At 48.8% G+C, this 45,064-nt stretch carries 36 protein-coding genes and 2 pseudogenes (1 of these 38 cut by a window edge); 21 read left to right on the forward strand and 17 right to left on the reverse strand.

Annotated elements, in window-relative coordinates; translation table 11 throughout:
- Positions 1-2,040 carry the 5' portion of a CHASE domain-containing protein gene (locus tag V5T57_RS08800; RefSeq protein ID WP_332890827.1) on the reverse strand. Its footprint begins 1,173 nt before the window's first position, so the window shows 2,040 of its 3,213 coding nt (coding positions 1-2,040); its start codon is at positions 2,038-2,040; the stop codon falls past the left edge of the window.
- Between the two features lie 631 nt (positions 2,041-2,671).
- Positions 2,672-4,873, reverse strand: coding sequence for a bacteriohemerythrin (locus tag V5T57_RS08805; RefSeq protein ID WP_332890828.1), 2,202 nt, complete (start codon positions 4,871-4,873; stop codon positions 2,672-2,674).
- Positions 4,874-5,089: 216 nt separating this feature from the next.
- On the opposite strand from V5T57_RS08805, the gene V5T57_RS08810 reads away from it, so the two are divergent.
- The 5 genes from V5T57_RS08810 to V5T57_RS08830 all read left to right on the forward strand — a co-directional run bounded on the left by V5T57_RS08810 (position 5,090) and on the right by V5T57_RS08830 (position 15,485).
- Positions 5,090-5,713: a response regulator gene (locus V5T57_RS08810; RefSeq protein WP_332890829.1), complete on the forward strand. Its 624-nt coding sequence runs from the start codon at positions 5,090-5,092 to the stop codon at positions 5,711-5,713.
- On the forward strand, positions 5,710-8,097 hold the full coding sequence (locus V5T57_RS08815) for a hybrid sensor histidine kinase/response regulator (protein WP_332890830.1): 2,388 nt from the start codon (positions 5,710-5,712) through the stop codon (positions 8,095-8,097). Before V5T57_RS08810 ends, V5T57_RS08815 begins: the two co-directional genes overlap by 4 nt.
- 70 nt (positions 8,098-8,167) lie before the next feature.
- Positions 8,168-9,448, forward strand: coding sequence for an ABC transporter substrate-binding protein (locus V5T57_RS08820; protein WP_332890831.1), 1,281 nt, complete (start codon positions 8,168-8,170; stop codon positions 9,446-9,448).
- Positions 9,449-9,485: 37 nt separating this feature from the next.
- A complete protein-coding gene (locus V5T57_RS08825) occupies positions 9,486-12,329 on the forward strand; it encodes a response regulator (RefSeq protein ID WP_332890832.1) in 2,844 nt (947 codons plus the stop codon).
- Between the two features lie 708 nt (positions 12,330-13,037).
- Positions 13,038-15,485: a glycoside hydrolase family 3 N-terminal domain-containing protein gene (locus V5T57_RS08830; RefSeq protein WP_332890833.1), complete on the forward strand. Its 2,448-nt coding sequence runs from the start codon at positions 13,038-13,040 to the stop codon at positions 15,483-15,485.
- Between the two features lie 77 nt (positions 15,486-15,562).
- On the opposite strand, the gene V5T57_RS08835 is transcribed toward V5T57_RS08830, so the two are convergent.
- The 5 genes from V5T57_RS08835 to V5T57_RS08855 all read right to left on the reverse strand — a co-directional run bounded on the left by V5T57_RS08835 (position 15,563) and on the right by V5T57_RS08855 (position 18,427).
- Entirely contained in the window at positions 15,563-15,934 is a 372-nt protein-coding gene (locus V5T57_RS08835) for a hypothetical protein (protein ID WP_332890834.1), read from the reverse strand.
- Positions 15,924-16,781, reverse strand: coding sequence for an LbtU family siderophore porin (locus V5T57_RS08840; RefSeq protein WP_332890835.1), 858 nt, complete (start codon positions 16,779-16,781; stop codon positions 15,924-15,926). The genes V5T57_RS08835 and V5T57_RS08840 overlap by 11 nt, the downstream gene beginning before the upstream one ends.
- Before the next feature lie 298 nt (positions 16,782-17,079).
- Positions 17,080-17,202, reverse strand: coding sequence for a hypothetical protein (locus tag V5T57_RS08845; RefSeq protein WP_332890836.1), 123 nt, complete (start codon positions 17,200-17,202; stop codon positions 17,080-17,082).
- A gap of 22 nt (positions 17,203-17,224) precedes the next feature.
- Entirely contained in the window at positions 17,225-17,515 is a 291-nt protein-coding gene (locus V5T57_RS08850) for a DUF2325 domain-containing protein (RefSeq protein WP_332890837.1), read from the reverse strand.
- A 75-nt stretch (positions 17,516-17,590) separates the two neighbouring features.
- Positions 17,591-18,427, reverse strand: a complete 837-nt coding sequence (locus tag V5T57_RS08855; RefSeq protein WP_332890838.1) for a hypothetical protein — start codon at positions 18,425-18,427, stop codon at positions 17,591-17,593.
- 584 nt (positions 18,428-19,011) lie between these two features.
- Between V5T57_RS08855 and V5T57_RS08860 the strand changes: the two genes are divergently transcribed.
- From V5T57_RS08860 to V5T57_RS08890, 7 genes and pseudogenes are all read left to right on the forward strand, one after another.
- Positions 19,012-19,176: a (2Fe-2S)-binding protein gene (locus V5T57_RS08860; RefSeq protein ID WP_332890839.1), complete on the forward strand. Its 165-nt coding sequence runs from the start codon at positions 19,012-19,014 to the stop codon at positions 19,174-19,176.
- Between the two features lie 74 nt (positions 19,177-19,250).
- A pseudogene (gene bfr / locus V5T57_RS20920) lies at positions 19,251-19,727 on the forward strand (bacterioferritin).
- A gap of 1 nt (position 19,728) precedes the next feature.
- Positions 19,729-20,196, forward strand: a pseudogene (gene bfr / locus V5T57_RS08870) (bacterioferritin).
- Between the two features lie 827 nt (positions 20,197-21,023).
- Entirely contained in the window at positions 21,024-21,770 is a 747-nt protein-coding gene (gene modA, locus V5T57_RS08875; RefSeq protein ID WP_332890840.1) for a molybdate ABC transporter substrate-binding protein, read from the forward strand.
- Positions 21,771-21,984: 214 nt separating this feature from the next.
- The gene (gene modB / locus V5T57_RS08880) at positions 21,985-22,650 is read left to right on the forward strand and encodes a molybdate ABC transporter permease subunit (protein ID WP_332890841.1); all 666 of its coding nucleotides are present in this window, start codon (positions 21,985-21,987) and stop codon (positions 22,648-22,650) included.
- Positions 22,647-23,732, forward strand: a complete 1,086-nt coding sequence (gene modC / locus V5T57_RS08885; protein WP_332890842.1) for a molybdenum ABC transporter ATP-binding protein — start codon at positions 22,647-22,649, stop codon at positions 23,730-23,732. Before modB ends, modC begins: the two co-directional genes overlap by 4 nt.
- Before the next feature lie 150 nt (positions 23,733-23,882).
- A complete protein-coding gene (locus V5T57_RS08890) occupies positions 23,883-25,070 on the forward strand; it encodes a GGDEF domain-containing protein (protein ID WP_332890843.1) in 1,188 nt (395 codons plus the stop codon).
- 11 nt (positions 25,071-25,081) lie between these two features.
- On the opposite strand, the gene V5T57_RS08895 is transcribed toward V5T57_RS08890, so the two are convergent.
- Positions 25,082-26,059, reverse strand: a complete 978-nt coding sequence (locus V5T57_RS08895) for a Rossmann-like domain-containing protein (protein ID WP_332890844.1) — start codon at positions 26,057-26,059, stop codon at positions 25,082-25,084.
- Positions 26,060-26,244: 185 nt separating this feature from the next.
- Between V5T57_RS08895 and ybiA the strand changes: the two genes are divergently transcribed.
- The 5 genes from ybiA to V5T57_RS08920 all read left to right on the forward strand — a co-directional run bounded on the left by ybiA (position 26,245) and on the right by V5T57_RS08920 (position 29,972).
- Entirely contained in the window at positions 26,245-26,670 is a 426-nt protein-coding gene (gene ybiA / locus V5T57_RS08900; protein WP_332890845.1) for a riboflavin biosynthesis intermediates N-glycosidase, read from the forward strand.
- Positions 26,667-27,500, forward strand: a complete 834-nt coding sequence (locus V5T57_RS08905) for an HpcH/HpaI aldolase/citrate lyase family protein (RefSeq protein WP_332890846.1) — start codon at positions 26,667-26,669, stop codon at positions 27,498-27,500. The genes ybiA and V5T57_RS08905 overlap by 4 nt, the downstream gene beginning before the upstream one ends.
- 9 nt (positions 27,501-27,509) lie before the next feature.
- The gene (locus V5T57_RS08910) at positions 27,510-27,884 is read left to right on the forward strand and encodes a bacteriohemerythrin (RefSeq protein ID WP_332890847.1); all 375 of its coding nucleotides are present in this window, start codon (positions 27,510-27,512) and stop codon (positions 27,882-27,884) included.
- 11 nt (positions 27,885-27,895) lie between these two features.
- Positions 27,896-28,240, forward strand: a complete 345-nt coding sequence (locus V5T57_RS08915) for a hypothetical protein (protein ID WP_332890848.1) — start codon at positions 27,896-27,898, stop codon at positions 28,238-28,240.
- A gap of 319 nt (positions 28,241-28,559) precedes the next feature.
- Positions 28,560-29,972, forward strand: coding sequence for a pyridoxal phosphate-dependent decarboxylase family protein (locus V5T57_RS08920; RefSeq protein ID WP_332890849.1), 1,413 nt, complete (start codon positions 28,560-28,562; stop codon positions 29,970-29,972).
- Positions 29,973-30,832: 860 nt separating this feature from the next.
- Here V5T57_RS08920 and V5T57_RS08925 read toward each other — a convergent pair.
- The 6 genes from V5T57_RS08925 to V5T57_RS08950 all read right to left on the reverse strand — a co-directional run bounded on the left by V5T57_RS08925 (position 30,833) and on the right by V5T57_RS08950 (position 36,613).
- The gene (locus V5T57_RS08925; protein ID WP_332890850.1) at positions 30,833-31,894 is read right to left on the reverse strand and encodes a class III poly(R)-hydroxyalkanoic acid synthase subunit PhaC; all 1,062 of its coding nucleotides are present in this window, start codon (positions 31,892-31,894) and stop codon (positions 30,833-30,835) included.
- Positions 31,895-31,897: 3 nt separating this feature from the next.
- Positions 31,898-33,118: a class III poly(R)-hydroxyalkanoic acid synthase subunit PhaE gene (phaE, locus tag V5T57_RS08930; RefSeq protein WP_332890851.1), complete on the reverse strand. Its 1,221-nt coding sequence runs from the start codon at positions 33,116-33,118 to the stop codon at positions 31,898-31,900.
- Positions 33,119-33,302: 184 nt separating this feature from the next.
- Entirely contained in the window at positions 33,303-33,656 is a 354-nt protein-coding gene (locus V5T57_RS08935; protein WP_332890852.1) for a phasin family protein, read from the reverse strand.
- 205 nt (positions 33,657-33,861) lie between these two features.
- The gene (gene phaR / locus V5T57_RS08940) at positions 33,862-34,335 is read right to left on the reverse strand and encodes a polyhydroxyalkanoate synthesis repressor PhaR (RefSeq protein ID WP_332890853.1); all 474 of its coding nucleotides are present in this window, start codon (positions 34,333-34,335) and stop codon (positions 33,862-33,864) included.
- Positions 34,336-34,576: 241 nt separating this feature from the next.
- On the reverse strand, positions 34,577-35,320 hold the full coding sequence (gene phbB / locus V5T57_RS08945; RefSeq protein ID WP_332890854.1) for an acetoacetyl-CoA reductase: 744 nt from the start codon (positions 35,318-35,320) through the stop codon (positions 34,577-34,579).
- A gap of 111 nt (positions 35,321-35,431) precedes the next feature.
- On the reverse strand, positions 35,432-36,613 hold the full coding sequence (locus tag V5T57_RS08950) for an acetyl-CoA C-acetyltransferase (protein ID WP_332890855.1): 1,182 nt from the start codon (positions 36,611-36,613) through the stop codon (positions 35,432-35,434).
- Between the two features lie 616 nt (positions 36,614-37,229).
- Between V5T57_RS08950 and V5T57_RS08955 the strand changes: the two genes are divergently transcribed.
- The 4 genes from V5T57_RS08955 to feoB all read left to right on the forward strand — a co-directional run bounded on the left by V5T57_RS08955 (position 37,230) and on the right by feoB (position 40,845).
- A complete protein-coding gene (locus V5T57_RS08955; protein ID WP_332890856.1) occupies positions 37,230-37,466 on the forward strand; it encodes a hypothetical protein in 237 nt (78 codons plus the stop codon).
- Between the two features lie 135 nt (positions 37,467-37,601).
- The gene (locus V5T57_RS08960) at positions 37,602-38,228 is read left to right on the forward strand and encodes a hypothetical protein (RefSeq protein WP_332890857.1); all 627 of its coding nucleotides are present in this window, start codon (positions 37,602-37,604) and stop codon (positions 38,226-38,228) included.
- Positions 38,229-38,433: 205 nt separating this feature from the next.
- Positions 38,434-38,667: a FeoA family protein gene (locus tag V5T57_RS08965; protein ID WP_332890858.1), complete on the forward strand. Its 234-nt coding sequence runs from the start codon at positions 38,434-38,436 to the stop codon at positions 38,665-38,667.
- A 33-nt stretch (positions 38,668-38,700) separates the two neighbouring features.
- Positions 38,701-40,845 carry a ferrous iron transport protein B gene (gene feoB, locus V5T57_RS08970; protein ID WP_332890859.1) on the forward strand — a complete coding sequence of 715 codons (2,145 nt, stop codon included), beginning with the start codon at positions 38,701-38,703 and terminating at the stop codon, positions 40,843-40,845.
- A 412-nt stretch (positions 40,846-41,257) separates the two neighbouring features.
- Here feoB and V5T57_RS08975 read toward each other — a convergent pair whose 3' ends face one another.
- From V5T57_RS08975 to V5T57_RS08985, 3 genes are all read right to left on the reverse strand, one after another.
- Complete coding sequence (locus tag V5T57_RS08975) at positions 41,258-42,001, reverse strand: SapC family protein (RefSeq protein WP_332890860.1); 744 nt, start codon at positions 41,999-42,001, stop codon at positions 41,258-41,260.
- 23 nt (positions 42,002-42,024) lie between these two features.
- Complete coding sequence (locus tag V5T57_RS08980; RefSeq protein WP_332890861.1) at positions 42,025-42,381, reverse strand: hypothetical protein; 357 nt, start codon at positions 42,379-42,381, stop codon at positions 42,025-42,027.
- Positions 42,382-42,407: 26 nt separating this feature from the next.
- Positions 42,408-45,064 (reverse strand): hypothetical protein (locus V5T57_RS08985; protein ID WP_332890862.1); only part of this gene is annotated, 2,657 nt, incomplete at its 5' end.

Below are 45,064 nucleotides of genomic sequence, written 5' to 3' on the forward strand. Positions count from 1 at the left end.
CACCAGCTTCAACTCAACCTCATGCTTCTCCCCATACCCCCGGTTGGTTTCCACAGCTTGATATATGAGAGGTGAAATGGCTTGTTGCTCCATCTTGAAGGCCATTTTACCCGCCTCCATTTTTTCCACATCCAAAATATCATTAATCAACCGAACCAACCGCTCGCAGTTACGATGCGCCACACTGATCAAGGAAGCAGCCTTCAGGGGAAGCTCTCCAGCCACCCCTCCTTTAATCAACCCTAAGGAGCCCTGAATGGAGGTTAACGGAGTACGCAGCTCATGACTGACCGTTGAGACAAACTCATTTTTCAGTTTTTCACTCCGTTTGCGTTCACGAATATCGTGCAGAATACCGGTAAAAATACGCCGGTTGGCCATGGGTACATCACTCACGGAGAGTTCAAGAGGAATAAGCTCTCCCGCTTTGGTTAACCCTTCAACTTCGCGAACCGAGCCAATAATTTTTGCATCACCTGTGGTTCTGTAGTTATGCAGATAACCATCATGACTCTCCCGATGGGGGGCAGGCATGAGCATTTTGACATTCTGCCCGATCATCTCCTCTTCGGTATAACCAAACAGCGTACTAACCGCTGCGTTTGCACTTTCAATATGTCCCATTTCATCAATGGTGATAATCGCTTCAACCGCTGTTTGAAAAATGGCCGATAATCGGGATTCGCTATCCTTTAACTGGGCTGTACGCTCTTCAACCAGCTGTTCAATACGAACATTACGACTGGTTAGCAACAACAGGAATAACCCCAGCAATGTGACGGTAAACAGGCCTGACAATAGAGTTAACTGCGGGTAGGAGCTGCTAAACAGATCCTGATAATGCTGGCTGCCCGCAAACTGGATTTTCCATGATCGCCCCCCAACGCTATAGGGGAATGACCACTGCAGCTCACTGTCGGATACCACTGTCTGGAAATTGGGTGTTTGGTAGAGCTCTTGTTGTGCTGGCTTTGCAGAAAGGTCAATCAAACGAAATTCCACCCCCTCCCTGGGCAGATCTCTGAAGCCCTTTTCCAGCATATCCCCAATCCTAAACACCCCGAGTGCAAACCCCCTTAACGTCACTTGACGTGTCTCTTCACGGGTTGGTTCTACCCCTTTTTGATAGACAGGATAGAACACCAAAAAACCTGACTGGCTGCCTTTATCCTGTACCAGTTGAATTCGAGCAGAGGCCACCATCTTTCCTGTATCCCGAGCCTTCTCTAAGGCCTGACGACGGACGGGACTAGAACCCAGGTCAAACCCTAAAGCGGTCTTATTCATTTCGTAAGGTAGTGCATAATAGACGGGATAATAAATATCAGACGTTGGTGCCTTCACCATTTTGCCCTCAGCATTCCGAGCACGAATCATAAAATCGTGCATACCCTGAACCTGGGCAGCCTCTTCATAAGCTTGACGCTCTGCATGGGGTACCTCAGGCACCCATTCCAGGGCCTGTATACCTGGGAAAGCAAGCAATGCATGGGATGTAAACGCCTTAAACTCCTGATGAGAAACATAATCAGAGCTCGCATAAAGCCGTTCAATAGCATGAACAAAATCTAAATACCCTTGAATATTCACCTCTAAAGCATGGGCCAAATGTTCAGATTGAATTTGAAACTCGAGCTTTACACGGGTTTTATCCCACTCAACAACCCGTTGATAAAGAACCACCATCAGAAGGGAAGCACACACCAAAGGGATCGCCACGGTATATCGACGCGGTTGCCAAACCTGAGCAGGTTTGCCCCAAAAACTCAAAACCACAGGGGTGACAATCAACCCACCCAAGATCTGCCCAACAGTGGCATGTAGTAGAACCATGGGCAGCTGCGCTACCTCAACAAGATCATAGCCCCACAACACCCCGACAGTTAGCGGCACCATGGCAAGGGCAGCCACACTCACAGCCCATGTAAATCGAATCAGATGATCCACCTCAATCACGGCACTATTTTTACCAACACCGCGATGCACTAAATAAGTTGCCAATAGCACTTGTAAGGTTTGCCCCAGACTGAGGGCAAACAAAAGCCCCCACATCATTGGCTGGGAGGATGAAGAAAAAATGAAACCATGAAGCAGAAGAGCCCCCGCAAGCACCGACCAACCAAGGCGATACCCAAACACCAAAAGTGCGCCAAGGCCAATACCATAGGCAGGGAAAAACAGAGGAACCCCATTAACTTCTCCTTCTAAGAAGAAGCTAAAACATCCCACAACCACATAGCTTATGATGAAAAAAAACGGCACCTTAAAAGGGTATTTATCTCTTATAGACATGGTGCTCCCTTACGGTATAAAACGAAGCCCTAAACGACTTGCATCTCTCTTAACGTCTATAACCAAACCATCATGAAATGCATTGATCTGTATTCAAACAATGGAACCTTAAAGGTAAACCCGCCACGGTTGACCACCGGCTGCCTTATGGAGCTTATCTTCTGTTCAAACCTACTCTAAGAGGATAAAGCCAAGAGGCATATACCTTTAAGGATACTTATACCGATCAGAACAGAGCACCGAACCTTCTGACCGTAAGTTTAGAGTAACAGACCGAATAAAAAATTCATCTTTGCTCTACAGAGAGTAGGCACAAAAAAATGCGGAGCCCTAAAGCCCCGCATAACATACTGTCGATCGATACGCACAGTGAAGAGGGTTAATTCACCCCTTTTTGTGCAAAGAAGGGACGGTACTGCATATCCTCCCCCTTAATATGCTCAATCAACCATGTCTGCAAGAAGGAGAGCAGGTCCAACGCCACGGTGGCAGAGCCTGCTTCAAGGTCAGCTTGCTTCTCACCCAACGAGGCAATGAGCTTGACATGCTCAGCTTTTTGTTCTTCATAGCGGTGGTAACCATGCTTTTTCATAATGCCCTCTTCTCGGGCAAAATGGGTTTTGGTAAAATCCACCAGCTTGGTTAAAATATCCCCCGCTTTTTCCCCACCCAGACCATTTTTCATGGCGTCGTGCAGCTCATTGATATAGTCCATGAGCTTCAGGTGATCTTCATTAAACTGTTTAACACCCACATCCAGGGAGTCATCCCACTCAATCATCTTATGATCATGAGATACCTGAACCATGTAGAGTTGATCGAGCTTCACAAACAGCTCGGCCCGTAGCTTACTAAAGCGGCCCATGGCTTGAACAATGGCCTCATGCGGCTGCGCTTTTTGCACCATGTCCAGAACTTCCACAGCAGACATATGCACCCGCTCATGCAAGCCACCCAGCTCCTGAAAAACAGGAAGGTTGCCATATGCTGTTTGCCCTGGCCCATAATACCAATGACCAAAAGCACACTCCCGATAACGGCTCGCTTCCGTCGGGTCAATATCCAGACGACCGCGTACCGCTTGCTCTAGCCGCCTTAACCAAGCCAAGTGTCCTTCTTTGACCATACGCACATCAAAGGTCTCACCACCACCCGTCTGGTAATTAATCTGCGAAGCCCGGAGTGCCTCGACCCCCCCTTGAACGACATCGATCAAAATGGAAAATGTGTTGACTGAACCTTCCATATAGTTTGCCAACGCATGGACTTTGGTAATTTGCTCCAGAGAAATTTCTGCTGCGGTTCCAGCAATTTCAGTTTGCGCATGGATGGCATGAATACGCTCTGCTGTTTCACGGTTACGGGTGTTAGCACCCGTTGCCGCTTCTGCCGCAGCAGAGGCTGACTCTGCAATGGATTGTGTACCATTGGCTGCTTCCAATGCTGCCCGTGCCACTTCATTAGCGGCCTCTTGCAACTCAGCAGCGTTACGTGTGACATCGTCCGAAGATCGGGTGACGGAGGAGAGCGCACTGGCAATCTCCTGCAACGCCATATTTTGCTCTTCAACCGCAACGGTGATCTCTTGGTTGGCTTGGTTAATACCACCCACCAACTCAGAGACCTCACGGGTTGCATCCCCGGCAGTGTCCGAACGTTGCTGAATAATCGCAACCTGTTCTGAGATCAACTTGGTTGCCTCAGCGGTTTGACTGGCCAGCTCTTTAACTTCATTGGCCACCACCGCAAAGCCTTTACCCGCTTCACCAGCACCTGCAGCTTCAATGGCAGCATTCAAAGCCAACATATTGGTCTGATCAGCAATGGTGTTGATCATGCCAATAAAACGACCAATCTCTCCGGCTGACTTAGAAAGCTCACCCATAACGGTCTGGGTTGATTCCGTATGCGTCGCAGCCTTTTGAGACTCCTGGCTGGCCATTTGGCAACGGCTACGCACCTCATCGAGGGTTGCCGTCATCTCTTCAACAGCCGCCGCCACATTGGCTGACGCGCCATTTACATCATGCAAACTCTCATTGACTGCTGTGAGGTTAGAGGTCATCTCTTCCGCAGCTGAGGCCATTGTTGTTACGTTATGACTGGCCTGCTCCGCTGCGGAAGCGATCGTGGTCACTTCTGCCGAGAGAGACTCGGTCGCCTGAGAGATCAGATCCATATGACCGGTAGAAACGCCGACATCATCACGAATCGTTACGATGACCTCTTCAAGCTGGGCAAACTGGACCTTTGCCGCGTCCATGGCCTGCATGCTCTGCTTGGCGTCATCATCCAGAACGGTTTTGATCTCATTGAGCTCATTCACACAAGCCGCTACCGAATCTGACTGCATCACAATACGACGTAAATTCCCGCCCATCATGCCAATCATTTGATTATAGGCATGACCAATTTGATCAGAGATACCCTGTTCACGGGTACATGACGTGATCAGATCACCGCGCCCTGCTTGCTCTAAGCGCTGCACCAAATCCTGAGCGTTCCCTGCCCCACGCCGACCCAGGAAAAAGCCCAGCACACCCGCTAGGATTACACCAAAAATAGCCACGATATAGAGCATGTCAGCCTCCTTTCCATGTGATGTTTAGGTTTTTGTATAGAACTTACAAATTGGGTCTTTTGCAGTTTCTAGAGCTATGAAATTTGAGAGACTAAGCAGAACTTGCTAGAATGAACAGGTTGTTTACTTCAGCTTACTCAGAACTCTTGTAAAAAAGGGCATTTTGAGAATCTGGAGACTTTACCCTAAGCACTTCAACAAACTCAAGATTTTTTTATGACAACGTCAGAAAACAATCCACAAGAGGATACCTATGTAACGGCGGTTCAAGCTTGCCGTCAGCTAGGTGTATCTGCAAGTACTGTGCACAACTGGGTAGACCAAGGGTTACTTAACTCCTGGCGAACAGCAGGTGGTCACCGGCGTATCTCTCAGAAATCCATTAATGAACTACTGGCCAAACGCGAATTGGCATTACAAGGGAGCCGCGCAGAAGCTTTGGATCTGCTGCTGGTAGAAGATGACCCCCACCTGATCGATTTTTTTAAGACTTTTGTAACAAGCTGGCCCTTTTCTGTAGATCTTACCATTGCACAAAATGGGTATGACGGGCTTCTGCAAGCCGGGCTAAAACGCCCAGATATGATCGTAACGGACCTAGCCATGCCAGAAATGGATGGTTTTGCCATGATCCGTGCCATTCTGAAGACCGAAGAGCTTCAAGGGGTTCACATTGTTGTGATCACAGGACTAGACGAAAAAGTGATAGAAGAACACGGTGGAATTCCTGAAGGAATTCCCCTTTTCATCAAACCAGCCCCCTATGGCCAACTGCTTGAACTTGCGACCCACATTATTCAAACCCGCAGCGCGACACCGACCACTGGTTTGCCATCATGAGCACCCCAAGTACCCTGCCTAAAATCTTAATTGTTGATGACAAGCCCGCCAACCTCATGGCTCTCAGGCAGCTCCTAAAAAAAGTGGATGCTGAGCTCATTGAAGCCGAATCCGGTAATCAAGCGCTGGGGCTGATGCTCGAGCATGATCTGGCATTGATGTTGTTGGATGTCGACATGCCTGGCATGGATGGGTTTGAAGTGAGCCGTATGGCCAGCGGTTTGGACCGCACCAGCAGTGTGCCGATCATTTTGATCACAGCGGCTTATAAAGATAATTTTCATCGGGTCAAAGGGTATCAGGCTGGGGCGATTGACTATATTGAAAAGCCCATTGATGATCAAATTTTGAACGCCAAAGTTGATCTTTTTTTAAACTTATACAATGCCCGTGTTGAGTCTGAACAACTCCGGGAAGCCCTGGCTGAAAATCAGGAACGCCTGGAGTTAGCTCTGGATGGCGCCAACGAAGGGTTGTGGGACTGGGATCTCATAAATGACGAGGTCTACTATAGCCCACGATGGGCAACCATGCTGGGGTATGAGATTGATGAACTATCCATGACCCCCCAAACATGGCAAGATCTGCTACACCCAGATGATCTTCACCCCACCCAAGAACGTCTTAACCGTCACTTGGCAGGGGAGACCGAGCTTTACGAAGCTGAGTTCCGCATGCAGACCAAACAGGGCGATTGGTCCTGGGTTTTAGCACGGGGTAAGGTTGTCGCCCGAACCTTTAGCGGTGAACCTCTTAGAGTGGTGGGCACGCATCAGGATATTAGCCAACGCAAACAACTGGAAGCAGATCTGTTAGAGGCCAAAGAGGAGGCGGAGCGCGCCAACCTGGCCAAAAGCAGCTTTTTGGCAACCATGAGCCATGAAATACGTACCCCGATGAATACCATCTTAGGTATGGGGGAAATTCTTCTGGGCAGTAAAAACTTAAGCACCAAAGAGCGTCGCTTCCTAAACATTTCACAACGCGCTGGCGACACACTTCTGGCACTGATTAACGATATTTTGGACCTCTCTAAAATCGAAGCCGGGCAGTTACGGCTAGAACGCTTTATCTTTGACCCCAGCGCTGAGCTTGAGAGCGTTGTGGGTATGATGCGCCAAGCGGCCAATGACAAAGGGCTACAGCTGTTCTGCATAATCAACCAAAGCTTTCCTGCTTATGTCCATGGGGACGGTCAACGGCTTCGACAAATTTTGCTTAATTTACTGAGTAATGCACTTAAGTTCACCCAGCATGGCAGTATTACTGTTCATGCAGCCTACTTGGATTCAGGTCTCTTACAATTCACGGTTTCAGACAGCGGGATCGGCATGGAGCCCGATGTCTTAAAAAAAATCTTCAGCCCTTTTATCCAAGCGGAAAGCTCAACAACCCGACGCTTTGGGGGAACAGGCCTGGGATTAAGCATCTGTAGCCAACTGGTTGAGCGTATGGGGGGTAAAATATCCGTGCTCAGCCAACCGGGCCAAGGCAGTCAATTTACCTTTACAGTCAGCATGCCCATTGCAGAGGAAGAGAGTCTCTCTGACCAACAGACCGCAACCCAACAAAACGAAGCCCAGCTTAAACGGTCCAAGCAGCCTTTGCGGATTTTACTGGTGGATGACATGGAGGATAACCGCCTCCTGATCAAAGCGTTCCTGGAACAGACGCCCCACCAGATCGTTGAAGCAGAAGATGGCGTACAAGCGGTTGAGAAGTCACAGTACAGTCAGTTTGATCTAATCTTGATGGATGGCATGATGCCAAACATGGATGGATTAGAGGCCACACGCCGCATTCGTAAGCGAGAAGAGTCCCAGCATGAACCTCCTACAACTATTGTCGCTCTAACGGCCAATGCCATGCAGCAGGATGTAAACAACAGCCTGGAAGCAGGCAGCGACTATCACCTCTCCAAGCCCATTCGACGCGCCTACTTACTTCAATTGCTGGATCGTATTGCCGCCCATCACCCGCCAGCCCCAACAGATGAAGAGAACCTCCAGACAGAAGCCCCCCCTACAGAGGTTCATGTGGCAACACTGGATGCCATGACCCTTAATGTCTTAAAAAGTGAGACAGGATCGGGCTATCGTCAATCCATTTTACGCTTTTATCACAAATTACCGGCACGGCTTGATAGACTGTTTTCTACCGTACAGAGTGGTAACTACGATGACATGGTTATGGAGGCCCATACCTTAAAGGGCGCCACCGCAACCTTTGGGGCGCACGCGCTCTCTAATCTCTGTGCTGAGCTTGAAGCCATGGCCAGACAGCAGCAACCTTTGGTTGAGATCCAAACCTGCTGTCAGAAGTTGCAAGTCGCCTTAAAGACCATACAAGAACGGTTAGCTGAAGAGGGTTTTCAGGCTCTGTAGGTTATCCATCAGGCCGGCCAGCAACTTCCTTATCCCTTTAAACCTGTCCAAGGGATGTTGAGGAGACCCTATGTCTAACCAATCACCTCCCCACTCATGGGGTGTCACCCGTCGCCGTTTTATGCAAGGTTCTGCCGCACTGGCAGGAACTAGCCTTATGGGTGCCCCCGCCGTTCATGCCTCAAAGCCCACTCTGCGTGTTATGGGCACCCACGTGACCTTAAGAGAAGCCATCCGTAAACAGGCCGAAGCTGATTTGGGCTTTTCCATTCAGTTCCAACCTGGCGGCAGTGCTCGGGTGCAACAACGGGCCTCATCACGGCCAGACAGCTTTGATATTTATGAGCAGTGGTCTAACAGTATGAATATCCTCTGGCGTGCCGAGGCTATTCAACCCATCGACACCAAAAAACTTCGCTATTGGGGGGAGGTTAACGACCTGACCAAAACAGGACGTTTAACCGCTGAATCCAAGGTAGGTTTGGGGGATGCCCCCTACAAACTGCTCCATGTACAACCGGATAACAGTTTGGGATCCACCCCCACCCAAATGATCAGTTTTCTACCCTATGTACATAATGTCGATGCCTTTGGGTACGATACCCGAGAGATCCCCCGTGGCGTGGCCTATGAGACCGAAAGCTGGGGCTGGCTGTTGGATGAACGCTGGCATGGTCGGGTTGCCATCGTCAATGAACCCACCATTGGTATTTTTGATTTGGCGCTGGCTGCAGAAGCCCAGGGGATGATGAGCTTTAAGGATATGGGGAACATGACAGAGGCGGAGGTTGATCAGTTATTCAACATCCTCATCACCTTGAAACGCCGTGGACACTTCAGTGGATTTTGGAACTCTGTACCTGAGTCTGCAGAGATGATTGCCTCGAAGCAAGCTGTCATTGCCAGTATGTTCTCTCCTGCGGTGGCGGCACTGAATGAACAGTCTATACCTGCCATCTACTCAGCCCCCCGGGAAGGGTACCGAGCGTGGCATGGTGTCATGTGCCTCTCCTCCCAAACCCAGGGTCGGGTTCAAGATATGGCCTATGAGTTTATGAACTGGTGGTTATCCGGTTGGCCAGGCGCTTTTGTGGCACGACAAGGGTATTACATATCCAACCCTGAACGTGCCCGCCCCCATTTAACACCGGCAGAGTGGGATTATTGGTATGAGGGTAAGCCTGCTATAGAAGACCTACCCGGACCGGATGGTAATATATCTGTCCGTAAAGGTTCTGTGCGCAATGGCGGTTCCTACTGGCGTCGTTTTAGTAACGTCGCGGTATGGAACACCGTTATGGATACCTATGAGTACAGCTTGCCCCGCTGGCATGAATTTCTTTTATCTTAAGTAACCGTGTTGCCTTTTTTATGGCGGAGAGTGGCCCATGTTCACCTTGCCCCGACCGTTAAAGCGATCCATTGGCCTAAGAATATTCTTAGGCTTTGGTTTGGTTCTTACACTCATTGTGGCACAGGCCATGGTAGGTAATGTGGGTATTGACCGAGCTGTGGTTAACTTTAAACAGTATGGCCAGACCAACAGCCATGTGCGGGAAGTGCTTGATCTTGAACGCAACGTATTGGATCTGCAGCGCGGCGTGCTGGCCTACACCTACTCGGGTTATGATGGGCTTGCTCTGCGGGTAAAAGAGATGCAGAAAATTCTCTCCCGCCAAATGCAAGAGACACGAAGCCGGGTGAAGGACCCAGAGCGGGCCAAACTGCTTTCGCAGATGGATAATCACTTTCGTCTCTATGCGGAAAACTTTGATGCTGCGGTTGAAGAGCGGCAACTACGGGACCGCATGGCGTTTGAAGAGTTGGAAAGTAGTGGCGACCAAGCCCTAAAAAAGCTAGAGGTCGTCCGAACACACTTATTAAATATGAATGATAACTATGGCGCGGCATTGGCCAGCCATGCCCAAACTTTATTGGCTCTGGTTCAACGTGACGCCCTGCGTTTTTTAATCAAACCCAACTCTCGCTTGGTCGATGCCACCAGTAACCGACTCAAACAGCTCTCCAACTCCTTAGACGAACTGACGGAACACCGCGGACAACGTGGAAGCCTCGCAGAATCTCATACCTTAAAATCCTTGGCAGGTTCCTTCCAAAAAGCCTTTAACAACATGGTACAAGCCTCTCGGGCTTATATGCACCTTGTCTATGTTGTCATGGGTGGAGAAGCGGCCCGTATTGGCTACCTAGCCGACCAGCTCAAAAAAATATCCTTGGAGAAACAAGGGACCGTTGAGACCAAGATGGCGCAATCGGTCTCTACCACGCAATGGGTAACCCGTGGGGTATCGGTGGTGGGTATTTTACTGGGCCTTTTTTTGGCATGGCGCATTACCAACAACATCTCTAAACCCATTCAGGCCATGACACGCACCCTGACAGGCTTGGCGCGCGGCAAACAGGATGACGAGATACCGGGCCGAGGACGGAGTGATGAAATTGGTGCCATGGCGATGGCTGCCAATGTTTTTAAAGAAAAAGCCCATGAGCTGGAAAATGCCAGCCGCTATAAGTCAGAGTTCCTGGCCAACATGTCTCATGAGTTACGAACCCCCCTCAATAGCCTGCTGATTTTGGCTAAAATGCTCAGCACCAATGAAGAGAAAAACCTGAGCAAAGATCAGGTTGAATCGGCGCAGGTCATCCATGATAGTGGGCGGGATTTGTTAAACCTGATTAATGATATTCTCGACCTCTCCAAAGTTGAAGCCGGACGGATGGACCTGTATGTAGAGAAACGCCCCTATACCGATCTACAACACACCATCACCCGCCTCTTTCAGCCTTTGGCTACAGAGAAGGATCTCTCCTTTATCTTTAAAATCGCACCAGGAGTTCCCACCGCACTTTCTACAGATTGGGCCAAGGTTGAACAGATCCTACGGAATTTTCTCTCCAATGCCTTCAAATTTACCAGCCAAGGATCCATTACAGTTCATTTAGCAAGGCCCAGCCGTGGACGGCTGTTCATGAATCCAGAGCTGGACACAGAAAACTGCATGGTTATGGCCGTAACCGATACGGGAATCGGCATTCCCCAAGATAAACGGGAACAAATTTTTGAAGCCTTTCGGCAAGCGGATGGCACCACCAGCCGAGCTTATGGTGGTACGGGCCTGGGGCTATCTATCTCGCGCAAATTTGCCGATCTGTTGGGAGGGGAGATTCAAGTAGAAAGTACGGAAGGGCACGGTTCAACCTTTATGCTCTACCTGCCGCTTGAGCTACCACATCAGCTCCAAAAGACCACCACCTTGCATTATGATGACCCCACAGACCTACTCAGCCCCAGTGAACAGGTGGAGGCTATAACCCACTTTAAATCCAACAATACAACCGTGCTGGTGGTTGATGATGACCGGCGTAATGTTTTTGCTTTAAAGCGTATGCTTGATGAACGGGTTGGACTGGTGCTCAGTGCAGCCAATGGTCAGCAAGCGTTAGCTGTGCTCAACGAACATCCAGATATCGACTTGGTACTCATGGATATTATGATGCCTGAAATGGACGGTTATGCCGCCACCGAGGAGATACGTAAACAACCCCGTTTTCAGCATCTACCCGTGGTGGCTTTAACGGCCAAGGCGATGCCCGGTGATCGTGAAAAATGCCTAAGCCATGGTGCCAGCGACTACCTGGCCAAACCGGTAGAAACCATGGATCTTTTGGCTGTTTTAATCAAATGGCTCGAAAAACCTAAAGAGGCAATCGACCCTCAGATTATGCCTGATGGCTCCGGCACCATACTGCCCAAAGTTCGCATTTTAGAAGAGACCGAATCCCCTGAAACAGATCACGTTGAGCTGGAATCACTGAGCCTGGGGCTACCACCCATTATTGTGCTGATTGTTGATGATGATATGCGCAACACATTTTCTCTGGCACAAGTTCTACAGAAGAGAGCGGATAAAATTTTAATGGCCAGGGATGGTGAAAAAGCCATTGAAGAGCTGGAGCGCAACCCCCAAATCAACTGTATTCTCATGGATATTATGATGCCGAATATGGATGGTTATGAGGCCATGCAGCGTATACGACAAGACAAACGCTTTGTACACCTACCCATTATTGCACTAACGGCTAAAACACAAGAGGCGGATCGTAAAAAATGTATGGAGGCTGGAGCCAGTGACTTCTTAAGCAAACCTGTTGCTTTGGAAGATCTTCTTAACACCATGCGTACCCATATTCTAAAGGATCAAGCGCAATAATGGAGTGGTGGCAGGGCGTGCCCATACCTGGGTATAAGCATTCAACCGTAAGTTCGTTACGGGTAAACCTATTTAGGCCGTAAAAGGGTCACCCTAAGCCATACCCACGGTATGCCTTGGGGTGACTGGGCCTCTATCAGCCCAGTATATGAGATAAAAGCCCTTTTTAAAGACCCCTTATAGGTCCAAAACACCGCAGCAGGATACTTCATTCGCACCGTTGCCACATACCCATGCGGTGTAGGGCCACCACCGAGCTATGGCTGCCACCACATAGGCCACCCCTGGTTACGGGGTCAGCACGGCTGCTGTTGTTGGAAGTGCCTGCCGATATGATCCTCGCCCGTTCTTTATATCGCCTTTAAGCACCACACCTTACTCTAGCCATACATGCAGCCACCAAACAGATCTCCAGAGTTGCACCTGTATGGTTGATTAAGATTCTGTACCCTGTTCTCAGCCCCCGACCCTCTTATCCCTTTGGCAGATTAAAGCAGTACAAAAAAGTCTCACCTAACAGCCTTTTTGTCGGTCGCAAACTGCCTATCTTTCAGATCTCAACAGCCCACCCTTGTTAGGCCTAACAAACAACTCATAAAAATGAGCGTTTACAGGTCAACCAACACTCTATTGATTTTTTATTCTTTTTGTAATTTAATGAAACAGAAAAAGCTTACAATAACACCAAAAAATCACAAAGGATCAAGTATGGTTGTTAATTTAAGTCGTATTGTTCTGTCTGTTTTAATATGTCTGGTGGTGACACCGCTCTACGCAACACCAGACTCACAGACGGATATTGATATCGATGCACTTGTAAAAAACATGAGCATTAAAGAGCTGATTGGGCAAAAGATCATTCTGGGCCCTCCCTGGTTTTTCCCTGAAGAGGAGCTCAGTTCAGATTCGCTTAAAAAAGCCAGCAAACAGTCTGATCAACAGCTAAGCACCCTTATTAATGCGTATAAAATCGGAAACTTCTCATTTAATAAAAAAGCTTACTGGATATGGCACAGCAAACAGCACAGACGGCTCTTTAAGCGATCTCTCACCGAAAAAGAGAACTCGGTCATCAAAAAGCAGTGGAAAGAGGAGACGCTTAGAGAGCTATCAAGCCGTATACAAGATCTTTCTGCAGCAAGTATCAACATTCCCGCTTTGATCATGACAGACTTTGAAGGGGGGCGGGTACAGACCATACGGTTTAAAAATGTCAATAACACCCCTAGCCCCATGGCCATGTCGGTCAAAAGGGATGACACCTCTGTAAAAAAAATGGGCTGGCTGGTGGGAGAGACTTTAAGAGAGTTGGGGATTACGAATAATTTTGCACCTGTGGTGGATTTAAACCAACAGGGTTCTGTGATCGGTACCCGCTCTTTTAGCTCTGATGAAAAACTGGTTACACAGTATGCCAGCGCCTACCTGGATGGCCTCAATGAGTCTGGCATAGGGGGTACGCTCAAACATTGGCCTGGCCATGGCAAAATGGAGTTCCCTACTGAGTGGGACAATTTGAACATCGACTTTCATATGCTGGGAGTGCCCCTGACCCTCCCTGTTTCCAGAGATGATCTCACGACATTCTCCAAGCCCTATAAAGAGATCCTACAGACAAAGAACCGGCGGGATACCCTCTCTATCATGACATCGCACATTATTGTGGATGCCTTTGGACATGACCAGGCCAAACCCAGTTGTTTAACCATGATCACACGGTGCAAAAATGCCATTGACTATCTGAGAAAAGACCTCTCTTTTCAAGATGGTGTTGTGATCGCCGATGATATCGTTTTTCTGCGCTCCACCCATGCTTTCAAACTTTTGGATATCATGGTAGATACCTTTGAATCTGGCCATGACATGATCATCATCTCCTCCATGTTTCAAGATGCCAGGGGCGACGGAAAGCGTGGAGCAAAAGGACTTAAATGGAAAATCTCACCAGAAGAGCTGATGGAAACACTGGACAAGCTGTATAAACACTATGAAAACAAAGAGGGGGAACTGCGCGCCAGTGTTAAACGTATTTTACGTATGAAATTGGCGATCATGAACAAGCTGGGACACACCAACTGGGATGAGCCGTATCAACCCAACACGTTTCAATCCCCCCCTGATTATATAACCGGTAAAGACTCCATTGAAGTGGTGAGCAATCAAGTTCTTAAAAATGCCATTGTGCATATTTTCCCCTCCAATGAAGAGCCCAGAACTCTGGCTAAACGTCTTAATATTATGCCGGACAGTAAAATTTTCTGTGTCGGTCCCACCTATCAAAAAAATGATTTGGAAGCTCAACTTCGTAGATTAGCCAACTTTTCATCGGCCAGCCAAATTGAGTGTGTCGACTTGCACTATAATAAACCTGGAGAGATGAATGACCACTTTGTCGACAAGAACACCAAAACCATTATTGACAAGCTTAAGGCCAACCCTCCTGACCTACTGATTTTTGGTGTTGCCAACTTTGCGGCCCACATCGAGGTCTGGAACCGTGTCAGTAAAGAGTTGGCAACCGACCCATCCCTTAAAAAACGCTTAGCCAACACCAAAAAAATGGTGGTGGCTTTTCATGACCCCTCTCGTTTAAGCAATAGCCGGTTCAGACGGGGATGGACCATGCTGTCGACCTTTTCAAACTCAACAACCAGTAATCAATACCTCGTTGAAGCACTACTGGACAAAGACCATGCTGCGACCATTAAGGAGGCCAAATATCTGCCCGTGGCTGTGCACCCGGTACATACAAAAATTAAACTTACATCTGGTGACAACAACCCATCAGACGTTCCATACAGCTACCTTTTTGGCATTTTATTCGGCACCGTTATCAGCTTGGTCATCATTTGGGTTACACAAGGGAGACCCCGTTTAGCTAATATCACACTGCTGATTGTGGCGATCATCATTTATGTACTGTTCACAAATTATGGTGAGCTGTTTTTCAGTCATGATATCACCCGGTTTATTCAGGCTGCACTGCTCCCTATGCCGGAATGGATACAGGGGATCATTGATATACAAAACCCCAAGAACTTTACAACGTCACTGCTCCTGGTACCCATTTTCCATATGTTTCTTGAAGGTCTGGTAAAGAGCTTATCCCTGCTCCCCTTCCTCAATAATCGAGCCTCCCCCCAATCCTCTTCATAGCCGTTGGTTGGAATGCAAAGACAAGAAAAGGCCCTTCACAGGGCCTTTTCTATGATACAAACAGGCTTTCTAATCGATTAGAAAGTTACTGCCAGTTGTAGGGTTACCGTATCGGCATCGTTGCCACTACCCCCATCCGCAACGCTATAGTCCTTGTCACGCTTCCATTCCAAGTTCATCGCCGCATTTTCATAAACACTAATGCCAGCTAAAGCCATTAAACGGCTTTTAACCATACCGACCTCATAGGCTTCATTTGAACCGTTATAGGCGATCGCAACAACAGCATCCTGCCCCATCGCGGGAAAGCTATAAGCCAGCTCAGTCTGCCAAGCGGCGGGCTCTTTGGTGCTGTTGGTCCAGCCAGCAGTGGTGGTTTCAAGAGGATCTGCAACTTTGATGTATTCACCAATCAGCGCCACACCACCTGTGCCAATTTTAGCGTTCACACCCCAGGCTGAACTGTAGTCTGTCATCTAGTGCAAGGTTAGCTGCGGTCATGGCTGTTGAAATACCGCCCGAGTTCTCAACACTGTTGATGAAGTGTAGACCGACTTCAGCAGAAACACCGGATACCTCAGTCGCGTAACCAAGGTTAAAGCCAAACTGGTCCAACTGGTTATCATCCCCAGTTTTTTGCGAGGTTGCATTAAAGAGATAGGCCCCCATGGTAAAACCGTTCTTGGCAAAATTAACCTGCGCTGCACTATCGGCAGTCTCCGCCATTTCCAAGGTAATGGGGTCAGATACCATATTGGTCTCGAAGGTACCAAAAGGCAGGGTCATTTTACCCACTGTCAGACTGACAGGTAGTTTTTCTGCATTACCCACCGTAATGGTCGCAGCATCGACATCGACCGCCGTTGCAGAGTCACCATCATAGAGCATGGTGACATTGGCAGAGACCCAAGGATTAACCTTAGCATCCACTGTCAGTTCAGCTTTATCCAAGTTGACATCACTACCATCCGCTAATGTACCAATGGTGCCAGATTTGTTCTCGGTCGTAGAGGCTGAGGCTTCCACCGTACCACCAATGGTGATTTTATCGGACCAGTTAGACCCACCACCGCCCTTTGTTTTGGCTTCTTCGGCAACTTTTTCCACCTTGGCCACTTTTTGGCTGGTGTGACCCAGTTTCTGCTGCAATGATTGAATTTGCTGCTGTTGCATCTGAATCATTTTCCACATCTCTGCACGGCTTGGCAGATCTTGGGCAGATGCTTGTGAACTTACGCAAAAAGCCGCCATTAATGCTGCGGCACCCATAAGGGATTTGGATCCAAAATGTGACACGATTTTCATCTCCGGAGGAACGTTAAAAGCCTTACAAATCAGCATTGTGTCGGCTTATTTTTGAGCACCGTCTAAAAAGAGGGCGCTATCTGCAAAAAAAGGGGAGTCTCCAACATTATAAGCGATTAGATGTATAGCTAGAGACAGCACACGTTAAGGCTATGCATACAAAAAGCCAACCAAGCTTAAACAACCCCATATAGTTCTTTCTTACCCCTGCTCCGCCAAAAGCTCTGCGGCCAACTGATCCGTCGCGGTTAGATCACAACTAGCCAGCTCTGGACCATAGAGCTCTCCACTATTCCATGGCTTGTAAAACACGTGCTTTAGACCATTTAAGAAGAACCTGACCCGTCGCGGCATCTTTGATTTCAAGGCTAGGGTGCTGCTGATCCAAATGGGCGTTAAACAAATAGGTCACGCTCAATCTCCTAAGCTAAGAATCAATGTTGGGTTAGGTTCTGCAAGCCACGGCTGAAAGAGGCCAAGCCACTGCTACGCAAAGGGATAAACGGTTTATCTTGATGCTTACACTGCTTTTTTATCTTCAAACAGGCATCGTGACTGATGCAATCAACGGGGCAAAAAACGGCATCTGCCCGACTAACCAGGGCTTCCAAGCGGGCGCGGCTATCCCCCACGCCACCATCATGATGAATTAATTCACCATTTTGTTGGGTTACCAACTGTTTATAACGGTTTCCTATATGGGTAATACCACCGACATAAAGCAAGCACTGCCCCTTTAGATCAGGTTGCGGACAGGCACGACCATCACACCCACCACTTTGGGGACAGTTTTGGGTGAGTCACTGCTGCATATGCCGCTCTAGAGAGGCCTGTTCTGTACGCATCTCTTCCATCGACCATTGCAGTTCAGCCAACTGATCCCGCTGCTGTATGATCAACATGCTTTGGTCTCGGTTGTTTTGCTCTAAACGCTCATTACGCCGGGTTGTCTGCTGAAGTACCAAAGCCATCTCTTCATCTTCAGTATGGGCCACTACCTGAACAGGTTGAGCGTTTTGGTTAAGTTTTTGGCGTAAGGTTTGTACCTCTTCCTGCAATCCATCAATCAAACCATTGCGCTTATCCAAAGCTTGTTGAAACTTAACTTTGGCCTCTTTCAGTGCATCCCGACTGAGCTCAACCTGTCGCTGCAACTGGTCATCTTGCCTGATCTGTGTCCGCACATAGCTACCTTGCAAATGCGATAGCATGTGGATGTCACCATACATACGCTCTAACAAGGCCTGATCTACTGAAGTATGGGTCACTATGGCCCATAGAGGACCCGCAACCCGCCCAGTTGTTAAGGCTTCACGCCAGTGCTTGGATAGCATCTCTATATCGTTATCTCGACCAATACGGGTAATGGAAGCCGCATATTTACGATCGAACAACTTCTGCATCTTCTTGGCAAATCGCCCACCCTGCTTGGCCCCACGCACAGCGGTAACATGCACCTCAAAGTCAGTCGACTCATCAACCTGCTGATGAAAGCCTTTTGTCAAACTGCGCAGCTCCTGCATGGTTAGACAGGTTCCAATGACTGGACAATGAAAACGTTCATCCATCTCCCACAGCTTTAGTCGCTTATGATCACGTATAACCCACCCTTTCACTCCAGCACTGACTTGGCACATTGCACTCACGCCTCCTAGATCACCCGGCAAGGCTGCCAATGATAACGATTCCTATTTGTATGTCAACACCAAAAATAAGATTGACTTTTATTCTCATTCGCGTCTAAATAAATTTGTACCTGCTTGGATGAGACAACCTCCTTAACGGTGCAACATAGACTTTTTAAAGATTCGTTACCGCGGATCTTTAAAAGAGTCAACGCCCCGAACACCTCACGGCACCTTGGTGTAGGCGGGCAGTAACCCCGAAGGTGCATCCTCTGCATCTTCGGGGTTTTTCTTTTTTTATTAATAGGATGAGGGGCCAGGACCATGTTACGAGATCTTTTTCAGAGCCTGTTGATTCATAAATCATCAGCTCACTCCATGGGGCGCTCTCCTCTTTCCAACCCCAGGCAAGCTTTGGCCAAAGAGCTCAAACACCCAACGACAAGACGCTACCCCTCCCTCCCCCAAGGGCAACCGAGACATCACACACCGTAAGCCAGCAGAACAATGATTGCGAATTATTCGCAATCATTGTTGTTCTTATTAAGAATCGTGCTCGCTGTTTCGTTCCACGCTTTATGACAGGAGCCCAAACCGTGTATATCTGTGTGTGTAAAGGTGTAACCAATCGCCAAATCCAAAAAGAGCTGGATAAAGGGGGGCGTAAAGTACGGGAACTACATGATAGTTTAGGGGTCACTGGGCAGTGCGGACGTTGTGGTAATTGTGTGAAGCGCATGCTAAAAGAGAGCAAAGCCTAACTAAGCCATTTTCATACCCAAAAAGAGGTATGTCCCTTACTCATTTTTTAGAGAAGAACCTTAAGGAGCAGAGCGTGAAGAGCAACCCAGAACTCCTAAGCACATTAAACGGTGTTTTGAAAATTCGGCTAACCGCCATTAATCAATTTTTTCTCCATGCACGCATGTTCCGCAGCTGAGGCTTTATCGGACTCAATAAAAAAGATTACAAGCTCTCTATTAAAGAGATGAAGCTGGCTGATGATCTGATTGAGCGTATCCTTTTTTTAGAAGGACTCCCCAATTTGCAAGATCTGGGCAAGCTCATGATTGGTGAAGAGCCCAAAGAGTGTTTAGAGTGTGATTTTAAATGGCAAATGGATGCCGTAGAAACAACACGAGATGCCATAGAGCTTTGTGAAAAACAGGGCGATTATGTGAGCCGGAATCTACTGGAAAAAATTCTGGAAGAGTAAGAAGAGCATATTGACTGGCTAGAGGCCCAATTTGAGCAGATTAAGGATATGGGCCTGCCCAACTATCTACAGGCGCAGATGAAAGAGGAAGGCTGACATGAAGGGTAACAAAAAAGTTATCGCACAGATGAAGAAGCTACTCGCTTATGAGTTAGCTGCTCGTGATCAGTACTTTATCCACTCTCGCATGTATGAAGATTAGGGCTACACTAAGCTGTTTGAACGGCTCAAGCATGAGATGGAAGAAGAGACTGATCATGCGGCACGGCTGATTGCCCGCATTCTATTTTTGGAAGATACCCCAGATCTGACTCAACAAGCAGATATAAAAATTGGCAAAGAGCCAAAGGTCATGCTGGCCAATGATCTGGAGATGGAACTTGCCGTGGTGGATATGCTGCGTGAAGCCATTAGTGTTTGCGAAAAAGAGCGTGATTACCAAACCCGAGAGATCCTCCTCGGCCTACTGGATGATACTGAAGAAGATCATGTCTACTGGCTGGAACAGCAGTTAGGCTTAATTGACAAGATCGGTCTGAAAAACTACTTGCAGTCACAAATGTAAGGCAGACGATCCCTCTTCTATAAGGTTAGGCCCATTTTCTTCCTGAAAATGGGCCTTTCTTATATGGCCCTTGTTCATCTTTTCAAATCCCCCCCCTCTTCTCTCCTGCTTGTCATCAAAACGACAAAGTGAACATGCTTGCGATAGAGACGACAAAACCACACACAAGATTCTCCTTATTAAGCATAAACTTAACATTGGCATCGCACTTGATATAGAACACAGGATAGTAAGCATCCAGAACATGTTCTTTTATAAGGCATGTGGAAGCGTAACCATTAACGCGTAGAGATGAACAGAACGGTTGCACAAATCAGCTACAGACAAAACCGAGGGCATTTTGTGCGCCCAGCATAGACACCAATACCGTGTAGAACGTGACCGTCTAAAACATGGGTACCCTTCTGAACCAACACGGTGAAGCTCTGCGACAAGAAGGAGCTAACGGCTTAAGGTTAAAGAGATGTTTAATGCCCTGACAGCTCTGCTCACACGCCTTTTACGCTGAGCATCACAGCACCGATCTTACGTGGGCCAGCTCAATGCACTAAAAAGGGCCATAGCTGGTGGCTACAGAGCTTTTTACAAAGAGCAAACAGGGTGATATGTACCGATTCGATACCTTTGCCAATGCCAACCATAAAGGATGCTCAAGCCTAACAGGTCACATTGGCAAAGAGATATTTCATGTGTGTCAGCTTCCCTCCCTCACTCCGTCCAGACACACATGAAAAGGGGAGGTCTCAGGAGAGACCTCCCCTACCTTATCCATACCCATTTCTCTATTTTTCGCTATACTCCACTTTTACTTTTAAAAGAGGACATCCATGCATTTCAAACCCCTTCTCGCGCTGCTGCTCTTTCTCCTGGTGACCCCCGCTGCTCAAGCAGCTGAAGCACGCATCGCCATAGCGGCCAACTTTACAGCTGTGGCTAAACAGATTGCCCAAGTTTTTCACCAAGAGAGCGGCCACACCCTGCGCATGAGCTTTGGGTCTACGGGCAAGCTCTATACACAGATTATCCATGGCGCCCCTTTTGATCTGTTTTTGGCTGCAGATAGCAACCGCCCGGAACGGTTGGAAAAAGAGGGAAAAACAGTCTCCAAGAGCCGGTTTACTTATGCCACAGGCCGTTTGGTCCTCTGGGGGCGTGATCTAAAGCAGCCAGAGGCTGTATTGGCCTATCTAAAAAAGGGGCAATTTAGAAAACTCGCCCTGGCCAACCCCAAAACAGCGCCTTATGGTGCGGCCGCCTTACAGACACTAAGCCAACTAAAGCTCGATAAAAAACTAAGGGCTAAGATGATTCGAGGGGACTCCATTGCCCAAACTTTTCAGTTTGTCGCAACGGGGAACGCCCAACTGGGTTTTGTTGCCGCCTCTCAAGTGGCCCGTAAACATCCTGGGTGGAGGGTTCCTCAATCGATGCACCTCCCACTTTCACAACAAGCGGTTCTATTAAAACGCGGGGCCAACAATCCGGCGGCTAAAGCTTTTTTAACCTTTATCAAACAGCAAAAAGCCCAACAGATCATCACCTCATTTGGTTATGGGGTTGAGTCCATGGAATAGGATGCTTGGTCGTTCTATGGATCGAGATGGTATGGCTGTTCAGGTATGGCAAAACCGATCATGTTTACACGAACGGCTTAAGACACCAGGGCTTATCCAGCCCTATGTTGGCACCGGTCTTTTCTGTTTTTTATATAAATCCTCAAGCCCCTGACTTTTTTTCATTACGTGGCTTGCTCGGTTCAACAGGGCAACAACAACTTGGGATCATATTATGTGGGACGCTGTTGTACTCACACTCAAACTGGCCTTTACCACGACACTCATTCTATTGGTGGTTGGCACCCCCATCGCATGGTGGCTGTCCCAGAGCCGTGCCAAGTGGAAAGAGTTGGTCGGGACCATTGTTGCCTTGCCTTTGGTTTTACCACCCACCGTACTGGGTTTTTACCTGCTGATTATTATGAGTCCTGATAGCCCCTTAGGCCAAGCGGTAGAAGCCCTCTTTGGTACCACCCTGCCCTTCACCTTTGCTGGACTGGTTATTGGTTCCACCATCTACTCTCTACCTTTTGTTGTACAACCCATACGTAACGCTATGGAGGCCATGGGTGAACGCCCTCTGGAGGCTGCCGCAACCCTAAGAGCCTCCCCCTGGGATACCTTTATCCATGTGGTATTGCCATTGGCCCGGCCAGGTTTTTTAACCGGCGCGGTGCTGGGGTTTGCCCATACGGTTGGTGAATTTGGGGTGGTGTTAATGATTGGCGGTAATATCCCTGGTGAGACCAAAGTGCTCTCCGTGGCCATCTATGACTATGTTGAGACCTTAGAGTGGGATAAAGCGCATCTGCTGGCTGGCGGTATGTTGCTGTTTGCCTTTGTGGTCATATGGTCTATGACCACCCTTGAAAAACGGATGGGGAGCAAGTTGCGATGAGCAACATCCAGGCACATTTTCAGGATAACCTGGGCACATTCAACCTTGATGTCTCTTTAACCGCACCAGGCCGTGGGGTAACCGCACTGTTTGGCCACTCAGGCAGTGGAAAAACCACTGTTTTACGGTGTGTGGCCGGCTTACATCGGGCTCAACGGGGAGAGCTGAGTTTTTTAGGGGAGAGATGGCAAAGCCAGACCCAGTTTATACCGACCCACAAACGTCCCATTGGTTACGTATTTCAAGAGGCCAGCCTATTTCCACACATGTCTGTCAGGGGTAATTTGGATTTTGCCATCCAACGAGCCAAAGGCACATCAAAGTGGATTGATTTTGATGAAGTGGTTGCCCTTTTGGGGGTCGAACCCCTATTGGAACGGGCACCTCTGCGTCTATCAGGGGGTGAACGACAACGGGTCGGTATGGCCCGCGCACTGCTTACTCAGCCTAGATTATTGCTTATGGATGAGCCCTTGGCCGCCTTAGACCGTATCAGTAAACGTGAGATCCTACCTTACCTGGAATCTCTGCATGAACGTTTAGAAATTCCAACACTCTATGTGAGTCATGATTTAGAAGAGGTCGAACGCCTAGCAGACCATATGTGCTATCTGGAAAAGGGAGAGGTCAAACTACATGGCCCCATCGAGACACTACTGACACACCCAGAGCTCCCTTTTGCTAAAGATCCCGTGGCAGGTGTCGTCCTACAAGGCACCCCAACAGCTTTTGAAGCTGAGCACCACCTGACCAAACTACAAATTCACCCCGGCTTTAACGTCTATGTTCCTGGCGATCTAAACCAGCGCACGCACTGCCGTTTACGCATTCAGGCGGCCAATGTCAGCCTTTCTCTACGCCCTCTAGAGGGTTCAAGCATCCTTAACCACTTCCCCGTTCGGGTGCATAGTGCCCACCCCATGGATGACGCCCGTATGAATGTGCGCATTACCTTGGGGCATGATCAAGAAGGGCCTGCACTATTGGCACGTATAACCAAAAAGTCCTGGCATGAATTAGAACTTGCCCCCAACAAAGCGATCTTTGCGCATGTCAAAAGCGTCTCTTTGGTTGATTCCTAACCGCATCATTTTTGATGTTTAAAACCAAAGAGGTTGCATAAGGCAACCATGAAACGCTACCTTTATCTGTTCTGGTTTCAAAACGTTACATAAAATGGTCCGATCCTTTGCTGGACAGGACCATTTGGTACATGGTGGAGTTGACCTGACATGGATCTTGAAAATACACATCTGGCTTCTAATTTAAGCATGCTTGCCGCCAATATTATTGAGCGCAGCCTGTCTGAACAGATGAAGATTACTGATCTGGAGTTGGAGAAGCGCAAACGTCGACTTGATTTCACCAAAGCAGATGTTGATCGATTAACGGAGTGCAAAGAGTTGGTTGCAGCCAATGTTGATAAAGTAGTTGCAGAGTTTTACCGCCACTTAACCAAACTGCCTGAGGTGCAGCTCATTATTGGTGATCAAGAGACTTTCCGCCGCCTCAAAAACTCCCTCCGCAACTATATCATTGAACTGTTTGAAGGGTATTACGACCGAGACTATCTCAACAAACGTCTTCGTATTGGTAAGATCCATGAGCGTATTGGGGTCTCTCCCAGCCTTTACGTGACCGCCGTTGCTCGTTTAGAGAACATCCTACAATCCATGCTACTTAACGATGCTAAATCAGGCAAAGCCTGTAAGCTCTGCGATGCCCGTCGTGACTCATTGCACAAGTTGTTAATGCTGGATATGCAGCTTGTTTTTGATACCTACATCCATAGCCTGATCAATGAGGTCAACAGCGCCAAGGAAGAGGTAGAACGCTATGCAGAGAGCCTGGAAGAGACCGTCGCCCAACGCACCAAACAGCTCGAAGAGCTCTCAACCCGTGATGGTTTAACCGGGTTGCTCAACCAACGTACATTCCATACCGTCCTTCGCCGTGAGCTCTCCCGCGCTGAGCGCATTAAACAGCCCATCACGCTGGTCTATTTTGATCTAAATAAGTTTAAACGCGTCAACGATACCATTGGGCATAAAGCAGGCGACCAAGTCCTCTCCAATGTGGGTAAAGCGGTTGAGAGAGCCTTGCATGATGATGAAGGCTCCGGCTTTCGCTATGGTGGTGATGAATTTGCCCTCATTATGCCCGACCAGGATATTCAACAAGCCTATGCCATTTGTAAAAAGCTGTGCGACGCCTACGACCCCAAAGATAACCACGGTGTTAGCTTTAGCATTGGGTTGGCTCAACAAGGTCCTGAAGATTACTGCGACCTCGATAGCTTTATTCACCACGCAGACAGTAATATGTATCATGCTAAAGGGGTCTCACGACAAAAGCAGGGCCACCAAATGTATGATGGTAAAACAGAAAAGGGCAATCAAACCGAACAAGATCAACCCTGACTTAAACCCCTCTAAAACGGCTCCGTCAGGTTACGGGCATCCCACTGGCGTCGGTAACGCTGGTCTAGCTCGGCCAGCTCTCCATCTAGCCTTTGCAGTTCATACCAACGGGTAAAACGCCCTTTTTTGCCCTGCTCATACCACTGTTCCATCTCAGCTTTCAGGGTGTCCCTACGCGAGTGTTTATCGGCAATATCCCCTTTAAGAATGGCCATATTCTCTAAGCCAACATCTAAAAGGTGATAACGCGCACCCGCCTCAAAGATGCGCACCCCACCCCCTTCAGCCGCAGTGTGTAGAACAGCATCTTCATGGGCAATCCGTACCCCAGCTAAAAAATCCACCCCAAACCTGGACCATTCCGTCCACCAAGGTAATGAAGGGCCCATCAACACGGTAACCGCATGCCGACTAAGCTCCAGCAACCGTGGCAACGTTTTGTTGGTTAAGGCCGATGCTGTAATAAAAGCCCAATCAGCCTCGGGCAGAAGATACTCACAAGCACTATCAGGTAGATCTCCTTGCTCAGGATCCCTTTCCAACACCTGCCAGTTACCCTCTTCGATCAAACGATCCAAGCCAGGATACCGCCCCACCACCACAACTTTTTTATGGGTAAGGTGCCGTTTAAAATGATCAAAAACAGCAAGGTTGGCTGAACCTGGTGTCATCAAAGGGGTTGCTTCACGCGCCCAAGCCATGGGAATACCCAAACTGGCATTTAAAGCTGCCATGCCCACGGCAGCTTCATGAAAATTCCAAGACTTGACCCACGTAATCAGCTCACTTAATGGTCGTCCACGCAGTGAGCCCGACCATGGCAGGGTACGGGTCGCCACAGAGGGGCTCATGGCTAACCCCATACCCCCATCATCGGTCCGTACCACGGTCCAAACAGGACCAATCGTCACTTCAGCAACCCGACCTTCTCCTGCTGCTAAAGTAGCCTGTTCCAACAGTTGATCATAAAGCGCCCAAGCTGATCCCATTTTCCAACTCCTGTCTGCCTTACAACAAAGCATGTCGCTTTTCAGATAAATTGTCGGAACAAATACTCAACCCACAATCTACAGTAACATTATATTTCATACACTTGCAGCATGGCATAAAAACTGATTTAAGCCAAACATTGATAGATTTTGCAAACCCTGTTCCCAAACGTATGGATACAATGATGGGCAGCCCCCTACCCAATATCTGGTACAGCTGTTTTTCCAACTTTTCTGACCATCCTTTTGAGTTGGATGATCAGTTGTGGTTCACGGTTGAACACTATTTTCAGGCTGCCAAATTTGAAAATCGTGAGCAGCAGGCACGGATCTATCAATGCCCAAGCCCCATGACAGCAGCCCTCATGGGCAAAGACCGATCCGTTCCTATTCGACCAGATTGGGAGAAGGTTAAAAGGGAGGTTATGGATCGTGCCATTAATGCCAAGTTTGATACCCATACTCAACTTGATGAATTTCTACAAGAGACCACCCCCTACCCGCTGGTTAACTACACGGCCTTTGACCCTTTTTGGGGGCAAGATAAACAAGGCAAAGGGCAAAATCAGCTTGGTCAGCTACTTATGGAACGACGGAGCCGCATGTTATGAGCGTTGTACGTAGCATCATGATGGTCGCGGGTGACAACCCCCAGCACCTAAACAAAATTCCTTCCTTGGCCGCCGATTGGGCCATGGTCAATTTGGAAGATGGTGTGGGGGATAAAAACAAAGCTCGTCAACTGGTTGCAGAGATACTTGGTACGCTAGACCCCAACATCCTTGCGAATAAGGTGGTGATCCGCATCAACCCCATGGACCGGGGAGGCTTAAAGGATTTAAAAGCTTTAAGTCACCTTAAGCCCAAAGCATTCCGCCTACCTAAAGTTGAAGATCAAGAAACACTTCATATGGCCTTAATGCAGATTGATGAGGCCGTTGATCTTCATTTTACAGTGGAGACCCGAGCCGCCTGGAACATGCTGGATCGCTTTAAAATTGATCATCGGGTCACAACGGCCTATTTAGGAATTCTCGACCTTATGGCTGATCTGGGCATTCCCCAGTCACTGCTCAAGCCAGACAATCCCACCATTGATTATATCCTGGCACGTTTTCTTGTTCAGTGCCGAAGCAACGACCTTATGCCTGTTTCTTTTGTGTATCAGGATCACCGTAATCTACAAGCATTAGAGAAGTGGTGTCACAAGGTTAAAGCGATGGGCTATACAGCCAAAGGGTGTATCGCACCTGCCCAAGCACAGATCATCAACCGTATTTTTGCTCCTGATCAAGCAGCCTTACAGCGTGCACGACAGATTGTTGAACGTTTTCACGAACACAAAACGCAGGGCGTGACAGGGTTTGTTGATCCTGATTATGGCTTCATAGATGAACCAATCGCCAGGGATGCCCAACACCTGTTAACCCTGGAAAGTTAAGAGAAAAAAATGCAGATGATTGCACTTGGCATTGAATTTATGGATCTCCAACACCAGCAGTTCGTAGAGACACTGAGATCACTAAAAGAGGAACCAGATGAGAAAATACTGGAGACCTTTCCTCTTATTGTAACCGCGCTGACCGAGCATTTCTCCCAAGAGGAGGCGCTGATGCAACAGTGCGGATTTGGTGCTCTACAGGAACATCGGGGAGAACATCAGCGGCTATTGGGTGAGTGCGCTATGCTCACTCGTTTTGCTAAACGTGGTGGCGCAGGCTCGATTATAACCTTCCTTACCGCAGAGCTTCCGAAGTGGTTTGATACGCACTTACAAACCATGGATGCCGCACTGGCCCGCCATGCGCTTGATCATCCTTTATGAGGTATTCTAACGTGATTCGCCTTCTACCTGATTACGACCCTGCGTGGCAACTAAAATGGCATGCTGCTCAGGATCAGTACCAAAAGCTGTTAGAGACCGATCGCCCCCTAACACCCGATGAGCGGGATGATCTGTTGCACGCCATGCAAGCTATGGAAACCTGTGCCAACCGTCGTTTTCGTACCACCGCTGAGTACAGAGATTTTCACTTTTTAAAAATTCAAGAACAGTTAAATGAGCACGGAGTTGTCTTTGAATTACCAGAACTTTCTGATGATGCCACATTAGATGAGATTGAACATTGGATTGATCGTGCTCACCGAGCCATTGAGACAACCATGACCGAAAATTTTTAACCCTTTCGCCTGACCATCCCCACCCCAAGAGTCATCGTAGATGACAGCTCCTCTCTATTTTCTCCCCTGTTTTCCTTTTTATCCCTAATTAACACCGAAGAAAACAACCTCAGCCACCTTTCTAGGCACCGATTTTAACGAAGCCGTGTTAGAATATCGCGTTCTGGACCCCAAGTTTACCAGCGACACAGATGTTGGCGGCCCAATGGGCGAGACGATACCGTGTGACTGGCATAGATTAAGATTGCAAGTTTGGGTGCTCAGCTGATGGATGATCCCATGGAAAACGTCAGCTTCTGCCCCCTGGAGCCCGAAACCTGTGGAAAAAACGCTTAATGCTGTTACGCAACTGATTCTGGATTTTCTACAGGAAAACCAAAACAGTACCGATCGTATTGTCGACTACCTCCCACCAGAAAAACTGGCTGAGGTATTTGACTTGAGCATCCACCCCCATGGATTGCCCGATCATGAAGCACTCATCCCTGTGCTACAGGAGTACCTTAAGCACAGCGTCAAGACAGGCCACCCACAGTTTTGTAATCAGCTGTTTGCCGGTTTTAATTTCCCAGCCTTTCTTGGGGAAGTTTTTACAGCGCTGACCAACACCTCCATGTACACTTATGAAGTCGCTCCACTGGCGACACTGATGGAGCGCTACCTTATTGAAAAGATGGGTAGCTTGGCTGGTTTTTCTAATCCGGATGGTATTTTTTCTTCCGGCGGTAGCAATTCAAACTTAATTGCCATGCTTTGTGCACGCCAAAAGATGTTCCCTGACATTAAACGTACGGGGAGCAGCGTTCTGCCTCCACTGGTTTGTCTGGTTTCGGACCAAGCGCACTACTCTTTTCAACGCGGCGCTATGGTCTTGGGTTTGGGCTTAGATCAATTGATTAAAGTACCCAGCGATGATCAGGGTCGGATGAAACCGGATGCTTTGGAAGCTGCGATCCTTGAAGCCAAAGCAGCAGGCAAAGCCCCTTTTATGGTTGCCGCAACATCGGGAACAACGGTATTGGGCGCCTTTGATCCTTTAGATGCCATCCACGATATCGCCCGTGAACATGGTCTTTGGTTTCATGTCGATGGTGCTTTTGGTGCCTCTGTGTTATTGAGCGGGAAGCATCGGCACCATATTTCAGGGGTTGAGCGGGCAGACTCCCTGACGTGGGATGCGCATAAAATGATGAACATCCCACTCATAAGCTCAGTCATTTTAGTTCAGGAACAAGGGTTAATTCGTCAAGCTTGTGGTTCTGAAGGTGGACGATATCTATTCCATGAGCAGGATTATGATGTTGACCAATTTGAACTGGGTCGCAAATCTTTAGCATGCGGGCGTCGTGTGGATGCCATGAAGCTTTGGTTGGCATGGCGTTTTTTTGGCGATGAAGGTTATGCTGCGCGTATAGAGAACCTATTTTCGCTGACCCGTTATGCCTGTCAGTTGGTGGAGGCCCACCCAAAACTGCAGTTGATGGTCGCCCCTGAATCTGTGACGTTATGCTTCCGATATCAGCCTGAAAAGGCCGAGGATATTGATCGATTCACCGTACGGTTACGGGATCGTTTGGTTCGCAGTGGTGACTCTTTGGTAAACTATTCCGTCTTAAAAACGGGTGTTGTGATCCGTATGGTTTTTGTAAATGGTGAGATGCAGAGAAGTGATTTTGACCATTTTCTGGATCGACTACTGATGCATGGCAAGGCATTGGAAGAAGAGATTTAAGCCTTTTTGCCCCTCCCCCCCTTCCTTTTATCGTTTGAATGGTGGAAAAGGTTTGAGAGCGTCTGAGAGAGAAGCTCCCTGCCTTCCCCAGGATTCTTCTTTTCATTTTTTTAGCCCCGCAGACCCGCCTCTTCTGCACCCTCAGACCCCCCTTACCTTACAATTCGCTAAAGACACGGGCATGCAAGGCGCATGGTCACGATGCTGAGCGACTGCAAAGTGGGCGGTTGGCACGATTGAAACCGTCAAGATCCCTGAGCACTTCCCGAGCATTTGGCCTTTCATCTTTTTAGCCCCGCAGACCCGTCTCTTCTGCACCCTCAGAACCCCCTTACCTGACAATTCGCTAAAGACACGGGTATGCAAGGCGCATGGTCACGATGCTGAGCGCCAGCGAAGCGGGTGGTTGGTACCGCCAAATTCATCCGCGCGACGAGATATTCTGTTTTGGGACAACAGTGTATTGGAGATCCCCGGTTCCCCAGGTTTTGGCCTTGGCCTTGGCCTTCTAACGCTAAGGAAAAAACGATCGCGTGCAACCGACTCATAATCCTTAGGTTCACCAAGTCAGAAAAAGAACAACCCAACACACATAAAGTAACTTCAAAGCATTGATGTATAGCGACGTTCAAAAGCCAAGACAGGCACCAACAGCCAGGACCAAGCCGCCCTTACCAAGTGCTGCATGCGTTATAGACACAAGAAAGCCCCCTGAATCAAATTAGATCCAGGGGGCTTTCAAAAGTGTCTGAAGGGGAATTCAGACATGATGGAAACAACCTACTCCAGTGACATCACCTGGGGGGACAGGCATGTGCACGTATTGAAGCAGGCTGCCTCCATACACTTTAAAGCAACGCTTAGCGTGCTTTCAGCCAATCAGCGATGGCTGGTGGTACTTCACGTTGGGCACGGCCCGAAACGTAGATACCGATATGACCACCTTTGAAAGGTACTTCCGTGTAATCTTCTGAACCCACCAAGCCCTTGAGAACCTTAGAAGCCGCAGGGGGTACCAAGTGGTCAAAAGAAGCGTAGATGTTCAGTACTGGCATGGTGATATTTTCCAGCTTAACGGTTTTGTTACCGATTCTAGCTGTACCGTTCACCAGACCATTCTCTTGATAGAACTCTTTGATGAACTGACGGAAAGCTTCACCCGCTTGGTCAGGACTATCAAAGATCCACTTCTCCATACGCATGAAGTTACAGAGCTTGGTTTTGTCATTCATAATCTCAACAAGATCCAGATACTTCTGGCCTGTCAGAGAGAATGGCTTCATGGAGAGGAAGGTGAAGTTCAGCAGCTCTCCAGGAACATTGCCCATGGTATCAACAAGCAGATCTACATCCAGATTACGCGCCCACAATGACAACATGTTGTCAGGGGTTTGGAAGTCTACTGGTGTCACCATAGTGACCAGGTTCTTCACTTTGTCAGGATGCAGTGCCGCAAAGCAGAGGCTAAATGCGCCACCCTGGCAGATACCCAGCAGGTTAATGGCATCCAGATCATGCTCACGGCAGATGTGGTTGACCGAACGCTTGATGTAACCGTCGATATAATCTTCCAGACCCAAGTAGCGGTCGGAGGAGTCGGGGTAACCCCAGTCGATCAGATAAACATCCATTCCCTCTTCCAGCAAGCCGCGGATGGTCGAGCGGTCTTCCTGCAGGTCGGTCATGTAAGGACGGTTAACCAATGCATAGACAATCAACATGGGTACCGCATGGGGCTTCTTTACCTTAGGGGTAAAGCGATACAGCACCATTTTATCTTCAGCGTAGACGATCTCTTTATCACTGGCACCGACTTCAATGGCACCAAGCTCAGCGAGGTTCTTATACCCTTCGGCCAGATTCTTATTAAAATCGGCCAGTTCCTGGGCAACAGATTGGGGGGTAAGATTGATAGGAAACATGACTTACGACTCTCCCTGTTGGTTGCTGGCACGCTTAGTGGCCGGCTTTTTAGCGGCTGTCTTGGCAGCCGTGGTTTTAGCAGCAGTAGTACGGGCAGCAGGCTTTTTAGCCGGAGCAGCTTTAGCCGTAGTCCCGCCATTGAGTGAGTCCAACTCATTGCGTAGCGCAGCGAACTCTGCACGCAGCTCATCAACAGCAGATACTTGCTCTTTCAAACGGCTGTTCTCTTTTTGCAGATCAGCAATTTGGTCGGCCAAATCGTAGCTTTTACGCTTGAGCTGCTGCACACCCTTGTGGGCACGCTCCATCTCTTGACGATCAGGCAGGTTCATGGCCTTGAACATCTCGCCAGAGAGCTGTTGCTGGTGATGCTTCAACTTCATCATGGTGTTGATCAAGTTGGCATTAACAACCGCGTGCTCATCGCTGGCAGTGATATCGCCATAAGCCTCTTCAGCACAGTGTACCCACAGGTCATACAGACCTTTAAGGCTATCAACATTAAGCTTCTCAGGCTCGTCCATCATGATGTTGCGGAGCTCATCAAGGGACTTGGTGCCGACCGTCGACATCAAGGAGAGATAGTTGTGCAGAGCCTGTTGGAAATCCAACCAATAAAGCACACCCTCTTGATGCTGCTCTTGAGACTCACGGGTATAGCCCAGTGCGGGAACCGAGAGAAACTTTTCCATCTGGGTACGAACAGCTTCTTGATGGCTGTTGACTTCGTCGCCTTTCAGGCCGGTCAACCAGTCACCAGGGGTTGCACCCATGGAGGAGAAAACCCGACGGAACGTATCCATGGGCATGCCCCAGAAAGCCGTCAGAGATTCGTGCTCGCCCATCAGGGACTTAGGATCAAACATCTTTTTCAGATTGTTAATCGCTTCATCTACCTGCTTGTTCCAGTCGCTCAGAGCATCGCCGGTGGAGTTGGTAGAGAAGGCTTTCATGATCTGCTCAGAGAACTTCATGAACGCGTCAGACTGACCACCCAAAGCACTGGTAACCCAAGGCATTTGGGACATGCTCTCGCCACCACCCATAGACATCCAGGGTTTCATGCTCTCTTGCCAGAAACTCATGGGGTTGGGGGCACCTTGTTGTGGTGCGCCTTGGGCCATCATGTCCCAGGCAGTTTTGGACCAGGTGTCCCAAGATTGCTTTTGCATCTCGTTCCAGCCACTCATCCAACTGTTGAAAGCTTGCGCGTTATCCGACATGACTCTCTCCGTCTTTAATCTATTTTGATGTGGGGGGGTCCGGTGGCCTACAAACCCCGTAGGCCACCGGTTAACATGCCCCACCTCAGAGGGGATTTTATAATCCCGTTGAGGACCTACCCCTCTCATCTACCCAAGGTGTAAGGTTGATCACCTTAACCAGGTAGGCTTACCTAAGGGGTGATTACTCACCAGCTTTGGCAGAGTTCACTACGGCTTCCAGGTTTTGCTCAACCAGGGTAGCAACTTCGCCACGGGTTTCGTTCATCAGCTCAACGGTTGCGTTGGCGTGCTTAACCATCTCTTCGCCGAAGGACTTGGCCAGCTCGGCTTGGCGGTTCATAACTTCACGGGCATCCTTAACTTCACCCAGCAGTTTCACTTGGGAAACGCTGTTGTTGATGTAAAGGTTGGCCAGGGTGATTTGCTGTTGAGCCAGCTTCTGGAAAGCACTCTCGTTGATCTTTTGGAAGCTGTTCATGTTATCCAGCAAAGATTTAGTCGCATCGTTCCACTGTTGAGCAAACTTGTTATCCATTTTACGTCTCCTTGAGATATGGGATGCAACGCGTTTTGCGTTGCAACATGTTGCGATGCAGAATACGCAGATTTCGGGGTGTCGTCAAGCGTTTTTTTGCATTGCAAAATAAGAAGCGCGTTTTTGGGGATGCCACCAACAGGAATAGAGGAAACTAAAACACCAAAGACTTTGTTTTTAAAGCAAAGCCTAAAAGATAACGGTCTTAGCCATCATCTTTCTTTTTGCCACCTGACAAGGTGGATTGCCACTGATTCCAGAACTGCATGTTCTGTTCAGTTGCCTTATTAAACATTTCCATAAAGCCAAAAGGATCTTGCTGAGATTGGGGTTTACCATCTCCCATTTGATCCATAAAATTCTTTTGATTATCCAGATAGAAGGTAATGCTTTGCTTGAGAAAATCCCCCGTGAAGGACTGCATAGCCCCACCATAGAGACGGATAATCATCGTCAGAAAATCGGTACTAAAGACCGGATCACCCTTCTCTTCTTCATCTGCAATAACCTGCAGTAGGATGGTACGGGTGACATCTGAGCCACTTTTGGAGTCGATGACTTTAAAGACCACCCCTTCCACCACCAATTTTTGAATGCCCTCTAACGTCACAAACTCAGAAGTCTCTGTATCATACAGGCGACGGTTGGGGTATTTCTTGATGATGCGGGGTTGATCCATGGTCACTCACCTAAAAAAAATATAGATATTCGCATGTCACAACCTCATAAAGGATTGTGACCTTGATCCCCATTGTGTGCCAGCGCCCTATAAAAATTCAACCGCTTTATGGTGGAGAGGGATGCTGTGGCACCTGAAAATGGGGTCTAAAAACAAACAAGAAGATCCCACCACCCATAAAGGCAGCGGGATCTTCCATGATCCTTGTGGATAACAGCCAAGCTGTCATCCTCATCCATATTTAGTGGGTGTACATACCACCATTAATGGAGAAGTCAGCACCGGTCATGAAACCAGACTCTTCAGCAGCCAGGAACTCAACCAAGCGTGCGATCTCTTCAGGCTTACCCAAACGGCCAACAGGGATCGTAGCGATGATCTTGTCACGGATCTCTTCATCAATCGCCATCACCATATCGGTACCAATGTAGCCAGGAGAAACCGTATTTACGGTAATGCCTTTACGGGCAACTTCCTGAGCCAGAGACATGGTAATACCATGCATACCCGCTTTAGCAGCAGCGTAGTTGACCTGACCAAACTGGCCTTTTTGACCGTTGACGGAAGAGATGTTTACGATACGACCATACTGACGCTCGAGCATACCGTTTAGAACGGCTTTGGTCATGTTCCAAGCACCTGTCAGGTTCACATCAATCACGGCTTGCCACTGATCAGGCGTCATTTTCTTCATGACGCCATCTTTGGTAATACCAGCATTATTAACCAGCACATCGATGGGACCCAGGCGGCTTTCAACTTCTTCAATGCCCTTAACGCAGGAGTCATAGCTCTTAACGTCAACTTCAACCATCACAACGTCAACATGCTCAAGCTCACGCTCTTTTTTCCACTTTTGGACGCGCTCGCACTCCATCAGTGTACAGGTGGAAGCCACTTTGTAGCCTTGGGCATTCAGGGTACGGACAATCTCGGTACCAATACCACCAGCACCACCGGAAATCATAGCAACGCGATCACTCATGAGAAACAGCTCCTTCAACTTCTACAGATTCAGTATGTTCGTTTAAAAAGCGGGCGGTGTTTAGGGTAAACACCGCCCTGCCCTGTTTGACTCATAGGTCAGTATGACCCATTAAACTTTTTCAACGGCCAGTGCGACACCCATGCCACCACCAATGCAGAGTGTGGCCAAACCTTTGTTGGCATCACGACGCTTCATCTCATGCAGCAAGGTAACCAGTACACGGGCACCGGAAGCACCGATGGGGTGACCTAAAGCGATGGCACCACCGTTAACGTTAACCTTGCTCAGGTCAAAGCCCAGGTCCTTGTTGACAGACATGGCTTGAGCGGCAAAGGCTTCATTGGCTTCAACCAAGTCCAGATCAGAGATCTGCCAGCCTGCTTTTTCCAGACACTTGGTCACCGCAGGGATAGGACCGGTACCCATGATTTTGGGGTCAACACCAGCGCTGGCATAAGAAACCACTTTAGCCATAGGGGTCAGACCAAGCTCTTTGGCCTTGCTGGCAGACATCACCAAAATGGCAGCTGCACCATCGTTGATACCTGAAGCATTACCTGCCGTCACAGTACCTTCTTTTTTGAAGGCTGCACGCAGCTTGCCCAGGGACTCTGCAGTGGTGCCATGACGGGGGAACTCGTCGGCATCAAAAACGATTGGATCTTTTTTACGCTGAGGAATAGAGACAGGAATGATCTCATCGGCAAAGCGGTTCTCTTTTTGTGCGGCTTCTGCTTTTTGCTGGGAAGCGGCAGAGAAGGCATCTTGCTCATCACGGGTGAAACCGTACTTTTCAGCGATATTCTCAGCGGTGCAGCCCATGTGATAGTCGTTAAAAGCGTCCCACAGACCATCTTTGATCATGGTATCAACGGCTTTCCAGTCACCCATGGTTTGACCACCACGAGAGTTAGGCAGGACGTGAGCAGAAGCGCTCATGTTCTCTTGACCGCCTGCGATCACCACATCCGCGTCACCACATTTAATGGCCTGAGCAGCCAAGGCAACAGACTTAAGGCCGGAACCACATACTTTATTGATGGTCATAGCTGGGGTCTCAACAGAGAGGCCAGCGGCTAAAGAAGCCTGACGTGCTGGGTTTTGGCCCACACCGGCGGTCAATACCTGACCCAAGATAACTTCATCAACCTGTTCAGCTGCGACACCAGCTTTTTCCAACACACCTTTAATAACAGTACTGCCCAACACACTGGCCTCTTGACCACTGAGGGTGCCCAGGAATTTACCGATGGCCGTGCGACCGGCTGCTACGATGACCACATCTTCCATTTTCCCACTCCTTAAGTCTGAACTCTAAATCAAGAGCCAGCACCCGCATACGAGCGTGGCTTGGTATCGACAGAAGCCCACATAGAAGCATGTTCCCCGTCGTTGTGCAACGCAAAAGAACAATCGCCCAGTTTTTCGTCCATTTTTTATCCACTGATATTTATATGCGTCATTTCATATGCTTATACCAAGACAGCTATCACCGACACATGTATGGCCCATTTAATTATCAAATGATTGACGCCCTCTTACATGCTGCCTATGATGGTTCTGGGAACAGCTTTTACGCACTCTCACAAAAATGCCACCGGGCAAACATAACGACTTGGATTCTTGGTCTGTTTTTGTTTGAAACACGAATTAATAAAGCCCGGCTTTCATTGGTGTAGTCACAAGAGCGAAGGCACAGGGGCGCGCTTGTGAATGGTTACACCCCTCTTGACCATGTAAAAAAAGCAACCACGCAGCCCACACTGGTGTCGCTGCAGCTTTTCTATACATCGGACTGACTGAGCAAGCCTCACCTTAATTTTGGCAACACCATTGTGGTGATTGCCCCGTAATTCTATGCAGTAATACAATTGATGACAGATATTAAGGTAGAACGGTGAGAACCATGGCTCAACAAGATGGACCTGAATGGTGCGCAGGCATCCAAAATCTCAATGCTGCACTGGCCCAACCTGTACAGGGGGAAGTTCTCTCTGTCATTGAGGACCATGTGGAGGTCGAAACCGGGTTTGGCATTGTCACTGTACGCGGTCATGGCCTAAAACCGTGTGATGAAGTGGTCATTCGTAACGGCTGGGCCATGCGTGAAAAAGACCGACACCTACTGGGTTTCTGCGTCTAAACCAACGTCTACGATCTTACCTAAAATTCCGCATCGCAAAAATTCTCTTGCATTCACCCGTTTACTTTTTGTATTTTATAGATATTGGACAATCTGACCACATGAATGCTTTTCAATCTTTGAGGGTTTCTAACGATGCCAGAATCCAAGACAGCTCCATGGTTTAACCCTTTTGAACCCTGGCTTGCACCTTTTCATGACTCTATGCATGACACCCTAAGAGCCTATTGGGGCGAACGTCATGTCACTACCATGTGCCCCTGTTGTGACGGGGACGGCATGTTAAATGCTGACCTGCCCATCATGGACCCCATGCTCAACCCTGTCGCCCTATACTCCTGTGACTACTGTGAAGGTTCCGGTGAGATGGAGATGGTGGTCGACAAAATGTACCAACTGGGTGAAGCAGGACAGGCGATGATGGAAACAGGCCTGCAAATGCAGCGTCTGGGCGTCAAAATGTTTAACCAACTGACACGCCAGAACATTCGCACCGCCCATGTGGTTACGGAAGGCACTCTGGCCATTTTGCAAGCAGGCCATGGTGAAAGCGACCCCATACAAGTCATGCGCCACCGCGCCCGTGCTGTTGAACAGACAACGCAACGGTTGTCTGAGGTTGTGACCACCAATGTGCAACAGGGCAGCGTTAACCGTCGCCGTGCCATGCAAGCCCTAAAGAAGAACGGCCATATTGCTGTGGACGCCATTACCGACATGGCCACCGCACCTGACCGAAACAATCAAGCGGAAAAGAGCTAAACCAAATCGCCTGATAGAGGATACAAAAAGCCCCGACCGGTCCTATTGATCGGTCGGGGCTTTTTGTTACAAGTATGCAGAAAAACCAACAAAAACATCGCTGAGCAGCAACCTTAGATTGCCTTTACTATCGATAGCTATTATCATTTATATTTAATACTTGAGGGTAGAAAATCTCACCCCAATGACCGCAGGAGAGACCACCATGACCCTGGCTGATCTACAAAAAGGTCAAAACGCACGTATTGCGACACTTAAAGGTAGTGACCAAGAGCGCAACCGACTCATCGCCATGGGCTTAACCTCTGGAAAAGAGGTCTCTTTACATCATGCGGCCCCCTTTGGTGATCCTCGCATCTACACCATTATGGGTTACGACCTTTCTCTGCGTAACCGAGAAGCCAAAATGATACATATTGAGCCGATTCCTAGCCGTTAACAACCTTCCCCTGCCCAACCAAAAGAGCCCTTCATGCTAGAGAAAACCCCCACGGATACGCTAACCTTCTGCTTGGTTGGCAACCCCAACTGTGGAAAGACCTCCATCCTTAACCGGTTGACAGGGGGGAAAGATCAAGTAGGCAACTACCCACGAGTAACCGTTGCCGTTAAAACCCGCCATCTCTCTATGCAAAAAAGAGAGCTGGACCTAGTGGATATGCCGGGCATCTATGCATTAACCTCTGCCACGACAGAGGAGCGTGAGACACGCAACTATATTCATGCCGGTCAGGCGGATGTCATCATCAATGTCATCGATGCAGGCAACCTGGAACGTTCACTGTTTCTCACCACACAATTAATTGAGATGGGCACGCCTATGGTGTTTGCCTTGAACATGATTGATGAGGTGGAAAATGAGAATTTTCAGGTTGATGAAAAGCTGCTTAGTGAAATGTTGGGGGCACCGGTTGTTAAAACATCAGGCCGCACAGGTCTGGGTATGGACGCCTTAATTGCCGCAGCCCTTGAGCAAGCCGATACGGGTCGCGTGAAACCCCGTCGCTTTGTCAATTTTGACCTACACCTGGACCGTGCTGTTGGTGAGATCACAGAGCTGGTGCAGGAACTTCACCCCAACAGCCCTGATGGTGAAAATAGTCGCTGGTTGGCCATCAAACTTCTTGAAGGGGATGAGGAGCTCATTACCCGTGAAGGCGACCATGAGCAGTTACTTCGCCTGGTCCATCGTGCCTGTGATGATTTAGAAAAAGACCATGGCATGGCCTGCAACGCGATGATTGCAGATGCCCGCTACGGCCATGTTAACGGTCTTCTTAATGAAGCCGTTAGCCGCACCCACGCAGTGGACAAACGTCACCGTTTTACCCACCAGCTTGATCAACTGTTTTTAAATCGTCTTCTTGGATTACCCATTTTCTTTGGGTTGCTCTGGTTAATGTTCCACACCACCTTTACCCTCGGCGCCATCCCCATGGACTGGATTGAGTTAGGGGTAAAGTTTGTAGAGGACGGTGTAGCGGGCATTATGCCTGATGGATTGGCCAAACAGCTGCTGGTTGAAGGCATTATTGCGGGTGTGGGTGGAACCCTTATCTTTTTGCCAAACATCATTATTCTATTTTTCTTCATGGCGATATTTAGCGAGTCTGGTTATTTGGCCAGAGCCGCTTTTCTCATGGACCGTGCCATGCACCTATTTGGCCTGCACGGTAAAGCGATGATACCCATGGTTATGGGGTTTGGCTGTAATGTCCCTGCGGTTATGGCAACCCGTACCATTGAGGACCGCCGGGCCCGCATGGTCACAATTTTGGTTAATCCGTTTATGTTGTGTGCAGCCCGTTTACCGGTTTTCATTCTGTTTGCCGGGGCTTTTTTTGCAGAGCATGCAGGCAGCGTTGTCTTTGCCATGTATATGATCTCCATTTTTGGCGCCATGGGTGCTGCGGTTATCCTTAGCAAGTTTATCTTCAAGGGAGAAGACAGCGCTTTTGTTATGGAGCTACCGCCCTATCGTATTCCCACCTTGCGCAGTGTCTTGATCCACATGTGGGACAAAGGCATGAATTTTCTCAAGAAAATTGCTGGCATAATTTTAGTGGGCTCCATTGTGATCTGGGGCATGAAAGAGTTCCCCAAAGATATCCCCTGGAGCCAGGACTACACCACACAAATCATGGTGCTAGAGAAACAGATCGACCCAACAGACACTCAACAACAGCAGCTCATACACTTGAAGCGTGAACAGAAACAAGAAGCACTAGAAAACAGCTATCTGGGACAAATTTCCAATACCATTTCACCGGTATTTGCCCCCCTTGGGTTTGATTGGAAAGATACCGTGGCCATCCTTACAGGCCTACTGGCTAAAGAGGTGGTGGTGGCCAGCTATGCGGTGATCTATGCCCAGGATGAAGGATCGACAGAACAGTCCGCCACCCTTCGCAAAGCGTTGGCCGCCAGCATGTCCCCGCTGGTTGCTTTTGCCTTTATGATCTTTGCGCTGTTTTATGCGCCATGCATTGCCACCATTGCCACCATCCGCCAAGAAGCAGGGGGCTGGCGCTGGGCTATCTTTTCCTTTTTCTTCAGCTTCAGCCTGGCCTGGAGCATGGCCTGGATAATTGTACATATTGGTGGTTTACTACTGTGACTCAGGTTGCATGGTGGGAGTGGCTGATTTTAGGTCCTGCAGCCGGATGGAGTATTTTTTACATCATCCGAGGGTTTTACCGGGCGTGGCACCCGCGGGATTCAGGCTGTGGAAAAGCGGGGTGCTCTTGTGATACCCCCTCATTGAGCTGCGAAAAAAAAGAGGAACCGACCTCAGCCACGCTGCCGTTCCCAAAACCGCGTCACCGACCATAAGAATAACCCTACAACAGCAGCACACAGCCTTTTTGGTGAGTGATTGCATACCACTGCACACAGCTTCGCCCCCTTAGATAGAGGATTTTATGATTGTGTGAGACCTAGGCTTTACCAATTTAGATTTCAGGCATTATAAAAAAAGGCTGCGTTATGAATAACGCAGCCTTTTTATTATTCTTACAGATCAATATCTATCAGGCATCCAGCTTTTGCTGGGTTTCTTGGGGATAGCTCAAGGCAATCAGGTTTTGGAAGTTGGCTTGTGAGAACAGATGAGCCATGATCAGCTTGTAATAACCATTATGCACCAACATCAGCATGGTTTCATCATCCAAGCCATTCAGCTTCTTTTCATCGACCTTCATAAAGCCACCAAAACTATTTTTGGCCTCATTCAGGGTCCACTCAATTTTCGCCTCTTCCAACAGCTCCAACTCTTCAAGCTTTTTGGCAAACAGCTTCATCCGTGCAAAGCCGGTATCAAATGACTCCAGAAACTTTGCGGCTTTTTCAACAAACGCCGTGGCGTTCCCTTCTTCATCAAACAGCGCTTCACCCTCAGCTTCATCAATGGCCTTACAAGCCATATCCATACCCACAACAGAACGCTCACCCTCTTCATCACGCACCTGAATAAAGGGATAACGACGCAGAAAAGCAGGCATATATGTGGTACCAACCCAGCTGCCGGCCTCCCCTTGTACATGCACATTGCTATTGCGCTTAAGCCCCATCAAGGCCAGTGAGATCACTTCACCATCAGGATCTTTGGCAAACAGAATAGGATGACTATGGGAGCAGGGAAAAAATTCCAACTCCGTCACAGGACAGCTCTGAATAGTAGCAGCAAAACTGGCATCCAGGTTGGCTTTAATACGCAGCTTACCATGTTGCTGCTGATTAATAGGTTCAACCTGCTGATAGATTTGGGTCTGCATGAAAAAAAGCTCCTACGAATGGATTACTTGGTTTTGTTGTCATTAACTGTGGTCACGGCCGGGTCTTCCATTTTACGCACATTGTCAGCCCCTTTAAGTACCATCTGAACACCATGGGCTAGCTCAGCCAAGGCAACAGCAGGTAAGACGATTTGATGCGTTACACGGCGCACTTCCGCATTATCATCTTTATCCAGCCCTACAACCTTATACCCATTAATTTTGATCACACCACCACGGGCCATAATGCCTGCAACCCCATCCATATAAACCTCTTCGACAGGCTGGGGGTTAGGTACCATCTTTACCTTTTCCGCTTTATCCCAGGTAATGGCCTCGACATGCTCATCCTTGGTGCTGCTTGGTGTCTTTTTACTCATGATTGTTTCATATCCTTGGTATTAACTCATGCCGAAGCGCCAGAGGCTACTTCACCACTATTGCCATTGGAAGGGGAGCGTTGTTGTGCGGCCTGCCCCTCTCCCCCTTCGACTTGTTGATCACGCTGAGCATCCATATCTTCAGCGCCTTCTTGAGGTATCGCGGCCCCTTCTTGACGACGACCACCCTCTCCAACATCACCCTGCTGTGAACTTTGCTGCTGCGCACCATCCTGATCAGCCCCCTGATCCGTCTCCCCCTCTAAACCTTGTGATACAGGTGCGTTGTTCTGGTTCTCTTGGTTACGGTCAAGCCCGTTATTACTGGATGGAGCGTTGTTTTCTGCACCATCCTGGCCCCCACTGTTGCCACTAAAGGAAGGTACACCACGATTGCCGGTACGATTATCCTGGGTACCAAAGTCGGTATCACCGGGATTGCTTGGAGGATTGGTTTGGTTCTGAATCTGTTTAAACAACTCACTGACCCAACGGTTGGCCTGTTCAGCAGCCTGCTGCCCTGCCCCCGTTTGCGTGCCTAACAGATGATTAGGCTGGTTGTTCTGCTCTTGCCCCTCACCCTGCTCCCCCTGTTCGCCCTGTGCTTGGCGGGGCTGCTGGGCAAACATTTGCTGGCTACGCTGATCCATATCCGCACCTAACTGTTCTGGACCACCCCCCCCTTCACCAAACAGACCACGCTGCATGGGGCCCTGCCCTGGACCATTAAAACCACCTCTTTGATCGGCAGAACGATCCAAGGGTTGATCATCACCAAGGTTCAGATTACCCAGCTGGGCCAATTGGGCCAAAGCTTCAAAGCTCAGATCCTCATATTCACCAAAATTACTGAACACAAAAATGGCCCCACTACCCAGCTTACCAACAATCCCATCCCGATCATCTGGCAATTGTGTTGTGTTGGAGCGCTGAATCTCCTGCAGGGTGATATCACCATATTTGGAGGTCACAACCAGTGTCTGCTTGGAGGTACCAGACATCCAAATACCTTTATCCCCGACTGTCAGTGCATCTTCTTCCTGAATAAGAATACTACCGTGCTCTCGGTTCAGCGCATTAAGCGTATCCACCTGGGTATCCAGATCCCCTGCCCCGAGGAAGTAGCTCCGTCCTTCAACACCCAGCCCCCCACTACTTTCCAGATTCAACAGCGTGGAGCTGAAGTTGGCCCCCTCTAACAAGGAGTGATCCGCAATACCCCCATGACCATTATTACCCGCTTGCACAGTAATAGTCTGCCCGGCTGAGACCTGAGTGACCCCAAAATCGCCTTCAACCGAGATCTGTACATTGCCCTGTTCACCTGCACGAACATGGGTACCTTCAGCCATCATCATGTTGCCAACATCCGTTGTAATGGCAACAGAACCCGTCTGACTGGTTATGTCAGCATGCTGATTAATGGCATCGGCATCCACAGCCACATCCCCACTGGTTGCCTCAATATCCCCAAACAACAGCAGCCCGCCAGATTCAACCGTTAAGGAGACTTGCCCCGCCCCCTGGGCGACATCAACACCTTTATCCGAGACCGTCATTGTCTCGGATTGATGCAGATTAATCTCACCCTTCTGACTGTGGATACCATCCATCGTATGGACCGTACTATCCAGGTCATCAGCGGTTGTTCCAATATCATCTACGGCTGAAATTTGTAGGGCACCTTGGGTGGTGACGTTGGCTTGCTCACCCTGCTGGTTATCCAGAATAGAAGCCCCGCTTTCCAGAACCAAATTCCCCATCTGACTGTGCAACTGTGCCAGCTGAATATCACCATGGGCTTGATAGAGAATTTGGCCATTTTCCGTGGCTGTCAAAGCACCAGAATGCATATGGATACCACCATTAACGGCATGGAACTGGACCGTTCCTTGCTGCGCCGTCCAGACATCTCCTCGCTCACTCTGGGTGATATCTTGAGCAGCAGTTACAGCGACCTCTCCATGGGGAGACCATAGGGCACCATCCAATGTAATGCTGCCCTGGTTTGCCTTGAGCGCAATATCACTACCTGAGACACGTATTTGAGCATCGCTACTCAGATCACCTGAAACCACTTCAATATTCACATCCCCCACACCTGAGATCAAAACACCCGTGCCGGTCACATGCAGACCGTTATGGGCTTGAACATTAAGATCTCCAGCACCTTGAATGGTCGCCTGCAAGGATCCAACATCAAGGTCTAGATCCTCAGACACAGCACCAATCTGCCCACCGCTTGTAAAGGTGACATGACCAGTCGTCGTCAGGTTGGCCCGTTCCATTTGCTGCATATTGGCCAAACTATCTGTAATGGTCTGAGCACTGTTAAAGAACATGTCGCCATCCAACGCAACAAGCTGAGCCAGCTGCATATGCCCCGCAGCGTTCACCTGAATATCACCATGCATGGTGCTGGTCGAGGTATCCCCTGCCATCACCACATCACCCACCTGGCTGGTTAACACCACTTGGCCCGCTTGACCTGTAGAGAGATCTCCACCTTGGCGTATAACTGCAGCTTCCAGTGTAATCGTGCCACTGGTACTTGTTATATCTCCATCAAAAGCCATCGCTCCCATGGATGTTAAGGTGATTTGCCCAGCATCACCTTGTACGACATGTCCCTCGGACTGGGTAATATCCCCAAGGCTTGCGGTAATGGTGATGGCACCCTCTC

Origin of the sequence: Magnetococcus sp. PR-3, from assembly GCF_036689865.1 — a bacterium.
Taxonomy (GTDB): domain Bacteria; phylum Pseudomonadota; class Magnetococcia; order Magnetococcales; family Magnetococcaceae; genus Magnetococcus.

Bases quoted from the DNA above. Each gene is read 5' to 3' on its own strand.
- V5T57_RS08805 (WP_332890828.1), bottom strand. From the start codon at position 4,873: ATGCTCTATATCGTGGCTATTTTTGGTGTAATCCTAGCGGGTGTGCTG.
- V5T57_RS08810 (WP_332890829.1), top strand. From the start codon at position 5,090: ATGACAACGTCAGAAAACAATCCACAAGAGGATACCTATGTAACGGCG.
- V5T57_RS08815 (WP_332890830.1), top strand. From the start codon at position 5,710: ATGAGCACCCCAAGTACCCTGCCTAAAATCTTAATTGTTGATGACAAG.
- V5T57_RS08820 (WP_332890831.1), top strand. From the start codon at position 8,168: ATGTCTAACCAATCACCTCCCCACTCATGGGGTGTCACCCGTCGCCGT.
- V5T57_RS08825 (WP_332890832.1), top strand. From the start codon at position 9,486: ATGTTCACCTTGCCCCGACCGTTAAAGCGATCCATTGGCCTAAGAATA.
- V5T57_RS08830 (WP_332890833.1), top strand. From the start codon at position 13,038: ATGGTTGTTAATTTAAGTCGTATTGTTCTGTCTGTTTTAATATGTCTG.
- V5T57_RS08855 (WP_332890838.1), bottom strand. From the start codon at position 18,427: ATGTGCCAAGTCAGTGCTGGAGTGAAAGGGTGGGTTATACGTGATCAT.
- modA (WP_332890840.1), top strand. From the start codon at position 21,024: ATGCATTTCAAACCCCTTCTCGCGCTGCTGCTCTTTCTCCTGGTGACC.
- modB (WP_332890841.1), top strand. From the start codon at position 21,985: ATGTGGGACGCTGTTGTACTCACACTCAAACTGGCCTTTACCACGACA.
- modC (WP_332890842.1), top strand. From the start codon at position 22,647: ATGAGCAACATCCAGGCACATTTTCAGGATAACCTGGGCACATTCAAC.
- V5T57_RS08890 (WP_332890843.1), top strand. From the start codon at position 23,883: ATGGATCTTGAAAATACACATCTGGCTTCTAATTTAAGCATGCTTGCC.
- V5T57_RS08895 (WP_332890844.1), bottom strand. From the start codon at position 26,059: ATGGGATCAGCTTGGGCGCTTTATGATCAACTGTTGGAACAGGCTACT.
- ybiA (WP_332890845.1), top strand. From the start codon at position 26,245: ATGGGCAGCCCCCTACCCAATATCTGGTACAGCTGTTTTTCCAACTTT.
- V5T57_RS08905 (WP_332890846.1), top strand. From the start codon at position 26,667: ATGAGCGTTGTACGTAGCATCATGATGGTCGCGGGTGACAACCCCCAG.
- V5T57_RS08910 (WP_332890847.1), top strand. From the start codon at position 27,510: ATGCAGATGATTGCACTTGGCATTGAATTTATGGATCTCCAACACCAG.
- V5T57_RS08925 (WP_332890850.1), bottom strand. From the start codon at position 31,894: ATGTTTCCTATCAATCTTACCCCCCAATCTGTTGCCCAGGAACTGGCC.
- phaE (WP_332890851.1), bottom strand. From the start codon at position 33,118: ATGTCGGATAACGCGCAAGCTTTCAACAGTTGGATGAGTGGCTGGAAC.
- V5T57_RS08935 (WP_332890852.1), bottom strand. From the start codon at position 33,656: ATGGATAACAAGTTTGCTCAACAGTGGAACGATGCGACTAAATCTTTG.
- phaR (WP_332890853.1), bottom strand. From the start codon at position 34,335: ATGGATCAACCCCGCATCATCAAGAAATACCCCAACCGTCGCCTGTAT.
- phbB (WP_332890854.1), bottom strand. From the start codon at position 35,320: ATGAGTGATCGCGTTGCTATGATTTCCGGTGGTGCTGGTGGTATTGGT.
- V5T57_RS08950 (WP_332890855.1), bottom strand. From the start codon at position 36,613: ATGGAAGATGTGGTCATCGTAGCAGCCGGTCGCACGGCCATCGGTAAA.
- V5T57_RS08955 (WP_332890856.1), top strand. From the start codon at position 37,230: ATGGCTCAACAAGATGGACCTGAATGGTGCGCAGGCATCCAAAATCTC.
- V5T57_RS08960 (WP_332890857.1), top strand. From the start codon at position 37,602: ATGCCAGAATCCAAGACAGCTCCATGGTTTAACCCTTTTGAACCCTGG.
- V5T57_RS08965 (WP_332890858.1), top strand. From the start codon at position 38,434: ATGACCCTGGCTGATCTACAAAAAGGTCAAAACGCACGTATTGCGACA.
- feoB (WP_332890859.1), top strand. From the start codon at position 38,701: ATGCTAGAGAAAACCCCCACGGATACGCTAACCTTCTGCTTGGTTGGC.
- V5T57_RS08975 (WP_332890860.1), bottom strand. From the start codon at position 42,001: ATGCAGACCCAAATCTATCAGCAGGTTGAACCTATTAATCAGCAGCAA.
- V5T57_RS08980 (WP_332890861.1), bottom strand. From the start codon at position 42,381: ATGAGTAAAAAGACACCAAGCAGCACCAAGGATGAGCATGTCGAGGCC.